The organism is Nonomuraea sp. CX421 (assembly GCF_059358955.1).
Map to the genome: position 1 here is coordinate 57,150 of NZ_JCADBK010000019.1, position 56,526 is coordinate 113,675.

Consider the following 56,526-nt stretch of genomic DNA (forward strand, 5'->3'; position numbering starts at 1 on the left):
GTTATTCAGTGCTTGTCACTCCGGCAACAACACCGAACGCGGAATGTGAGGAGGTATGGCAAGAATCGTGGCCCCATCTCCCGTAATTTGCTAGGTCCCTGTCCGACGGCGAGGGGAACGCGGCATGCCTGACACACTGATCGCCCGCGTGGCGCGGTGGGCGCGGGAGACGCCCGACGCGCCCGCCTACACCTTCGTCGACCACCTGAGAGCCGATCACTCGAAGGGCGGGGCACGGCACACCCTCACCTGGAGCGGGGCCGACCTCAAGGCCCGGGCGCTGGCCGTACGGCTGCGCGAGCTCGCCGGGCCCGGCGAGCGGGTGGCCGTGCTGGCGCCGCAGGGCCTCGACTACGTGGTGGCCATGCTCGGGGCGATGTACGCCGGAGTCGTGGCGGTGCCGCTGTTCGTGCCCGACCTGCCGGGGCACGCCGACCGGCTGACCGCGGCCTACGCGGACGCCGCTCCCGTGGTCGTGCTCACCACCTCCGAGGCGCTGCCCGGCGTCACCGCCTTCCTGCAGACGGCGCCCGCCCCGAAACGGGTGCTCACCGTGGACACGGTCTCCGACCTGCTGGCCGACGAGTGGGACGAGCCGCTGCCGGAGCCCGAGGACGTGGCCTACCTGCAGTACACCTCCGGCTCCACCCGGTCGCCCGCCGGAGTGGAGATCACACACGCGAACGTCACCGCCAACGCCGCCCAGCTCTGGGAGGCGTTCCGGGCCACGCCCCGCACCTCCGTCGCGGTGCTCTGGCTGCCGCTCTTCCACGACATGGGGCTCATCGCCACGGTCGCGATGCCGATCATGGGCGGCAACCAGGTCGCGTTCATGGACCCGGTGGCGTTCGTCATGCACCCGGTGCGGTGGCTGCGGCTGCTGAGCGAGTTCGACGACGTCTTCACCGGAGGACCCAACTTCGCCTTCGAGTACACCGCCGCCCGGGTGAGCGAGCAGGACAAGGCCGGCCTGGACCTACGCGGCGTGCGCGTCATGCTGAACGGCGCCGAGCCGGTGCGGCCGGCCACGATGGAGGCGTTCCAGGCCGCCTTCGCCGGCTGCGGCCTGCGTCCCGAGGCCCAGACCCCGGCGTACGGGCTGGCGGAGGCGACCGTCTTCGTGGCCGCGGCGGGCCATGACGAGCCGTACCTCGTGACCGAGTTCGACCGCGACGCCCTCGGCGAGGGGCGGGCCGTCCCGTACGGCGGGGAGGGGGCGCGCAGCGCGCTCGTCTCCTGCGGGCGGCCGACCGGGCAACGGGTGCGGGTCGTCGGCGAGGACGGGCGGGCGCTGCCGGACGGGCACGTCGGCGAGCTCTGGGTGCAGGGGCCGAACGTGGCGCGCGGCTACTGGCGGGACGCCGCGCGCACGGCCGAGGTGTTCGGGGCCGTGCTGGACGGCGCGGACGGCACCTGGCTCAGGACCGGCGACCTGGGCGTCCGGCACGACGGCCGGCTGTACATCACCGGGCGCATCAAGGACCTGGTCGTCGTCGACGGGCGCAACCACTACCCGCAGGACATCGAGGTCACCGTGCAGCAGGCGCACGAGGCCGTGCGCCGCGACCACGTGGCGGCGTTCGCCGTGCCGGGAGAGGAGACCGAGCGGCTCGTGGTGGTGGCCGAGCGGTCACGCCGGGGCGCGGACGCGGACCCGGCCGAGGTGGCGCGCCGGGTGCGGGCGGCGGTCCGGGCCCACCACGACCTGTCGGTCCACGACTTCGTGCTCACCGAGGCGGGCGCCGTGCCCCGCACGTCCAGCGGGAAGACCGCGCGGCGCGCGTGCCTGCGGGCGTACCTGGAGGGCGCCCTTGTTTGAGACGGCCGGCCGGCTGGTCTATCGCGGCAGGTGGACGCTCCTGGTGCTGAGCCTGGTGGCGGCCGTCCTGGTCGCGCCCTTCGGGCTGGAGCTGTTCGGGCGGATGTCCGACGGCGGGTTCGAGGACCCCGCCGCCGAGTCGACCACCGCGGCCACCTGGAACGACGACTGGTACGGCGGCAACGCCCCCGACGTCGTCGTCCTCTACCGGCACCCGAAGGTCAAGGTGGGCGACCCGAGGTTCAAGAAGGCCGTCCATGACTCGCTGCGCGCGTTGCCGGCCGAGCACGTCCGCCGGCTGGCCACCTACTGGACGACCGGCGCCAAGGAGCTCAGGTCCGCCGACGAGCACGCCACCTACGCGCTGATCACCCTCAAGGGCGACCGGCAGGCCGCCTACGCCGCCATCAAGGACCGGCTCGCCGTGCGGAACCTCGTCGTCCGGGTCGGCGGCTCGGTGCCGCTGCTCAAGGAGCTCAACGACCAGACCGCGGCCGACCTGGTGCGCGCCGAGACGATCTCCATGCCGGTGCTGCTCGTGCTGCTCGTGGTCGTCTTCGGCAGCCTGGTGGCCGCCGGGCTGCCGCTGGTCGTCGGCGCGCTGGCGGTGCTCGGCGCGCTCGTGCTGCTGCGGCTGCTCACCGAGGTGACCGAGGTCTCGGTCTTCTCCCTGAACGTGGTCACCATGCTGGGGCTCGGGCTGGCCATCGACTACTCGCTCTTCGTGCTGAACGCCTTCCGCGAGGAGATCCGCCGGGGCGCCACCACCGAGCAGGCCGTGGTGCGCACCATGGCGACCGCCGGCCGCACCGTGGCCTTCTCCGGCCTGACCGTGGCGACGTCGCTGCTCGGGCTGCTGCTGTTCCCGCAGATGTTCCTGCGCTCGATCGGGCTCGGCGCGGCGGCCGTCGTGCTGGTAGCCATGGTGGCGGCGCTCGTCGTGCTGCCCGCCCTGCTCGGCGTTCTCGGCACCCGCGTGAACGCCCTCAGGATCACGCCCGACTTCGGCGGCTCCAGCAGCCGGGGCGGGGCCTGGCACGCGGTCGCCTCCAGCGTGATGAGACGCCCGCTGCTCTACCTCGTCGCCGTCACCGCCGTGCTGCTCGCCCTGGCGGTGCCGTTCCTGCACGTGAAGTTCGGCAACGTCGACCACCGGGTGCTGCCCGCCACAGCCGAGAGCCGCCAGGTCGCCGAGACCATCGACCGCGACTTCGCCCGCAACTCCATGGCCCCCATCGACGTCCACGTGCTCGTCGAACGCGCCTTCACCGAACGGCCCGCCGTCCCCGGGCCCCTCGGCCAGGGCCACACCCCGATCAGCGCCGTCACCCCGGTCACCCCCGCCGACGTCAAGCCCCTCACCGACCGGCTCAACCGCCTCGACGGGGTGACGGGAGTCGACGTGGCCGGCCTCTCCCAGGACAACGGCGCGGTACGGCTGGCCGTCCGCTACTCCTACGACCCGATGTCCGCCGAGGCGCGCGACCTCGTCACCCTGATCAGGTCCATGGCCCCCGAGCCGAACGTCCGGCAGGTCGTCGTGGGCGGCTCGACGGCGGCGCAGATGGACCTGATGGACAGCCTGGTCGACACACTGCCCCGGATGGCCCTGGTGGTGGGCCTGGCCACCGGGCTGCTGCTGTTCGCCGCGTTCGGCTCGATCGTGCTGCCCGTCAAGGCACTGCTGATGAACGTGCTCTCCATCGGCGCCTCCTTCGGCGTGATCGTCTGGGCCTTCCAGGACGGTCACCTCGCCTCCGTCCTCGGCTTCACCTCCACGGGCACCATCGAGGCCACGGTCACGGTGCTGATCCTGGCGGTGGTGTTCGGGCTGTCGATGGACTACGAGCTGTTCCTGCTGTCGCGGGTGCGGGCCGAGTGGCTGCGTACCGGCGACAACACGGCGGCCGCGGCGGCGGGGCTGCAGCAGACCGGCGGTGTCATCACCAGCGCGGCGCTGCTGCTGCTCGTCGTGATCGGGGCCTTCTCCACGGCCGGCATCACCGTGGTGAAGCTGCTCGGGGTCGGGATGTTCGTGGCCATCGTGGTCGACGCCACGCTGGTGCGCGCCCTGCTCGTGCCCGCCACCATGCGGCTTCTGGGATCGGCCAACTGGTGGCTGCCACGGCCGCTGCGCCGCCTCCGCTTTTCCCTCCACGCCCCCGCCCCGGAACCCGCCCGAGAACCCGCCCGAGAACCCGCGCCGGAACCCGCGCCGGAACCCGCGCCGGAACCCGCGCCGGAACCCGTCCCCGAGCCGGGGGCGGCGGCAGGCGGCGGCGGGCGGCCGAGCAGGGTGATCAAGCCCAGAACCGACGGGCCCGGCTGGTACTGGGCCGAGGCCGAGGACGCGCCGCCCGTGGTGCCCGTGAGCGGGACGGTGGCCGTCTTCGGAGTCGACACCGACCCCGTCCCGGTGACCGCCGAGCACGACCTCGCCCCGCTCCCCGCCCTGCGCGAGTCCGGGCCGTCCGTGGCGCTGCCGCCCGTCCCTCAGGAGCCCGGGTCCTCCTTGGTGGTGCGCTCGTCCGCGCGGAGACACCCGTACGGCGGTGGCGAGGAGGAGTCGGACCGCGCGCCGGACCACCTGAGGTGGGTGAAGGTGACCGGAGGGCGGACGAAGGTGGTGAGGCCCGACCCCGAAGGGCCGGGATGGCGCTGGGTGGAGGTGGACTCGTGACCGTGGCATCCGCGCCCGCGCGGCCGGGCGGCCGGACGGCAGGGCGGACGGGCCTGCTGCTGACCGTCGTCGGACTGGCCGGGTTCGTGACGACGCTGGACAACACCGTGGTGACCGTCGCGCTGCCGAGCATCCAGCGGGACCTCGGCGCCCGGCTGGCCGCGCTGGAGTGGGTGGCCACCGGGTACATCCTCACGTTCGCCGGGTTCATGCTGGCCGGCGGCCGGCTGGCCGACGTGTACGGCCGGCGCCGGATGCTCGTGGCCGGGCTCGGCGCGTTCACCGCCGCCTCGCTGGTCGCCGGGCTGGCCTCGTCGATCGAGCTGCTGGTGGCGGCGCGGCTCGCCCAGGGGGCGGGGGCGGCGCTGATCCTGCCCGCGACCCTGGCCGTGCTCGCCGGCCGGGACGAGCGGGAGCGGTCGCTGGGAGTGGCCGTGTGGATGGCGTCCGGAGCGGGCGCGCTGGCGCTGGGGCCGGTCGTGGGCGGATACCTCAGCCAGCACCTCCACTGGAGCTGGATCTTCCTCATCAACGTGCCGGTGGGCGTGGCCGTCATCGCGCTGGCCGTCGTGGCGGTGCCGGAGACGGTCGCCGAGCGGCGGATCCCGGTGGACGTGGCCGGTTCGGTGGCGTCCGTGGTGTGCCTGTCCGCCGGGACGTTCGCGCTGATCCACGCGGGCGAGCACGGCTGGACGTCGGCTGCCGTGCTGTCGGCGCTGGCCGCCTGCCTGGCCGGCGGGACGGTGTTCCTGGCCGTGGAGCGGCGGGTGGCGGCGCCGATGGTGGAGCCGGAGCTGTTCCGGGTCAGGGCCTTCACCGGGGGTGTGCTGGCCCAGGTGCTCTGGGGGCTCGGGGTGAACGGCGTGTTCTTCTACACCGCCCTCTTCCTGCAGCGAGTGCTCGGGTTCACCCCCGTGGCCTCCGGGCTCGCGTTCGTGCCGCTGGCGCTGCTGGTGGTGGCGGTGACGCCGCTCGCGCCGATGGTCGAACGGCGGCTGGGGACCGGGCGTACGGTGGCGCTCGGCCTGGTGCTGGTGGCCGCCGGGATGGTGGCGGCGGCGTTCCTGGAGCCGGGCGACGGGTGGGCGCGGTTGCTGCCCGCCGTCTGCGCGATCGGCGTGGGGTCGGCGCTGACCATGCCGCTCGGGTCGGCCGTGCTCGGGGCGGTGCCGGAGGCGCGGGCCGGGGTGGCGGGCGGGATCTTCTCGGTCAGCCGGGAGATCTCCGGGCTGTTCGGCATCGCGGTCATCGGGGTGATCGTGCAGGGGGCCGGCGGTTTCGCGCTGGGCTACTCGCTCGGGCTGGCCGTGGCGGCCGGGCTGGTGCTGGCCGGGGCCGTGATCAGTCTGGTGACGCTGCCGTGACGAACCAGATGCGCGCGTGGGTCCCGGGCGGCTCGGTGTCGTCGTGAGGGTGGCGGTGCTGGCGTTCGGGTCACGGGGGGACACGCAGCCGTGCGTGGCGCTGGCCGGCGGGTTGCTGGCGCGGGGGCATCGGGTGACGCTCGTGGCCGCGCGGCGGTACGGTCCGCTGGCGGAGGGGGCGGCGACGGTGTTCGCGCCGCTCGGGGTGGACCCGGTGGCCATCGTGGAGAGCCCCGAGGGGCAGGCCTGGCTGCGCGGCGGACCGCTCGCGTTCGTGCGCGGGTTCAGGACCGTGGTGGAGCCGCTGGCCGAGCGGCTCGTCGCCGAGGTGGACGAGGCCTGCGCGGGCGCCGACCTGGTGCTCGCGCCCGCGCTGGGCGCGTTCGGCAGGCACCTGCGCGACAGGTACGGCATGCCGTACGCGATTCTGCAGTTCCAGCCGAGCGAGCCGACCGGCGAGTTCCCGAACCCGCTCGTCCCGCTGCGCACGCTGGGTGGGATGGGCAACCGGCTCAGCTACGCGGTGGTGGAACGGCTCGGCTGGCTGGCGCTGGCGCACATGGTCAACCGGCTGCGGGCCCGGAGCCTGGGGCTGAGGCCGTTGCGGGGGAGTCCGTTCGCGGCCGACCGGCGCGACCGGGTGCCGGTGCTGTGCGGGGTCAGCCCGCTGGTGGTGCCCCGGCCCCGGGACTGGCCGGAGTACGCGCACCTCACCGGCTACTGGCGGCTTCCCGAGCGGCCGCCGCTCCCTGACTCCGACGGGCTGGAGGGGTTTCTGCGGGCCGGTCCGCCCCCCGTGTACGTGGGCTTCGGCAGCATGGCGCCGGCCGAGCCCGAGCGGGTGGCGGAGCGGGTCGTGGGCGGGCTGCGGCTGGCCGGGCTGCGCGGAATCGTGCAGGGGCTGCCCGTGGCCGTGTCGGACGAGGTGCTGCCGGTCGGCGAGGTGGACCACGCGCGGTTGTTCCCCCGGCTGGCCGGCGTCGTGCACCACGGTGGCGCGGGGACGACCGGGACGGTGCTGACGGCCGGGGTGCCCGGCCTGATCTGCCCGTTCTTCTCCGACCAGCCGTTCTGGGGGCGGCGGGTGGCCGCCCTGGACGTGGGGCCGCCGCCGTTGCCGATCGGGGAGTTGACGGCGGAGGCTCTGGCCACGCGGCTGCGATACGTACCGAAATATCGCGAGAAAGCGGCTCAACTTGGGCGGCTACTTCGAGTGGAGGATGGGGTGGAGAACGCGGTGGATCACATTGAACGTTATTGATCATCCCGATAGTGTGCGATATGTCCGCCGATCACCCCCTGGAGTAACGCGCCATGCGACTGCGGCAGATCTTCGTCATCGGGCTCGCCCTCTCACTGCTCGGCATCGGTGTCCCAGCGTGGGCGCAGGACGATCCGAAGAACTGTAACGACCTGATGGCCGCCGACACCCCGGCGTACGTCGTCTGCCGCTGGATGGCCACCCCCGAAGAGGCGGCGGACATCGGGAGGTTCTGGCTCGACAACGACGGCGAGCACCTGCAGGAGGCCGGACCGCTCGACCCGATCCTGATCGACTGCGCCGAGCCGGGCAACATCTGCCCCACCGGCGAGGACGGCGACGGCGACGGCCAGCCGCGCGACGCCGGCGACCCCGACGTCGAGGGTGCGGAGGACGGTGGCACACCCGAGTGCAAGGCGGGCGAGACCTGCTACGTGAACCCGGCCGGGTTGTCGCAGGCCGAGATCGCGCAGGCCGAGAAGACCGCCGCGGGGCAGGCCGTCCAGGCCGCCGCCAAGGAGAACCTGCGGATCTGGATCAACGCCGAGCTGACCGGCGCCTGGAAGGACGGCAAGCTCGACGCGGCCGTCAGGAAGCTGGCCGCGCTGGCCGTGCAGCCGGGGGTCGCGGGCATCAGGTTCACCACGCAGCTCGGGTTCGACCAGACGTTCAAGACCGCCGACGAGATCGACACCTTCGTCGCCGAGACCTCCACCGCGTTGCGCAAGCTCGCCCCGGGCAAGAAGCTGGCCGTCCACACGGTCGTGCCGGTGCTCGGCTGCGGCGCCGACGAGGCCTGTAAGGCCGAGATGACCAAGAAGCACCCGCTGTCGGCCCCCGACCGGGTCGGCGCCTGGCTGTCCAAGGGACAGATCGACCAGCTCGCCCTGGACAGCGGACTGCTGGCCACCGAGTACGCCACCTGGAAGATCGACGCGCCCACGGCGCAGCGCAACCAGTGGATCCAGGTCCGGGCCCGCGCCTGGGACGCCTACGGCCAGATCGCCTCCGAGGACGCCGGCTTCGCGGCGACCGGCGCCTCGAAGCTCACCACCGAGCAGGCCACCCAGGCGATCAACGACCGGATCGTGGTCCCGCTGCAGACCGACGCCGCCGAGACGGTGACCCTCTGGAGCCGCTGGAAGGACGAGCGGGGCCAGGTCAGCAGGACCTTCGGCGAGAAGTGGGCGACCAACGCCACCTGGGACCAGCTGAAGAAGCTGACCTCGGTCCGCCCGCGCCTGGCCACCGTGTACGACCCGGCCAACCCCGAGGTCGACCCGGCCACGGACATGAAGAACCTCGCCGAGGTCTTCGGCCAGGTGTACGTGCACGCCGGCGCCTGACCCGCGGCGTCCGCCCCAAGGAGCCATTCACGGGTGGGCGATGACCGCCTACTCGTGAAACCGCTTCGACACATGGTCATGCGGTTTTCGGGAACCGTTCACCGTCTTTTCTGGCGAGCCCCTGTGCCGTGCCAGTGTCTTCGGACCCCACCCGAACACGACTCCCGCCACCACAATGGCCAGGAGCAGACTCGTCACGAACGGGTCGTAATGGGAACCGTCTGCCGGGAAAAGTGTTACGCCGAGGTTGACCATGTCGTGGAAGACGATCGCGCCGAGAATGCTCTTGCCCATGTTGCCGTAGAACCAGAAAATGAGGACCCGTAAAAGGACGGTGACCACGCACTGCCACAGCACCCAGGTGGCGCCGTGGCCTGTCTGGAAGAACGGGATCACATGCCAAACGGCCCAGATCGAGCCCATGGTGATGCTCGCCTTCCAGGCGCTCCACCGGCTGAGCTCTCGTTCGGCCGCGTAGCCCATCCAGCCCAGTTCCTCACCCGCGGCGGCCACGAAGAACACGACGAACAGCACAGGGATGGCGGCGAACGCGATCTCCGGCGACGGGAGCGGGCGGCCGGCCCACACCATGAGGCCGTACTCCAGCAGTAGAACGACGGGCATCAGGAGAACGAGCGGCACATACCAGCGCCCACGCTTCACTCTGCTGGCGTCGAAAGTCCTGCGTAATAACTCCCACACGCCCGAACGGCCCTTTTCTCGATACGTGAGAATGAGGGCCGCGACGAGCGGGCAGAGAAACATCAGCGAGCTCACGGGCAGATTCATGGGCAGATATCCGGAGAGGTCGGGAGCGACGGCCCCGAAGATCCAGAACGGGATCGACAGCGCGAACACCAGCGCATAGAATTCAAGTAGTGATCTGCGTGCCGAGCTTTTCGCCATTTTCATGATCGCGACAATAGCACCCGACCGCCATTCGCCGAAAAGGCGATTGTGATGGATGAATGGCCGGGCCCTCTCCCCTCGGCGCGGGCGGTCCGCCCGTCACAGGCTTTTCGGCGTGAATCCGCGCCCGCGCCCGCACGCGGCCAGGCCACCACGAGCGGACACGATATATCTTGACCTGAGGATGCAACGCGACATATCGTGTCCATCCAGCGATGTGTCTCGGTCCTTGGAGGACGATCCCATGAACGAACTGGTGCCTGTCCTGGTGGTCGTCTTCGTCGTCGTCCTCGTCCTGCTGTCGGTCCTGCAACTGGCGCTCGTGTGCGGCGCGCCATGGGGGAGCCTTGCGTGGGGCGGGCAGCACCGGGTCCTCCCGGGACCGCTGCGGGTCGGCAGCGGTGTCGCGCTGGTGCTCTATGTCGCGTTCGCAGTCGTGGTCCTGGACCGTGCCGGCTGGATCGACGTGCTGGCAGACCCCGTGGCGGTCACCGGCACCTGGGCGGTGTTCGGGTTCGCCGCGCTCAGCGTCATCCCCAACGCGGTGTCCCGAAGCAAGCCGGAGCGGTACGTCGGAACCTCCGCCGCGTTCCTGCTCGCGGCGGCCAGTCTCGTCGTCGCGCTCAGCGGGGCGTCGACGACCTGACATCGTTCAACCGGGCCCACGCGGGCGATGGAGCGCCGGACGACGCCACAGCGATGGCGTCCCGTGGCCTCGTCAGCCCGGATCCAGCCGCCAGTCGCCGCCGGACGTCTCCGTCGGCGCCGGGGTCGGGACGGTGCCGCCGCCCCGCAGGCCGAGGGCCGACAGGATCATCGGGTAGGAGCTCTTGAACTCGCGGGTCCAGTACGGCCAGGTGTGCGTGCCGTTCCCGTACAGGTGCAGCGTGTGCGGGATGCCGAGCTTCTTCAGGCGCTTGCTGAGCGCCTTGGCCGTGTAGGCGGACAGAGGCTCGCCCAGGTGGGCCGGATGCCAGGGGGAGCCCGGCGGGTCCAGCGGGCCGTTGAAGCTGTTGGTGCCGCTGGACAGGTAGATCCGCACGCCCTTCAGGTTGGGCGCCAGCACCAGCGGGTCGTTGGCGGCCCACACCTTGCGGTCGCGCAACGGGTCACCCCAGAGCGCCAGCGGGTCCTGCTTCTCGCTGGCCTGGGCGTTCATGATGACGGCCGGGATGCCGGGCAGCTCGGTGGCCAGGATGCCGCTGTAGGCGCCGGCGAAGCGGAACATCCCCGGGTAGCGGGCGGCGTACTTGATCGCGCCGTACGCGCCCATCGACAGGCCCGCGATCGCCCGCCGGGTGCCGGCCCGGTAGCCGAGCTCCAGCAGCCGTCGCACCTCGTCGGTGTGGAACGTCGCCCACGCCGGAGGGCCGCCCCGGCCGCCGTTGTGCCAGTCGGAGTAGTTGCCGGCCCGCCCCGCCTCGGGCATGACCACGATCGCGTCCAGCTTCGCGGTGTAGGCCGCCACGTCCGTCATCCTGGTCCACGACGTGTAGTCGTCGGCGCCGCCGTGCAGCAGGTAGAGCACCGGCCAGGTGCGCTTGGCGGTCTTCGACCAGCCTTCGGGCAGGAGCAGCCGGACCGGTGTCAGCTTGCCGGTCGACGGCGACGAGATGAGCAGGTCGAGCATGCGCGGGCTCAGCCGGCGCTCGCTCACGACCCGGGCGCCGCCCGGCAGCGCCTTCTGGCCGGGCGCGTAGCTCTTCGGCGGCGTGGGATCGGCGACGGCCGGAGTGGCGCTCGCGCCGACGAGGAGCGCCGTGGCCAGGGCCAGCAGGGCCGAGAGGGGGCGCGATCGCATGAGGGCTCCCGGTTCGCATGGGAAATGCCAGGGCTCAGGTGACCCTAGAGGTCACGGCCATGCCGAGCTATGACCTGAAGCAACGAAACAGCGCGAGAGCTTGCGCCTTGCCGGACAAATCCCGGGTTAACCACGGGCGACCCGCGAGGGAGACTGGCGGTGACGAAGGGGGACGTCATGATCGAAGTGAAGAGCATCGACAAGCCGGACGAGCGCCGCGACTTCCCGATGGGGCACCTCGACGTGTGCTACCTGACGGGCCTCACCTTCGGCGTGGGCACGTTCGAGCCAGGGTGGCGCTGGTCGGAGTCCGTGCGACCGATCGTGGGCACCGAGTCGTGCGAGGTTCACCACAACGGGTTCGTCGCCCAGGGCAGGCTCCGATTCCTGATGGACGACGGCACCGAGGCAGAGGTGGGACCAGGAGAGGCCTTCGTCTGCCCGCCAGGACACGACGCCTGGGTCGTGGGTGACGAGCAGGCCATCGTGTACGACTTCGCGGGCGGGGCCGCGGAGTACGCCAGGGCGTAGGAGTCAGGGGTAGAAGTGTGTGAGTCGAAACCGGTCGCGACATGCCCTGCTGCCCGCGTACGGCACGCACTCGGGACTCCCATGACCCCGTGACAGCCGCCACGTCATTCGTGAAGCGCTCACCGATCTGAGCCGTTAGGGCCGCGGCCGGGAGGTGGGCTGGGTGGTGGTCGAACCCGGCCCTCGGTCGTGACCGCGATCTCCGCATGCGGTACGAGCCCGGCCGCGTCCCGCACACGTTCCGCGAGTTGACCGGGCGTGTCGGCACGGTCCTGCCGCATCGGCCACGTCGCCGAGAGATGTGGGATCCAGTGTTCGGCCCCTGATCGCGCTGCGCCGGGGTTATCACCCGCGTGACAAATCGCTCCCGAGGAATGTTCGGTACGGACCTGCCCCCGGCCTGGAATGTCTGGGTATGTTGGCCGACCATCCAGCCTCAGGGAGCGCTCGTGAACGCACTCGGCGAAGGCGAGATCCGCCACTTCCTCCTGGAACGGATCGGGCTCCGCTGCGCCGAGCAGGTCGATCCGGACCGGCCGCTGGAGGAGTACGGCCTGTCCTCGCGGGACGCGGTGGCGATCGCGGGCGAGCTGGCCGAGCTGCTGGGGCGTGAGCTGGCCCCGACGCTGGTGTGGGAGCACCCCACGGTCACCGGTCTGGCCCGCGCGCTCGCAGCCCCTGAGCCCGTGGCGGTCGAAACCGGCAACCGGGCTCTGGCGGTGGGTACCGACGGCTGGGCTCCGGTGACCGGAGCCGACGGCCGAACTTCTCCCGCCGGGGCCGGAGGCCGGGGCGAGCGGGCGCCACGCGATGAGCCCGTCGCCGTGGTGGGCGTGGGCTGCCGGTTGCCGGGAGCGCACGGGCCCGAGGCGTACTGGGAGCTGCTGCTCGACGGACGCGACGCGGTCGGCGAGGTGCCGGCGGGCCGCTGGGAGGCGTTCGACGACGGCTCGGCGCGTACCGAGGAGGTGCTGGCCGCGACGACCAGGCACGGCGGGTTCCTCGGCGACGTGGCCGGGTTCGACGCCGGATTCTTCGGCATCGCGCCAGGCGAGGCGGCGGTGATGGACCCGCAGCAGCGCCTGCTCCTGGAGACCGCGTGGGAGGCGCTGGAGCACGGCGGCATCGCGCCCAGGTCGCTGGCCGGCAGCCGCACCGGCGCGTTCGTCGGCATCTCGGCCGCCGAGTACGCCTACCTGACCAGCGCCGACCTGTCCGGCGTGGACGCCTGGACCGCGACGGGCGCCGCCCTCAGCATCGCCGCGAACCGGCTGTCCTACCTGCTCGACCTGCGCGGACCGTCCATGGCGGTGGACACCGCCTGCTCGTCCTCGCTCGTCGCCACCCACCTCGCGGTCAGGGCCCTGCGGTCGGGGGAGTGCGACCTGGCGCTCGCCGCCGGGGTCAACCTGCTGCTGTCGCCGCTGGTCACGGTGGCCTTCGACCGGGGCGGAGGGACGGCGCCGGACGGGCGGTGCAAGGCGTTCGACGCCTCGGCCGACGGGATGGCGCGCGCCGAGGGGTGCGGCGTGGTCGTGCTGAAGCGCCTCACGGACGCCCGGCGCGACGGCGACCGGGTGCTGGCCGTGATCCAGGCGACGGGCGTCAACCAGGACGGCCGCTCCAACGGCCTGGTCGCCCCCAGCCCGCGGGCGCAGGAGTCGCTGCTGCGCCAGGTCTACGCCGATCTGGACCGCGGCCCCGACTACATCGAGGCGCACGGCACCGGCACCTACCTAGGCGACCCCATCGAGGCCCGCGCCATCACCGCCGCCTTACCCGGCCCGGTGCTCCTGGGCTCCGCCAAGACCAATCTCGGCCATCTGGAGGCGGCCGCGGGGATCGCCGGGCTGATCAAGACCGTGCTCGCGCTGCACCACGGCGTGATCCCGCCGAGCCTCCACTTCCGGCAGCCCAACCCGCACATCCCCTGGGACGCTCTCCAGGTCGTCACCACCCCGACCCGCTGGCCGCGTCACCCGGCCCGCGCCGGGGTGTCCTCCTTCGGGTTCGGCGGCACCAACGCCCACGTCGTCCTCGACACCGCTCCGGAGGGGCCGGAGGACGCCGCGCCGGGAGACGGGCCCGCGAAACGGGTGTTCGTCCTCACTGACACCACCGCGGACCGCGTCCGAGAGTACGCCCGGACGCTCGCGAGCCGCTGCCCGGACCTGCCCGACCTGGGCGACGTGGCCCACACGCTCGCCCGGAGGGCGGGCCGGGGCCGGTCGGCCGCCGCCGTGGTGGCCGGGACACTGGAAGAGCTCGCCGGCGCGCTCCAGGACGTCACCCCCACCACCGTCCCGCCGGGGGCGAAGGGGCCGGTGTGGGTGTTCAGCGGGTACGGCTCGCAGTGGCCGGCCATGGGCCGTCGCCTCTACGACCGGGAGCCGCCCTACCGGCAGGCGATCGACGAGCTGGCACCCCTGCTCATGGCCGAGGCCGGGATCGACGTCCACGCCCCCGACCCGGTCGACGTGGCGACCGTCCAGCCGGTGATCTTCGCCGTCCAGGTGGCCCTGGCCAGGCTATGGCGCGCCTACGGCGTCGAGCCCGCCGCCGTGATCGGCCACTCCATGGGCGAGGTGGCCGCCGCCGTGGTCGCGGGCGCGCTGGATCCGCACGACGGGGTACGGGTCAGCTGCCGCCGCGCCCGCCTCCTGGGCACCCTGGGCGGTGGCGGCGCGATGGCCGTGGTGGGTGTGCCCGCCTGCGAGGTGCCCGGCGACCTGCACGTGGCCGTGCACACCTCACCGAGGCAGACCGTGGTCACGGGCGATCCCGAGCGGGTAGCGGCGTACACGGCCGAGCTGACCGAGCGTGGGGTGTTCGCCCGGACCCTCACCACCGCCGGGGCCGGACACTCGCCCCAGGTCAAACCCCTCCTCCCGCTGATCAGGGACGAGCTCGCCGCCATCACGCCCGGTAAGGCGCGTCTGCCGTACTACTCCACCGTCTTCGACGACCCCCGCGAGCAGCCCGCCTTCGAGGCCGCCTACTGGGCCGCCGGCGTTCGCCGCCCGGTCCGTCTCACGCAGGCTGTCCGGGCCGCCCAGGAGGACGGTTTCACCGTCTTCACCGAGATCAGCCCGCACCCAGTCCTGGCCCAGCCCCTGCACGACACCCTCACGACGTCCGGAGGGTCCGTCCTGGTCACGCACTCGCTGGAACGCGGCCACGACGACGCCTTCCACGCGCAACTCGCCGCCGTGGCCGCCGTCGTCACCCCCAGGACGCGGGGCCGCGTCGTGGACGTGCCGCCTCCGGCGTGGCGGCACACCCGGCACTGGGTCGCCCCGCACCGGCGCCCCTCCGGTCACCGGCTGCTCGGCGCGCACGTCGAGACCGCCGCCGGGCACGCCTGGACGACCACGCTCGACGACCTCGCCGACGCGCCCTGGCGGCTGCCCGCGCAGGACTGGCACCGCGACGGCCACCCCGTGCTGCCCCTCGCCGCCGTGGCCCGGCTCGCGCACGCCGCCGCCCGAGAGGTGCACGGCGAGACCGAACTCCACGACGTGACCCTGCACGCGCTGCTGCCGCTGCCCGCTCGCGTCACCGTCACGCTGACGGGCACCAGGATCGAGCTCACGGCGAAGAACGCGGCCGGCGTCTGGACCGTCGTCGGCACCGTCTGTCTCATCCCCGTGGGCACCGGACCGTACGGGATCTTCGGCCTCACCGGGGTGCTGGAGAGGGTGGGGCGGGTCACGACGTCCGGGGAGTTCGAGGGCGTCGAGGTGCGAGAGGCCGCGGCCGTTCCCGTCTCTCTGGAGAGCAAGCTGGTCCAGCGCGTGTGGGTCCCCGCGCCGCAGGAGGGCGGCACGGCCGCGCCATCGGCCACGTGGCTGATCGCCGAGCAGGGCGATCCGCGAGCGCCCCGCCTCCGCAGGATGCTGGACCTCCCTGAGACGCCGGGCCTCCCTGAGACGCCGGGCCTCTCCGTCAGGCGGAACCTCTCCGCGACGCGGAGCCCTCAGGCGTCCTTCGAGGCGCGGGAGGGCGGGCACGGGATCGTGCTGGTGCCCAGGGGCCTCGATCCTGAGGCCACGCAGCGGTACGTCCTGGATGTGGCGAGACTCGCCGTTCAAGGGGGCAGGCTCACGATCGTGACCGAGCGGGCCCAGGCGGTGGACGCCGGGGAGCCAGGGGATCCGGGTGGGGTGGCGCTGCGCGGGCTGGTGAGGGTGCTGGCGTTCGAGCATCCGGAAAGCCGGGTGACGCTGCTGGACGTGGACGATCTCGGCGCGCTGCCCCGGGAGTTGGCGCACGACTCGGCCGACGACGAGGTGGCCTGGCGCGCGGGGGTGCGCCACGCGGCCCGGCTGCGGAGGACGGCGCTGCCGCCCGCCCGGGCCGTGCCGGTCGTCGGCGAGGGCGCGTACCTGGTCACTGGCGGGTACGGCCGGCTCGGGCTGATCGCCGCCCGCTGGCTGGTCGAGCGCGGCGCGACGCGGGTCGTGGTCAACGGACGTTCGGCGCGGGCCGAGGTGCCGGAGGGGGTGCGGGTGGTCGTCGGCGACCTCGCCGAGCCCGGCACGGCCGAGCGGCTGGTCGCCGCCGCCACCGAGGGCGGGCCGCGGCTGCGCGGCGTCATCCACGCCGCGGGCGTCCTCGACGACCGGCTGGCGGCCGACCTCGATCGCGACAGTCTCGACCGGGTGTGGGCGGCGAAGGCGCGCGGCGGGCTCCGGCTGCACCAGGCCACCGAGGAGCTGGACCTGGACTGGTGGGTCGCCTTCTCCTCGGCGGCCGCGCTGCTCGGCTCGCCCGGCCAGGCCGCCTACGCCACCGCCAACGCCTGGCTGGACGCGCTCTGCGCCCTGCGCAGGTCCAGAGGGTTGCCCGCCATCTCCATCAACTGGGGGACGTGGGCGGGGGCCGCCGCGATGCCCGCCGTCGAGCCGCTGACTCCTGCCGAGGGCGTGGAGGCGCTGGAGGCGCTGATCCAGCGGGACCTGTCGGCGGGCGTGGTCAGACTGGACGCCGCGATGGCGGCCAGGGTGTTCCCGGGCATCGCCCGCATGCCGTACTTCTCGGAGGTCGCCGACCTGGCCGACGTGGGCCCACGGGTCGCGGGCGACCTCGCGGAGCTCGCGGAGCTCGCCCCGGACGAGGCGGTGCGCGTCATCACCGGCAAGGTACGCGAACGGGCCGCCGCCGTGCTCGGCGTGGAGCCTGCCCTGCTCGGTGCGGGCACCGTCCTGACCGAACTGGGGCTGGACTCGCTCGCCGCGACCCGGCTGCGCGGCACCGTCGAGTACGACTTCGGCGTCGTGATCCCCGCGGCGCCCCTGTTGAACGGCGCCACCCTGGGCGACCTGGCCTCGGCGGTGGCCGCCGAGCTCGACCTGACCACGGCACTCGACCTGACCAAGGCCCCCGGCCCGGAGCCGCCCGCGAACACCTCGGCCGGTCGCGCTCAGAACTCGGCCGCACCACCGGCAGCGTCATCGGACGTGGCACCGACTACATCGCCGGCCGCTCGGCCGGCACGAGTCGAGCCGAGGGACGCGGCGGAGCGGCAGGTCGTCCGGGTGCTGGCGGGCCTGCTCGGCCGCGAGCCGTCGGTCACCGAGCCGGTGGAACCGCAGGTGCTGGCCATGGCCCTTGACCGGCTCGCCAACGAGCTCGGCAGGCCGATCACGCCGGGCGGTGACGCGGACTCCGGCCCGGACGGGGTCAGCGCCGCGGAGATCGCGGACGCGGTTCGGGAGGTCGAGGAGGGTGAGGCCGGGCGTGGCCTGATCCGGCGGCTGACCGGGAAGCCGGGCAGGCCGCTGTTCCTGGCGCATCCGGCGGGTGGCACGACCGGCGTCTACAGCCTGCTGGCCGACCGGCTGGGGGTCCCGGTGCTGGGGCTCGAACGGTTCGACGGGGCGGGCCGGCTGGACGTGGCCGAGCGGGCGGACCGCTACGCCGAGGCCATCCGGGAGACCTGCGCGGGGCCGTACCGGATCGGGGGGTGGTCGTTCGGGGGGATCCTGGCGTTCGAGATCGCGCGGCGGCTCGGCGGCGTGGAGCTGGTGGCGATGATCGACTCGGGGCTGCCGGACCGGGTCGACGAGCAGACGCGGCGCGAGCTGGACGCCCAGCGATATATCGATTTTTCGGGCTATCTGGGTGAGACCTACGGCGTGGACGTGCGGCTGGAGCCGGCCGAGCTGCGCGCCCTGGACGACCCCGGCCGGCTCGCCCTGGTCGAGGCGCGGATCGCCGCGTCGGGCGTGCTCGACCAGCTGAGCCCCGCCATCCTGCGCCACCAGATCACCTCCCACGAGGACACCCGGGCCATCGAGCGTTACCGGCCGGGGCCGTACCAGGGCAGGGTCGTCCTCTACCGCTCGACCGAACCCACACCCTGGGCGGTGGAGGACACCCGATACGCCCACCAGGACGACCCGGCCAGGGGCTTCGCGGCCTGCAGCAGTGGGCTGGAGATCGTCGAGATCCCCGGATCGCACCACCTCAACCTGCTCGATCCCCCGTACGTAGAGGTCATCGCCGAGCATTTGAAGGGATTGCTATGACGCTGGCACAGGCCGTGGTGGCGGGTGCGGAGCCCGACGAGCTGGCCCGCCTGGAGGTGCCGTCCACCTACAACGCGGCCTACCTCCGCAAGGACGAGGTCGGCATGTTCGACGGCGACGAGGACAAGGACGTCCGCAGGTCGATGCACGTCGGCCAGGTGCCGATGCCCGAGCTGGCGCCCGACGAGGTGCTGGTGGCCGTGATGGCCAGCGCGATCAACTACAACACGGTCTGGTCAGCGATGTTCGAGCCGGTCCCGACGTTCGCGTTCCTGGAGCGGTTCGGGCGCACCGACCCCCGGCACGACCTGTCCACGCACGTCCTCGGCTCCGACGCCTCCGGGGTCGTGGTCAGGGTCGGCGCGGCCGTACGCCACTGGCGGATCGGCGATCGGGTGGTGACCAGCCCGGCGTACATCGACGGAGAGGACCCGATCGCCCAGCACGACGGGATGCTGGCGGCCGACCTGCGCGCATGGGGCTTCGAGACCAATTTCGGGGGGCTGGCCGAGTTCGCGGTGGTCAAGGCGACCCAGCTGCTGCCCAAGCCGAGGCATCTGAGCTGGGAGGAGGCGGCGTGCAACCTGCTGTGCGCGTCGACCGCCTACCGGATGCTGGTGGGCGAGCGCGGCGCGCGGATGAAGCAGGGCGACGTGGTGCTGCTGTGGGGCGCGGCGGGCGGGCTCGGCGGCTACGGCGTGCAGCTCGTCAGGAACGGCGGTGGCATCCCGGTCGGCGTCGTCGGCTCGCCGGAGAAGGCCGAGCTGCTCGGCCGGATGGGGTGCGCGCACGTCATCGACCGCTCGCAGTTCGACGACCTGAGCGACGAGAAGGGCTGGCGCAGGCTCGGCGCCGAGGTCAGGCGGCTCGTGGGCGAGGACCCGGCGATCGTGTTCGAGCACACCGGCAGGGAGACGTTCGGCGCGTCGGTCTACGTGGCCCGGCGCGGCGGGTCCGTGGTGACCTGCGGCTCCTCCAGCGGGTACGCGCACACGTACGACAACCGGCACCTGTGGATGAAGCTCAAGCGCGTCATCGGCTCCCACGGCGCGAACTACCAGGAATGCCACGAGGTCAACCGGCTCATCTCGCTCGGCATGGTCCATCCCACGCTCTCGGCCGTCTACCCGTTGACCGGGGTCGCCGAGGCGACGCGGGCCGTACAGGTCAACCGGCACGTGGGCAAGGTCGGCGTGCTCGCGCTCGCGCCGGAGCCCGACCTCGGCGTCGAGGACCACGCGCTGCGCGAGCGGGTCGGCGAGGACCGGCTCAGGCTCTTTCGCTCGTGAGCGCCGGCCGGGCGGGCGAGGACCGGCTCAGGCTCTTTCGCTCGTGAGCAGCGCCTGCCGGGCGCGCAGCACGATCTCCAGCTCGAAGCGGATGTCGGGGTCGGCGAGCTGGTCGCCGTAGAGCTCCTCCAGCTGGCGCAGGCGGTAGCGGACGGTCTGCGGGTGCACGTGCAGGCGCGCCGCGACCTCGCCCGCGCCCCTGCCGTGACGCAGCCAGGCCAGCAGCGTCTCGGCCAGGCGGTCCTGCTGGCCCGGCCGCAGGTGCGCGAGCGGCGCCAGCCGAGCCTCGGCCAGGGTGTTGACCAGCTCCTCGTCCTTGAACACGACCAGCGTGGCCATGTGGTCGGCGCAGCGGAGCAGGCCGCGCGGCAGCACGCCGCGCCGTGACAGCTCCAGCGCCTCGCCGGCCCACCGCAGCGAGGCGGCGGCGGCGGTCAGGGACACGGCGGGGCCGATGGCGGCCCGGTGCCCGCGCAACGCGGTGTCCAGCAGCTGACCCTGGCCGGGGCCGTTCGGGTCGGGCACCAGCAGGCACGGGGTGGGCCGGTCGAGGCCGGTCAGCACGTCGGGCGGCAGGACCGGAGCGCGGTAGGCGCCGTGCTGGTCGCCGAGGGCCACGCAGGCGACGGTCTTCGGCAGCCGCCAGCCTGCCGCCTTGGCCAGGTCGGCGATGGCCTCCGGGCTCGCGGGCGGGCGGCTGAGCAGCAGGTCGAGCAGCCGGCCCCGGCGGCGCTCGACTTCGCCCGCCGCGTGCGCCCTGGCCTCGTCGAAGCCCTCCGCTGCCGCGTCCGCGAGCTGGTCGAGGTAGACGAAGATGGCCTCGCCCAGGTCATACAGGGACTGCGGCGACAGCCCGAGCGGCTCGGCGAGCTCGGTCAGCCGCCGCCAGCCCACTCGGGCGCCGAGCCGCATCGCGGTCTGCAGGGGCTCCATGTTGCGCCCCTCGGCGGCCTCGCCCCGGCCGATCGCGCGGAACGGCTCGGGGTCCCAGGGCGCCTCGGGGTTCTCGATGTGGTCGAGGAAGCCGACGACGGCCTGCTCGACGGCGAGCCTGACCACCTTGATGTAGATCTCGTCGGATGGCCGGGCGTACTCGGGGATGCGGGCCTGGATCTCCTCGATCACCTCTTCGGAGACCCGGCCGATGCCGCCCCTGAGCGTCTTCACGAATTCCGCGGTAGTCCGGGTGTCGCTGGTGTCACTCTTGTTGGCCATCGTCCCTCCTGCCGCCATTGTGACTTAGGCGACAGAAGATTTGCATAGCAAGTGCTTGTTTTGTCACTTCTGGAGAAAGGCGCCGAACTCCGTCACATCGATCAGCCCGTCGCCGTCCTGGTCGAGCCTCTCCACCCCGGCCTGCGCCGCCTCCAGCGTGATCGGCTGCCCGAGGACCTCCATCAGCCGGACCAGCTCGTCGGCCGAGATGCGGCCGTCCTTGTCGGCGTCGATCAGGTCGAAGGTGATCGTGTAGTCGCTCATGGGGTCCTCCTGGGAGATCCGTGTCGGTCAGACCTTAGTGGCCGGGTGACGAAGTGGGTTGTTGAATGCCCCGAGTTGTCGCCTCATATCACCCCAACCCCAATCTCAACCGCTGGATAAGCCTTCTCGGGGCTCGAATGAACTCATCGAACTCCGCGGTCCTCGGGTGGCTGATGGCCGCATCACCTGGGAGGACGTACACGCGGAGGCGCCCGCACCGGGAGGTGCGGGCGCCGGAGGGGCGGGTCAGCTCAGCGCTTCGGCCGGGGCGTGGCCCCGTGCGGTCGAGGCGCGGGCCGAGGACGGGGCGGACGCGGTGGCGGCGCCGATCCCGCCGGTGTCGGCGGCGTAGGTGGCCACCAGGGTCGCGATCGCGTCGGAGTTCACGTCAAGCGCCTTGTCGCTGATGTTGCGGATGTCGTCACAGGCGCTGTGGTAGCAGGGGTCGAGCGGGATGCCCGCCGTGCCACCGAAGATGGCGGCCTCCTCGGCGGTCTTGAGCTGCTCGGCCCCGGTGAACAGGCCGCCCGCCGGGATGCCGGCGGCGATGAACGGTCCGTAGTCGGAGCGGCCGGTGAACGCGGTCGCGGTGAACGGCAGGCCGCGGCCGGCGAAGAACTTCTCGAAGTCCTCCTCGATCTTCGCCGAGCCCTCGGGCCCCGCGGTGCCGAAGGCGTCGCCGTCGCCGTCGTAGATGCCGAAGGTGTAGTTGGGCGAGGCGATCATGTCGAAGTTGAGGTAGAGCGCGATCTTGGCCCGCTCCTCCTCCGTCAGCGTGCTCACGTAGTGCTCGGAGCCGAGCAGGCCGAACTCCTCGGCGCCCCAGAAGGCGAAGCGCACCTGGTTCTTCGGCTTGGTCTTGGCGAACTGGAGCGCGACCTCCAGGATGCCGGCGCTGCCCGAGCCGTTGTCGTTGATGCCCGGCCCCTCCTGGACGCCGTCGAGGTGCGCGCCGACCATGACCACGTTGGCCGGGTCGCCCTTCTTCGTCTGGGCGATCACGTTGTAGGTGGTCCTGACCTCGGAGATCGGGTCCCAGTTCATCTTGACCGTGGTGCCCGCGGTGGCCGCCAGTTCCTGGCCGACGGCGAAACTGGTGAAGAAGGACGGGATGGTCACACCGGGGCCGCCGAGGACCGGGTTGAGGTCGACCTCGGTGCGGCCCTCCTGGCCCTCGTTGAAGATGATGGCGCCGGCGGCGCCCGCGGCCATGGCGTTGTCCACCTTGACGCGGAAGTTGCAGGTGCCGCGCTGCATGAGGGCGACGTTGCCAGGGACGAACCCCGCGAAGTCGGCCGCCTCACAGCCGGAGGTCGAGCTGTTGGCCGGGCCGGGCGGCAGCACGAGGTCGACGGCCTGGATCGTGCCGGTCGCCGAGCCGGCGGGAGAGTCGCCCATGGCCACGTAGTCGCTGAAGAACCCGTAGGTGTACGCCTTGGGAGCCGGGCTGGTTCGTTCCAGGACCGGCGGCGTGACGTACCCCTCGAACTGGAACTCGAACGGCTGGATGGTCACGTGGTAACCGGCCTTGCGCAGCTTCTTGGCCACGTAGTCGCGGGAGGCGTCGAAACCGGGGGTGCCGGACACGCGCGTCCCGTTGTTGGCGTCGGCGATCGCCTGGAAGGCCCGTAGGTGCTGCTTGACGTGCTTGCCGGAGACGGCCTTGACCAGTTTGCCGACGGTGTCCTTGCCGGGGTGGGCGCTGGCCGGGCCGGCGAAGGCGACGGAGGACAGCGCGACGGCGGTGACGACCGCGCCGATCATGCCCTTACGTAAGCGGGAACGCATGAATTGCTCCTCGGAAACGTTGGGGGACCCGGGTCGAAGATGCGCGCGTCTCCTGAACGTATTGATTAATCCTGTTATTGGGGAGATGGCGGATGTATCTGTTCCGTCACGGACTCAGAACATGTCACACGAACCCGCAGGTGATCGGTAAGGGCCGCATGCCCGCGCCGCAAGGGGGTAGCGGGCGGGCCATGCGATTGACCTATACCTCTGATCTGTGGTGGAAGAACGCCGTCATCTACTGCCTCGACGTGGAGACCTACAAGGACGGCAACGGCGACGGCATCGGTGATTTCCGAGGGCTGACGCAGCAGATCGACTATCTGGCCGGGCTCGGGGTGACGTGTCTCTGGCTGATGCCGTTCTTCCCGACCCCCAACCGTGACGACGGCTACGACATCACCGACTTCTACAGCATCGACCCGAGACTGGGCACGCTGGGCGACTTCGTGGAGTTCATGCGGACCGCGCACGACCGGGGGCTACGGGTCATCGCCGACCTCGTCGTCAACCACACCTCCGACCAGCATCCGTGGTTCGTGGACGCGCGGTCCGGCAAGGACTCGCCGTTCCGCGACTGGTACGTCTGGTCGGACAAGCCCGAGCCCGACCCGGAGGAGATGGTCTTCCCCGACAAGGAGGACAGCGTCTGGGAGTGGGACAAGAAGACCAAGCAGTACTACCTGCACAGCTTCTACCGCCACCAGCCCGACCTCAACGTGGGCAACCCGGCGGTGCGCGACGAGATCACCCGGATCCTCGGGTTCTGGATGGAGCTCGGGCTGTCGGGCTTCCGGGTGGACGCCGTGCCGTTCCTCATCGAGAACGTCCAGCCGAAGCTCGGCGACCCGCACGACTTCCTGGCCGACCTGCGGGCCTTCATGACCAGGCGGCAGGGCGGCTCGGTGCTGCTCGGCGAGGTCAACCTGCCGTACGACCAGCTCGTCGAGTACTTCGGCAACGGGCTCGGCGACCAGCTCAGCATGTGCTTCGACTTCATCGCCATGCAGCGCGCCTGGCTGTCGCTGGCCAGGGGCGAGGCCGAGCCGCTCGCCTCCGCGCTGCGGGAGCGGCCGAAGGCGCCGAAGGACTGCCAGTGGGCGGTGTTCCTGCGCAACCACGACGAGCTCACGCTGGACAAGCTGAGCGAGGAGGAGCGCCAGGAGGTCTTCGAGGCGTTCGGCCCCGAGAAGGACATGCAGATCTTCGGCCGCGGCCTGCGCCGTCGGCTGCCGACCATGATGGGCGGCGACCTGCGGCGCATCAAGATGGCCTACAGCCTGCTCTTCTCCATGCCCGGCACCCCGGTGCTCTTCTACGGCGAGGAGATCGGCATGGGCGAGAACCTCGACGCCGAGGGGCGCATGGCGGTGCGCGTGCCCATGCAGTGGTCCGGCGACGGCGGTTTCAGCATGACCGAGCCGGACCGCGAGATGACCGGCGGAGCGTACGCGCCCGACCGGGTGAACGTGGCCGACCAGAAGCGCGACACCGACTCGCTGCTGCGCTGGTTCCAGCTGCTCATCGAGCGTTACCGGGAGTGCCCCGAGCTGGCGTGGGGCGAGCACACCGTGCTGGACACGGGCAACGCGGCGGTGCTGGCCCACCGCTGCGACGCGGACGGCGCGACGGTGGTGGTGCTGCACAACCTGAGCGACACGGCCCAGGACGTGGACCTGAAGCTCGACGGCCTGGAGAACTGCCTGCTCACCGATCTCCTCGTGGACGGCACGACGGAGGTCTCGGACCGTGGTGTCGCCCACCTGCCCCTCGGCCCGCACGGCTGTCGCTGGCTGCGTGCCTCGGAGCCGGAGATCGCCCCCGAGGACTCCTCGGTCAAGTCCAGCACGCCGTAGCCGGATAGCCGCCGACATACCGGGCGAATCGTAATCACTGGGTAATGTGCCGCGGTTACCGTGCGGCCCATGCAGACCAAGAAGCTCGCTCTGCCCGGAGTCGCGGCGCTGACCGTGCTGGCGCTGGTCGGCCCGGCCGCCCATGCCGTCGGAGCGGACAGGGCCGGGGGCGACAGGACCGTCACCGTCACCGTGATGGGCACGTCGGACATCCACAGCAACGCCGTCAACTGGGACTACTACAAGGACGCCGCCTACGCCGACAGCGCGGGCAACTCCGTAGGCCTGGCCAAGGTGTCGTCGCTGGTCGACAAGGTGCGCGCGGAGCGAGGGGCGGACCGCACGCTGCTGTTCGACTCGGGTGACACGATCCAGGGCACGCCGCTGGCGTACTACTACGCCAAGGTCGAGCCGATCACCCGGACCGGCCAGATCCACCCGATGGCCAAGGCCATGAACGCCATCGGGTACGACGCCGTGACCCTCGGCAACCACGAGTTCAACTACGGTCTGCCCCTGCTGGCCACCTGGGTGCGCCAGATGAAGGCGCCCGTGCTCGGCGCCAACGCCGTCCACGCCACCTCGGGGCGGCCCGCCTACCAGCCGTTCGTGATCAAGACCATGAAGGTCAAGGGCGAGAAGCCGGTCAGGGTGGGCGTGCTCGGGCTGACGAACCCGGGTGTGGCCATCTGGGACAAGGCCAACGTCGAGGGCAGGCTGCGCTTCACCGACCTGGTGGAGTCGGCCCGGCAGTGGGTGCCCGTCATCAGGCGGCAGGGCGCCGACGTGGTCGTGGTGACCGCGCACGCCGGCGACAACGGGATGTCCTCCTACGGCGCCGACCTGCCGATCGAGAACGCCTCCGCGCTGGTCGCCGAGCAGGTGCCCGGCATCGACGCGGTGCTCTTCGGCCACGCGCACAACGAGGTCAGCCAGCGCTTCGTCACGAACAAGGTCACCGGGCAGCAGGTGCTGCTGACCGAGCCGGGCAAGTGGGGCCAGCGGCTCAGCGTCATCGACTTCGAGCTGGCCAAGCAGCGCGGTAAGTGGAGCGTCACCGGCAAGTCCGCCACGACGCTCAACACCAACACCGTCGCCGAGGACCCGAAGATCGTCGACCTGCTCAAGCCACAGCACGACACGACCGTCAAGTACGTCAACACGGTCGTCGCCCAGTCGGCCCAGCAGCTCTCGGCCACCGAGTCGCCGTACAAGGACACCCCGATCCTCGACTACATCCAGCAGGTGCAGGTCGAGACCGTCAAGCATGCGCTGCCGGACAACCAACTGCCGGTGCTGTCGATCGCCGCGCCGTTCAGCCGCTCGGCCGTCTTCCCGGCCGGCGACATCCGGGTGCGCGACGTGGCCGGCCTCTACGTGTACGACAACACGCTGCTGGCGATCAAGCTGACCGGGGCGCAGCTCAAGGACTACCTGGAGTACTCCGCCAAGTACTTCAACCAGCTGGCCCCCGGCGACCCCGTCGACGTGTCCAGGCTGACCAACGCCGGCAACACCCCCGACTACAACTACGACCAGCTCTCGGGCGTCACCTACGACATCGACGTGGCCAAGCCCGTGGGACGGCGCATCGTCAACCTCGGCTACGAGGGGGCCCCGGTGCCGGCCGACAAGGAGTTCGTGGTCGCGATCAACAACTACCGGCAGTCGGGCGGCGGCGGGTTCCCGCACGTCACCGGCGCCCCAGTGCTCTACAACGCGCAGGTGGAGATCCGCCAGGCGCTCATCGAGCACGCGACGGCGAAGGGCACGATCGACCCCGCCGACTTCGCCGTCGCGAACTGGCGCCTCGTCCGCGACGGCGCGCCGTTGTTCTGACCGGCAGGCGACCGGGCGCCGTCAACCGCGCCCGGTCTCCTCAGCGCGGTTGCCGTCAGCTGCCCCGGGTCGCCCCGGCTCGGTTGCCGTCAGCCGCGCCCGGTCACCCCAGCTCCTCGAAGAGCGTGAGCTGCAACCCGGCCGGCCCTTCCAGGCGGGAGTTGAGTGAGTTCCACGGGGTGCGGGTCGGCTCGGCGATCACCGTGGCGCCCGCCTCCGCCAGCCGGGCCGTCGCCTCGACCGAGTCGTCCACCTCGAACGCCACCCGGATGTGCCCGGCCACCCGGCGGCCCACCTCGACCTCGTCGATGTAGGCGGCGTTGGGGGGATCGGTGATCTCCAGCGTCGCCCGCCCCGCCTGCAGGATCGTCACCCGGCCGCCGTCGGGGGAGGCGAAGGCGCCCTGCTCGGGCAGCCCGAGCGTGTCGCGGTAGAACTCCAGCGCCTGCTCGTAGTCCTCGGCCGTCACGACCAGTCTCAGCTCACGTACCGTCATGTGCCAGGACAGCATCCGGACAGGCCCGTTCATTCCCTAGTAAGTGGACAGGCCCGGTCGCTCCCTTATAAGTAGGACGGGCCCGTGACGCGGTGGCGGAACGTCCACCAGACCCACGCCTGGGCGGCCACCAGCAGCGGGATCAGCGCGAGGATCACCGGCACCAGCACCGCGCCCGCCGTGCCGGCCGACAGCGGCAGGCGCAGGCCCACCAGCACGCCGACCACCGCGAACGCCGTAGCGGTCAGCGCGAAGGTGCGGGCCTCGCCCGCGCCCCCGGACAGCATGGACGCCCTCCGGTGCGGCTCGCCGCGCAGCCGCAGCGCGGCGAAGGCCAGCCCGTGCGCCGCGAACAGGGCGGCCACCACCAGCGCGGGCAGCACCGCGAGCGGCCCGTCGATGCCGGTCAGCACCTGGCCGAGCAGCAGGCCCCAGCTCAGCGCCAGCCCCCAACTGCCGGCCACCACCGCGCCGTCGCACCAGCGCTGCCATCCCGTGTCCGGCAGCCGCCCGCGCAGCCACAGCCCCGTGTCGCGGATCACCCAGGACATCAGCAGCACCACGACCAGGCTGTAGTGGCCGGTGATCAGCTCGCTTTCGAGCTCGGGGAAGAGCCCGGCGAGCACGCCACCGGTCGCCACCAGCCACACCTCGTTGCCGAGGAAGAACGGCGCGATCGCGGCGATCACCACCCGCCGCTCGGCCCCCGAGCGGCCGAGGTAGGGCAGCAGCATGCCGACGCCGATGTCGGCTCCGGCCAGCACGAGGTAGCCGAGCGCGAAGAAGGCCAGGATGAAGATCTCCATGACGGCTCCTCAGAAGGTCAGGACAGGGGAGGGGGCCTCGACCGGCCGGTCGCCCAGCGTCACGGCCTCGGGCCCGCGCCGGGCGGCCCTGGCCAGCAACCAGTAGTTGATCGAGACCAGCACGGCGAACACCGTGACGAACGCCGCGAACGAGAACCCCATCTGCGCGCCCGTCACCGGCGACATCGCGTCGGCCGTGGTCAGCAGGCCGTAGACGGTCCACGGCTGGCGGCCCATCTCGCGGAAGATCCAGCCGCCCAGCATCGCGACGAACGGCAGCGGGATCATCGCGGTCAGCAGCCAGTGCCAGAGCCGGAAACCCCGGACGGCAGGACGGATCAGCATGAGCAGCAGACTCGGCCCCGCGACGAAGAACATGATCGCGAACGCCGCCAGCATGGTGATCGCGCCACCCTGCACCCAGCCCACGGGCGGCAGATAGTCGCCGGGGCCGTGTGCGGCCACCATCTCCGCCTGCATCCTGGCCAGGCGTTCGGTGTCGCCCACCCAGGCGGCGGCCTTGGCCGGTTGGAGCGTCTCGAAGCCGATGCCGCCGATCGCCGCGGTGAACAGCGTCGCCGGCAGCGCCAGGCCGACGCCGACGCGCAGCGACTTGCGGAACAGCTCGTGCTCGGCGGTGCGCCGGCGCAGGTGGTAGGCGCTCACGCCGGCCATGACGAACGCGGCCGTCGTCATCGCGCCGCCGAGCACGTGGTAGAAGGCGACCCGCGCGGCCGGATTGGCCACCATCGCGCCCAGGTCGGTGAGCCGCAGCGTGCCGTCGACCAGCTCGTGACCCACCGGGTTCTGCAGGAACCCGTTGGCCACCAGCACCCAGAACGCCGAGGCGTAGGCCGTCAGCGTGACCACCCAGATCACCGCCAGGTGGACCCACCGGTTGAGCCGGCCCCAGCCGAAGATCCACAGGCCCAGGAAGGTGGACTCGATGAAGAACGCCACCAGCGTCTCCAGCGCCAGCGCCGAGCCGAACACACTGCCCGCGTACTCGGTCAGCCCGCTCCACGACAGCGCCAGCTGGAACTCCATCACGAGGCCGGTGACGATGCCCATCGCGTAGTTGATGACGTAGAGCTGCCCCCAGAACCTGGTCATCCGCAGGTGCACCGGACTGCCGGTGACGGTCGCCCAGGTCTGGATCAACGCCACCAGCGTCGCCAGCCCGAGCGTCAGCGCCACGAACAGGAAGTGCGCGCCCGCGGTGAGCGCGAACTGCAGGCGGGCGAGGTCCACGGTTTCCATGCGCAGATCATGTCCGTACGGCTCCCGCCGCCGCGTCGGACCAGGGGATGCTCTCTGCCGTACATCCTGGGGATCATTGCGCCCCCGGCCCGTACGACTCAGGGTGTAAGCCACCCAGGGGTGATCATCCCGGCCTCGTAGGCGAGCACCACGACCTGGGCCCTGTCACGCGCGCCGAGCTTGGTCATGATCCGGCTGACGTGCGTCTTCGCCGTGGCCGGGCTGACCACCAGCCGGGCCGCGATCTCGTCGTTGGTCAGTCCGCCCGCGACCAGCGTCATGACCTCGCGCTCGCGTTCGGTCAGTGAGTGGAGCTCGGGCCCGGGCTCGGGACGCTTGACCCGGGCGGCGAACTCCGCGATGAGCCGCCGGGTGACCGAGGGCGCGATCAGCGCGTCGCCCCTGGCCACCACCCGGACCGCGTGGATCAGCTCGGCCGGCTCGGTGTCCTTGACCAGGAACCCGCTGGCGCCCGCCCGGAGCGCGCCGTAGACGTAGTCGTCGAGGTCGAAGGTGGTCAGGATGATCACTCTGACGCCGTCGAGCCGGGGGTCGGCGACGATCCGCCGGGTCGCCTCCAGGCCGTCGAGCTCGGGCATCCGGATGTCCATCAGCACCACGTCGGGTCGCAGCTCGCGGGCCCCGGCCACCGCCTCCAGGCCGTTGGCGGCCTCGGCCACCACCTCGATGTCGTCCTCGTCGCTCAGGATGGACCGGAACCCGGCCCGTACGAGACGTTGGTCATCGGCCAGCACCACGCGGATCATCGGGCTCCCTCCGGGCGCGGGGCCCCGTGCAGAGGGAGATCGGCGACGACGCGGTAGCCACCCTCCGGCCGGGGGCCGGCCTCCAGCGTGCCGCCCAGCGCGGCGGCGCGCTCGCGCATCCCCTGCAATCCGAATCCGCTGCCCTCGGTGTACGCGGCGCCCGGCCCATCATCTTCCACGCGGATCACAATATGTCCGGACTCGTTGGTTATGGCGAGCGTGGCGGTGGAGACTCCGGAATGCCGGGAGACGTTCGTCAGGGCCTCGCGGATGATCCGGGCGGCGGCCAGGTCGACCTCGGTGGGCAGCTCGTCCAGCGGCCCGGTCAGCTCGGTGCGCACGGTCAGCCCCGTCGCCGCGACCAGCTCGTCCACCCGGGCCAGGCTGTCGGCGGGCGCGACCGGCGCGTCCTCGTCCACCTGGCGCAGCACCCCGAGCGTGGTGCGCAGCTCGCGCAGCGTCTCCTTGCTCGTCTCCTTGATCGTGCGCAGCGCCGCCTCGGCGTCCTCCGGCCGCCTCTTCAGCCCGTGCAGCGCCGCGGACGCCTGCACGTTGATCAGGGAGATGTTGTGGCCGAGCACGTCGTGCAGCTCCCTGGCGATGCGCAGCCGCTCCTCGCCGGCCCGCCGCCGGGCCTCCTCCTCCCTGCCGTGCTCGGCGTCGGCCGCCCGCCGCTCGGCCTCATGGAGGTAGGCGCGCCGGTTGCGGGTGACGCCGCCGAACGCGATGGCCGCCACGACCCAGCCCGTGATCAGCAGGAACACGCTGTCGTCGACGTGCCTGACGTCGCCCGTCTCGCCGAGCCCCATGGCCAGCAGCGCGGCCGCCCCCGTGGAGATGGCGGCGACGAGGTGCCCCCGGTCGGCGGCGGTGAACAGCACGACGAACGGCAGGATGATGAGCGGCCCGTCGAAGGCGGCCAAGGGGTAGTAGACGACCACCGACGCCGTCACGATGACCAGCGCCGCGACGGGCTGCCGCGTGCGCAGCAACGTGCCGCCGGCCGCCGCCAGCGGCAGCACGACGTCAAGCGGGCCGGGTCGCGCGTCACCCGGCCAGATCAGGGGCGTGAGGAACGTGCCCACGAGCGCGATGGCGACCACCACGAGCGACACGACCGTGCTGGACGACATCCTCGGCATGCGCCCATTCTCCACGCGCGTGCGGCGGGCCCGAAGCTGGGTAAAGCGGAGAGATGAGCACTGAGGACGAACTTCTGCAGGTGGAAGAGGACCTTGCCAGGTTGCGTGCCGAGAACAGGGAGCTGCGCGAGCAGATCGGCGACATGGGAGCCACCGATCAGATCGAGATCGGCGCGATGATCGCCATGGCCGACGAGCGCGAAGAACTGATCGCCGACCTGGAACGCCGCCGCGCCGATCTCCGGCAGCGGCTCCAGCGGAGTTGAAGCGCGCCGAGGGCTGCCGTGGCACACCCTCGACGCGACGATTCAGCGGAGCGGCGCGCCGACCTCGTGCAGGTGTCGCAGCGCCTGGCCGTACGAGTCGAACAGCCCTGTCTCCAGGTAGCTGACGCCGATCTCCTCGCAGTAACGCTGGACGATCGGTTGCGCCTTGCGCAGGTTGGGCGCCGGCATGTTGGGAAACAGGTGGTGCTCGATCTGGTAGTTGAGCTGGCCCAGCGCCACGTCGAGGACATGGCCGCCCTTGACGTTGCGCGAGGTCAGCACCTGCTTGCGGAGGAAGTCGAGCTTGTCGTCCTTGGTGAGGATCGGCATCCCCTTGTGATTGGGCGCGAAGGTGGAGCCCAGGTAGAGGCCGAAGACCCCCTGGTGCACCAGCAGGAACAACACGCCCAGGCCCACCGGCAGCACGGTGAAGACCAGCGCGAGGTAGGCCACGACGTGCGCGACCAGCATGGCCCCCTCCAGGCGGCGGCGCTTCATGGAGGGATTGGCCAGCGACTTGAAGCTGGCCACGTGCAGGTGCCACCCCTCCAGCGTGAGCAGCGGGAAGAACCAGAACGCCTGCCACTTGGCGATGAACCGGGGCAGACCATTGCTTCTCCGCGCCTGGTCGGTCGACCAGACGATCACTGCGGGAGAGACGTCGGGGTCGTGGTCCTCATGGTTGGGGTTGGCGTGGTGCCGGTTGTGCTTGGTGTTCCACCAGCCCCAGCCGAGCCCGATGCACAGGTTGCCCACCACCAGGCCCAGGTTGTCGCTCGGCCGGCGGGTCCTGAAGACCTGGCGGTGGCCCAGGTCGTGTCCGAGGAAGCCGAACTGGGTGAAGATCACGCCCATGAGCACGGCGACGAGCAGTTGCCACCAGGAGTCGCCGACCCACACGAACAGCGCCCAACCGCCGAGGTAGGCGGCCGCGGCCAGGCAGATGCGGACCGTGTAGTAGACCGGGCGCCGGTCGAGCAGACCCGCTTCGGTGATCTTGCTGACCAGTTGAGCGAAATCACTACCCCTGGTGTCGATCGTCACTGGATCGGCCACTGCACTCCTTTTGTCGCGGGGGAAACTGACACCAACACTGGCGCATTCTCAGCGCGGACGGAAGATCGCTATCGCGTAGGCGCTCCAAGGGATGGCCTACGCCTCGCACCAGGATGTCGCCGCTTCGCCGCCCCCGTCCCGGGAAGGCGGCCGGCGGCGCCTGGCGGCGATCCGGCAGCGGTGTCTCACACGGCGTGAGACAGGACGAACGTATGGATCGTCGGCTCTGGGCCGACGGGACTGGCATGAGTGAGACGTTCGACGACCCCGCCGATGTCGGCGAGGTCCTCGTTACAGATGGAGGATACCCGCCCACACGGAGTTACCTGGACGAACAGGTCATATGGGAAAAAAGGATGGACAAAGTCGCGCCACCCGCGCGGTCCCGCTCCGTACCCGGACCCGCCGCGACGAGAGCCGGGACCGATCGGACGCCGGCAGCGCGCGACCGGGTCAGGCGGACACGAGCCGACCCTGCCGGAAGACGGCCAGAGGCCGGTGGAGCGCGGTGATGTCGGCCAGCGGGTCGCCGTCCACCGCGACCAGATCGGCGTCGAACCCCGGGGCGATCCGGCCCTTCCGGTGCTCCACCCGGCAGTGGCGCGCCGCCGCCGAGGTGATCGACCGCAGCACGTCGAGCGGAGCGAAACCGTGTTCGACCAGCATCTGCGCCCCGTACGGCAGCACGCCGTGCGGCTTTACGGGCGCGATGCCGGCGTCGGTGCCGATCACGAACGACACGCCGGCGGCGCCCAGCGCCCGCAGCGACTCCCGGAGCGCGGGCAACAGGCGCAGCATCCGGGGCGGCAGGGGCGCGGAGACCGGAGCCAGGCCGGCGGTGATCGACACCACGACGCCCGACGCGGCCAGCCGGGCGATCAGCCCGTGGTCCACCTCGATGAAGTCCTCGGTGAAGAACGAGCAGTGCTCGACCGAGTCGAAACCGGCCTCCAGCGCGTACGCGGTGCCCTCGGCGCAGTGGGTGTGCCCGGTGATGGGCAGGCCGTGCGCGTGGGCCTCGTCGGCCGCCGCCTTCAGCTCGGCCGCTCCGTACTGGCGCCGGTGCGAGTGCGTGCCGGGCGTCATCTCGCCCCCGGTGACCATCATCTTGATCACGTGCGCGCCACGCCTGGCACGTTCCCGTACGGCCTCGCGGACGGCCTCCTCCCCGTCGGCCTCGCCGCCGAGGAACCAGCAGTGCCCCTTCGTGGTGGTGATCGGCGGTCCCGAGGCGAGGACCTCCGGACCCGTCGCGCCCAGCCCGAGTCGCAGGGCCAGGAAGTCCCGGTCGCCCAGGTCGCGGACCGTGGTGACGCCGGCGGCGAGGTGCCGGCGCGCGGCCTCCCGCATCCGGTCGATCAGCCCCGGCGCGTCCAGGCCGGGCAGCGGATCGGGGCTCGCGTCGAAGGCCAGGTGGACATGGCAGTCGATGAGACCGGGCAGCAGCGTGGCGTCCCCGAGCTCGACGCTCTCGGACGGGACGCCGGACCCGCCGCCGAAGTCGACCGTGCCGGGCCCTCCCTGGTCGATGACCGCGCCGCCGGGGCCGGTGACGGCGGTGATCCGCCCGTTCGCGACGGTCACCACCCGGTCGTGGTGCATGTCCCGGCCGTCGAACAGACGGCGTGCGCGAATAGTGAGCATGCCGTCACGGTGAACCTCGATGGCGAGGCTGTCACGGGTAATCCCTACCGAGATGCGCACCCATTTTCCGGCCACTTCTCACCAGAAGGACCGGCTGGTACGCCCCTGATCGCACCCCGCTCATTACAGCAGACCTGGGCGATTTAGGGGGACGCGTCATGACTTCGTAAGGGTTAGCCGGAAAGCCCGGATCTACCGTCTGATCATGATCGATGTTGTGCTGCCCTGCCTCAACGAGGCCCAAACATTGCCGTGGGTGCTGGAGCGGATGCCGGTCGGATACCGGCCGATCGTCGTGGACAACGGCTCGACCGACGGTTCCGCCCGGATCGCCGAGTCGTACGGAGCGACGGTGGTGCGGGAGCGGCGGCGAGGGTTCGGCTCCGCCTGCCATGCGGGACTGCTGGCGGCCACGGCCGAGGTGGTCTGCTTCATGGACGCGGACGCCTCGCTGGATCCGCGCCAGTTGCCCCGCGTGGCGGACCCCGTGCTGGCAAGGGAGTACGACCTGGTCCTCGGCCGTCGCCGGTTGCGCGCCCCGGCCCGCCCGACCTCCGCCGAATCCGGAGGTTTCGCGAGCGCCGCGGGCTCCGCGGGCTCCGCGAAGCATGTCTGGCCGGCACACGCCCGGTTGGGGAACGCCCTGCTGGCCTGGCAACTGCGCAGGACGTCCGGGATCCCGGTGCGCGATCTCGGACCGATGCGCGCCTGTCGCCGCCGGGCGCTGCTCATGCTGGGGCTGGCCGACCGCAGGTTCGGCTATCCGCTGGAGATGGTGCTGCGCGCCTCCACCGCCGGCTGGCGGATCATGGAGAGGGACGTCGACTACCTGCCGCGGACGAACCGCGCCAAGGTGACCGGGACCGTCCGCGGCACCCTGCGCACCATCGCCGACCTGCGCGCAGTCCTGGCCGCCGACCAGGTCTGACCACGGGCCCGCAGTCGGCGGGCCGGCCGGGTCAGCCGGTCGAGAGCCGGTCGAACAGCGTTACCGCCGCCTGCCGTACGTCGTCGGGGGAGAGCCCGTCGAGCGTCTTGCGGGCCTGTTCGGCGTCGCGGGTGGTGGCCAGCGTGATGGCGACGGAGGTCGCCGCCACGCGGTCAAGGGATCCCGCGGGCGCCGCGTCCGCCAACTGCTGGGCGCTCGCGGCCAGGTCGAGGTTGTCTGTCAACGGGTCTCCTCGGGTGAATACGGCTCGACCCATTGCATCACTTGACGTGGCACTCAATCCACCATTCGATGATTTATCGGCGGTTCGCTCCCAGAACGGCCTGGTCAGACCAGGTGATCGGCGCGCAGGCCGGCCGCGCGGGCGGCTCGCCCCGGGCCAGATCCGCCAGATCCCGGACGCGTGCCGTTCTCGCCCGGGACAGCGCCGAGCGGGCCAGCACCTCCAGATGCATCATGTCCTTGCTGTGCTGGTAGTTGCCGCCCCAGCGGCAGAGCGGGTGCGCGCCCTCCCAGGCGTGCACCACGGCCGCCGGGATGGTGATGACGCCGTGGTCGGCCCAGCCGCGCACCCGGGTGATCCCGTAGGCGTCGACGAGCACCTTCAGCGCGGCCCGGTCGGGATCTCCGCTCACCTGCTCGTCGAGCTCCTTGAGCTTCGCGCGGGCCGCCGCCCTGGTGCTCGCCTTCTTGAGCGCCCGGTCCAGGTCGGCGCGCATGATCTCCTCGTCGTGGTACGCGGGAAGCAGGCGCCGCAGCCAGACCTTGAGCCGTTCGGAGGCGGCCGCGACCCGTTTGTAGACCTCGGCCAGCGCGTCCACCGAACTCGCCGCGTACAGCCATTGGCCGAAATCCACGCCGGTGGCCCGCCGGAACGCCACGAGCACGACATTTCCCTTGAGCATGGGATTCCAGTCGGGATCGATGTCCAGCGCCAGGCCGAACGCGTGGTTGGAGAGTTCGTCCGAGCCCGCGACGTGACGCGGCACGAAACCGCCGACGCTGAAGGTCTCACCGCTCATCTGCCGCGCCGCGGCCGGATTGAGCCGGCGCACGAACGCCTCGACCCGCGCCAGCAGCGGCAGCATCGTGCTGTGCACGCCGCCCGCCACCGGGCGTCCGAAGAAGGTCGCGGGCACGATGTGCGCGAAGATCGCCGTGTGTGGGCAGCGCCAGCCCTCCCGGTGGTAGACCGCCCGCATGAACCGGTACTTCTCCAGATCGCTGCCGAACGGCTCGTCCTTCAGCGGCCGGAATCCCCGTCGCGCCAGGTCGGGCAGCGTCGCGAACTCGGCGTCGGTCTCCGCGAGGAGCGTGGCGTACGCCGCCTCGACGCCGGGGCGCGGATCGGACAGCGGGGCGCCGGGATCGCGGGCCGGCAGGACGGCGACCGTGCGGGCGTCCGCGTCGCCGACCGGGACCCCACCGCCGAGCTGGCCGGCCGCGCCGGTGGGGACCACGCGCCGGCTCACCAGCAGCGCGACGATCTCGTCCACCGTGGCGCCCCGGCGGAACGCCTCTTCGGTCACCCGGTGCTCGACGTCGGAAAGCAGCTGCTCGGCCATCGGCGCCCTCCGTGCCGTCCGGTTCGTGACAACCAGCGCCCTGGACAAGGGTGGAGGAGCGTGATGATGCTGTCAACGTGACTGAATCTCCCGATCCAGCGCATACGAACGGCGGTGAGGACCGGTTCGGATTGATGGCCGACTGCGATTGCGAGTCGCCGCTACCGGTCAACCGCATCACTGAGAGTTTCACGTTCGGCCAGTTCATCAGGCTCGCGCAGAAAATCGACGACGTCACGGCCACGGTCGAGCTGACCGCGCCCGCCCGCGCGGACCGGCCGCGGTTCACCCGGCCGCACCCCGTCGTCTCGCTGAGCGACGCGCTGGCCGACGGCGGGAGACGTTCGGCCCCTCCCGAGCCCCAGCCCGAGGTGCGGGAGATCGGTGTGCGGGATCTCGACGGGCTGCTCGCCACCGGGCGCGTCTCGGATGAGGAGACCGAGTTCGAGATCCCCCTGACCCGGCCGGTCGTCGCCGCGCTGCTGCGGGGACGCCCGGTGCGGCTCGCGGCCCGCACGCGGGCGGGCAAGAGCGTGGTGCTGCTCCGGCCGCCCGGCCCCGAGCGCCGGCAGGCCACCGCGCCCGCCGTCACCGAGCACGAGATCACCGACCTGGCCGCGTTCCTGACCCGGCCGCGGGTGCCCGGTCTGGAGGGACTGCCGTTCCGGCTGAGCCTGTCGGCGCGGAACGTGGGCGAGCTGCGCCGGGTGGGCCGGACGACGGTCGAGCTCGCCGAGGAGGGCGGGGGCGGGCCGGTCGAGCTACGGATGCGGCCACGGGATGACGATCCCGTCCCCGACCGGTCGCCGGACCTGCCTGAGGACCGGCCGGTGGAGCCGGACACTCCCGAGGTCGAAGCCCCGGAGGACACCCCCGCCGAGCCGGTCGTCGAGGGCGCGACCGGCGATCCGGCCGCTCCGATCCCCGGCACCGGTCAGGTCGTGCTGTTCCTGCCCTGGCGGCAGACGTGGCGGCTGAACGGCTACTCCAGGGGCCCGCTGCTGACGAGCCCCAGCCTGGGGCCACAGGAGGAGACCACGATCGAGATCTTCTCCTGGGACCGATCGAAGCGCAGCCTCGAACAGTCCTCCTCGACCGACGTGGAGCAGTCCTTCGAGTCGTCCGACACGACCAAGGACGTCATCGACGTCGTCAGGGACATGACCCGCAACGAGAACCTGCAGCTCCAGGCCAACGCCTCGCTCCGGGTGCTGTACGGCGCCGTGGACGCCCAGATCTCCGGAGGGGTGAACCGCACCGAGACGGTGTCCAACGTGGCCAAGCGGACCGCGAACCACCTGACCGAGGCGGTGAGCCGGGCCGCGACGCGGGTGCGTACCAACCGGCAGACCAAGATCGTCGAGTCCAGCGAGGTCGGGCGGGAGGAGCGCGTCACCCGGCGGGTCCGCAACGTCAACCAGTGCCGCACGCTCACCCTCGACTACTTCGAGGTGGTGGCCAACTACGAGATCACCACCACCTTCGCCAAGGACGACGCGGCGGTCTGCGTGCTCATCGGGCTGCCGGTGAACATCCGGAGCATGTCCTGGACCTCGGAGGACCTCCGTACCCACGAGCGGGCGCTGCGGCTGGCGCTGCTCGACCCGGCGATGGCGCCGGGCTTCGCCGCCGCCCGGATGCTGGCGGCGCGCGAGGCGGCGTTCAAGCTCGTATGCGAGAAGGCGGCCTGTGAGAAGCCCGAAACGGCCGGCGCACAGGGCGGCGGCGAGGACGACGAGCCGCCGGACCCGCCGGAGCTGGTCAGCGCGAGGCAGGCGATGAGCCGGCTCTCGGCCGGCTACCGCGGGCTCTACACCGCCAGCTGCGATCCGCTGATGGCGGCGTGGAACGACGGCTACGAGCCGCCCAGCACCACCCACCTGCTCGGCTTCCGCATGTGGATCTACCGAATGCTGCTGACCCGGCTGCTGCCCCGGCTCAAGCAGGCACTCGACGGCATCCTCTCCGGCTACGAGAAGGCCACGGCCGGCCAGCTCACCTCGGCATGGACGGCCCTCGCGGGCGCGCTGCCGTCCCCGGGCGGGCTGAACCAGCTCGACTCCCTCCACACCAACACCGACGACATCTCGTCGATCATCTGGACCGCCGTGGACCGCTACGCGGACTCGGCCGCGGAGGCCAACTGGTACTGGAACACCTTGGCCGCCTGGCGGGCCAAGGACCCGGACGACAACGGGCTGCCCGCGCTCGTCGAGTCGGTCCGTTCGGCGATGTCCGCCCTCGCCCAGGCCGCCGCGCCGGACGACCCCGGCACGCCCGGCGGCGCGGCCGGCGGCGCCAACGAGCAGCAGGCCATCGACACCGACACCGACCGGGTCGACTTCGCCTTCCCGCTGCGCGAGGTCGCGGAGGCCACCGAGCGCGCCGACGCGCTGCGCCGCCACATCATGGCCCACGACCAGTACTACAAGTTCGCGGTCTTCCAGTTGCTCCCGCTCGGCGACCAGATCCAGCACTTCGGGACCCTCGGCCTGCCGGTGGAGCTCCTGGAGCCACGGGTGATCGGCGCGATCCAGACCGCCAGCGGCGTGCTGATGGCCATCCCGATCAACCCCGCGCTGAGCGCCGACGCCCAGCGGGCCCTCGACCTGTTCCTGATCGAGAACCCGGAGATCGCCGGTTTCACCGCCGGTCGCGAGGTCACGCTGCCGACCCCGGGCGCCAGCTGTGAGGGACGCCTCGGCGGCTGCGACTGCTGCGAGCCCGAGACCCGCGACCGGCACCGCCTCGAACGCGAGCGAATGGCCGCCGAGACCGACCTGATCAGGCACCGGGCCGCGTGGCAGGCGCAGGACACGCGCCGCTACCGTCTCCGCCTCGACCGGAAGCCGCCCGACCTCGACGACCCCCGCCCGCCGTCCGCCGCCCACCTGGTGGTCTCACTCGAACGACCGAAGGAGCCCCCGGCGCCGCCGTCGAGGTGAGTCACGCGGAGGGGATGCGTTCCAGGAGGCTCTGCATGTCGTCGGCGTGCTCCTCCTCCTTGGCGAGCAGTTCCTCGAACACGCGCCGGGTGGTGATGTCGCGGTCGCCCAGCCACTGGATGATCTCCGTGTAGCTGGCGACCGCGATGCGTTCGGCGACCAGGTCCTCCTTGATCATGTCGATCAGGCCGAGGCTCTCGTCGTACTGGGAGTGGGCGCGGGTGGTCAACGTGTCGGGGTTGAAGTCGGGCTTTCCGCCCAGCTGGACGATCCGGGCCGCCAGCTTGTCGGCGTGCTGTTGCTCCTCGCCGGCATGCTCCAGGAACTCCTGGGCCACGGACTCCGACTGGATCCCGGAGGCGGTGTAGTAATGCCGCTTGTAGCGCAGGACGCAGACGAGTTCGGTGGCCAGGGCCTCGTTGCACACCTGGATGACGCGTTCCAGGTCGGCGCCGTACGCGTCGGTGATGGGGCCCTTGTCGATCTCGGCGCGGGCGCGCTCGCGGATGGTCTTGATGTCGGTCAGGAACTCAGCCATGTCGGCCTCCTGCCCACTGGGTGGCTGAAGACGCGCCTTGGATGACAAAGAGCGGTCACTTCCGGCCTCGGGGCAAACATCGCGAACGGCCTTCCAGAGGCTGTTACTGGCCGGTAATTAGCCGTGTTTAATGTTCAACCAAAGTCGCCATCCCCGCTGGTGGCGGCCGTTCGGGGTGAAGGCGGCGTGCGGGGCCGGTTATGGCGCCTTCTGTATGGACCCCGTCGAAGATTGTTTGCAGGCCATTTACCGCTAATGCGCAACCGGCCTTTCTTCCTGGGGCCGCCGGTCAAGTCTCATTTAATCGGGCCGATTAGTAGTGATTTGTGTCCTTATGGGTGCTAGCGTCCTTTTTGGAAAGATCCTCACCACTGGAGGAGGAGAAATGGCTCGCAACGGATTCCAGGCATGCGGTTGGAGGCGTGGCTGCGGATGCCGCCGACGCCGCTGGTGCGGAGGCGGCTGTGGCTGCGGATGGCGCCGGCGGTGGTGGTGGTAGCAAGAACACGTGAGAGCCGGCGGGTCACCCGCCGGCTCTCGTTCTCGCCGTCCGGCAGGGGAGACCGCGCGCCGCTCGCGCCGGCGGTCACCCTGCGCCGGACCTTCCGGGAGTTCTGGCCCGGGACTCGCGGCCTGCGCCGGCTGTTCGCGGCCGGCGCGGTGTTCGCGATCCTGGCCGCGCTCTGCGAGGTCGCCGCGATCGGCCTGTTCGGCCACATCACCGACGAGGTGCTCACCACCAGGAACCTGGCGGCCTTCTGGGCTCCCGCGTCCATGTGGCTCGGACTCGCCGCCGTCGCCGGCCTCGCCTCCTTCGGGGGTACGTACCTGACGGCCCTCGGCGCCGAACGCTTCCTGCTGAAACTGCGCGACCGGGTGTTCGCGCACGTCCAGACGCTGACACCGGACTACTTCGAGAACCGGCGGCTCGGCGACCTGATGGCCAGGCTGACCGACGACATCGAGGCCATCGAGGAGCTCGTCGGCTCCGGCGTGGTCAAACTGATCACCACGGTCGCCAGCGTGGTCTTCTTCGCCGGTGCCGCGTTCTACGTCCGGTGGGACCTCGCGCTGGTCACCCTGGCGCTGGTCCCCGCGTTCCTCCTGGTCTCGAAGATCTTCGCGAGCAGGTTCAGGACGGCCGCCGCGCGCGAGCGCCGCAGCAACGGCGCCATGAACAGCGTCATCGAGGAGAGCCTGGCCAACCAGCCGCTGGTGCAGGCCTACAACCGTCAGAACAACGAGTCGGTACGCCTGAACCGCGAGGGCCAGGGCTGGCTGCGGGCCAACCTGTCACAGGCCTGGCTGTCCGGCATGTACGGCCCCCTCGTCCAGGTGCTCGAAACCGTCTGCCTGATCATCGTCCTCGGCTTCGGCGCCTGGCAGATCGCCCAAGGACGCCTCACCCTGGGCGGCCTGCTCGCCTTCGCCGCCTACCTGGCGATGCTCTACCCGGCGGTGCAGAGCCTGGGGCAGATCGCGCTCACCGTGTCGGAGGCGGCGGCCGGCTCCGACCGGGTCCTGGAGATCCTCGACGCCCGGCCGGCCGTCACCGACCGCCCCGTCGCCGTGCCGCTCATCTCCCGCAGCCGCGGCCGCGTGGAGTTCGACGACATCGGCTTCACCTATCCGAACCGCAGGAGGCCGACCCTGTCACACCTGTCCTTCGTCGCCGAACCCGGCGAGCTCATCGTCTGCACCGGGCCGAGCGGAGCGGGCAAGTCCACGCTGACCAAGCTGCTGCTCAGGTTCTACGAGCCGAGCGCGGGGCGCATCCTGCTGGACGGCGTCGACATCCGCGACGTGACCCGGGCCTCGCTGCGTGAGAACGTCACGATCCTGCACCAGGAGAGCATGCTGTTCTCGGGCAGCGTGCGCGAGAACATCGCCTACGGCCGCTCCGGCGCGTCGCTCGACGACGTGATCAGGGCGGCGGAACTGGCCGGGGTGCACGACTTCATCTCCACGCTGCCGCGCGGCTACGAGACTCCGCTCGGCCAGCGCGGCCGGCTGGTCTCCGGCGGCCAGCGGCAACGCATCGCCATCGCCAGGGCACTGCTGCGCGACGCGCCCGTCCTCGTCCTCGACGAGCCGATGACCGGGCTGGACGAGGCGACCGCCGCCCGTGTCATGGCGCCGCTGCGGCGGCTCATGGCCGGCCGGACCACGATCCTCATCACGCACGACCTGCGCCACGTACCGGTGGAGGCCCGCCGGATCGTGCTGGAGCCGACCCGGCGCGTGGACCGCATCCGGATCCGACGCCTCGGCGTCCCGGTCTGAGCACCGCCCGGCAGACGGGGACCGGGTCTGACCGTCCGGTCCCCGCCTGCCGGACGGGCGCATGGGGGCGCCACCGGGCCGGACGCTCACAGCCGCCGGGCGGCTATGTGATGGGTCACAAGAATGGCCGCCGCGATTTACCGCGCCGCCCAATTCACGGACGGGGGGCGGCGACGGATGGTGTGGGGGAACTCCACTGATCACGGGAGATTCCCATGGAGCGACGCACCTTCCTCTTCGCCATGTCCGCCGCCGCCTTCTCGGGTTCGCTGTGGCAGGCCGCGGCGCCCGCCTGGGCCGGGGCGAGCCCGTACGGACCACTCGGCCCGCCCGACGCCAACGGGATGGCCCTGCCCGCCGGCTTCACCAGCCGGGTCGTGGCCCGCACGGGCCAGTCGGTGGGCGGCATCCTGTGGCATCCCGCCCCCGACGGCGGCGCCTGCTTCGCCAACGGCACCGGCTGGATCTACGTGTCCAACTCCGAGGTCCCGCTGATCGGCGGGGCGTCGGCGCTGAGGTTCCGGGCCGACGGCTCGATCGAGCGGGCGTACCGGATCCTCAACAACACCAACATCAACTGCGCGGGCGGCGCGACGCCGTGGAACACCTGGCTGTCGTGCGAGGAGATCTTCCGCGGGCGGGTCTACGAGACCGACCCGTACGGCGTCCGCTCCGCCCAGGCGCGCTCGGCGATGGGCCGGTTCAAGCACGAGGCGGCGGCCTGCGACCCCGACCACCAGGTCATCTACCTCACTGAGGACGAGAGCGACGGCTGCCTCTACCGGTTCCGCCCCAACACCTGGGGTGACCTGTCCAGCGGCCGGCTCGACGTGCTGTGCGAGGGCGTCGTGTGGCGTCAGGTCCCCGACCCGTCGCCCGGCGTGTTCGAGCGGCAGACCCGGCACCAGGTGAGCTCCGCCCTGCACTTCGACGGCGGCGAAGGCTGCCACTACGCCGCCGGCGTCTGCTACTTCACGGCCAAGGGCGACCGCAAGGTCTGGGCGTACGACGCGGTCGCCGGCACGCTCTCCGCGATCTACGCGGGAGGAGGCACCCTCGACGGCGTCGACAACATCACCGGCACCCGCGGAGGCGACCTCTACGTCGCCGAGGACGGCGGCAACATGGAGATCAACATCATCACTCCGGACCGGATCGTCGCGCCGGTCATGCGGCTCGACGGTCACGGCAGCTCCGAGATCACCGGTCCCGCGTTCTCCCCCGACGGCTCGCGCCTGTACTTCTCCTCGCAGCGCGGGACCAGTGGAGAGACGGCGGGCACGGGCGGCGTCACCTACGAAGTCACCGGCCCCTTCCGACGTTAGGGAGTCACCATGTTCCGCCGATTAACCCTCCTCGCCACCTCCTGCCTGCTCGCGCTCAGCCTCACGCCCGTGGCGCACGCCGCAGCCGCCGAGTCGTACGTCGCCCTCGGTGACTCGGCCGCCGCCGGGCCGCTCATCCCCAACCAGATCCTGCCCGAGCTGGGCTGCTTCCGCTCCGACCGCAACTACGCCCACCTGACCTCGCAGAACCTCGGCGGCTCCCTGAAGGACGTCACCTGCTCGGGAGCCAAGACCAGGCACATGTACGAGTCGCAGGAGACCGACCTCGGCTCGGTGCCGCCGCAGCTCAACGCGTTGTCGTCGAGCACCACCCTGGTGACCGTGCACATCGGCGCCAACGACGTCGGCCTGACCGGCTTCATCGAGGACTGCCTCAACCTGCTGCTGCCCGGCGACCCCTGCAACGACGACTACCAGCAGAACGGGCGCGACTCCTGGCGTGACGCCACCGACGCGCTCCGGCCGAAGATCGACCAGGTGATCCGCGACATCCGGGCGCGTGCCCCGCAGGCCAGGGTGTTCGTGGTCGGCTACGCCACCTACGCGCCGGTCAACGGCTGCTGGCCGAGGGTGCCGGTGTTCAAGGCCGACGCCAACTACATCCGCGCCACCATCGCCTACTTCAACCTCATGCTCGCCCAGCAGGCCGCGTCCCAGGGCGTGGGCTTCATCGACCTGCAGACGCCCAGCGAGGGCCACGACCCCTGCAAGTCGTCCGGCACCCGCTGGATCGAGCCGTACATCCCGACGACCCCGGCCACCCCCTTCCACCCCAACGCGCTCGGCATGCGCAACTTCGCGACCATCGTCACCGCGGCCGTGCGCGCGGCCGTATAAGCCCGTACAGCACGAGGTCAGCGTCCTCTGGCGCGGCGCGCGGCCAGCGCCGCGCCGATGGACTGCAGATCCGCCGGGTCGACCGGGTCCAGCCCGGTGAGGCTCACGGCCCGGCGGAGCCGGTAGTCGACCGTGTTGGGGTGCACGTGCAGCAGCTCGGCCGTACGCCTGCGGTCCAGCCCGGTCTCCAGGTAGACGGTGAGGGTGCGCAGCAGGTCGGGGTTGCCGGTCAGCGGGTCGAGCAGCCCGGCCAGGTGCTCCGTCGCCTCGCTCGGCCGGGTCAGCTGATACTCCAGCAGCACGTCGGCCAGCCGGTAGAGCCCCGGCGGGTGCTGGAAGAGCTGGACCACGTCGAGGACCTCCTGGGTCAGCCGGGCGGCGTCCGCCACACCCTCCGGCGGTACGACCTCGCCCGCGGCCCGCACCTCCACCCCGGCCGCCTCGCCCATCCCGGCCACCAGCGCCTCGGCCGAGCACCAGTCGAGGTCGGGCACGAAGATCAGCCCGCCGCCCGGATCCAGCAGTGACAGCACCGGCTCGGCGGCGAACTTCTGCACCGAGTCGCCGATCCGGCGCAGCTTGCGCCGCCCGGCCACCGTCCCCGACCGCTCGTCGGGGTGGAAGCCGAACGTCACGCTCAGCACCAGATAACGGGCGGCGAACCGGATGCCGGCCGTGGCCAGCGGCTCGCCGCTGAGCAGCGCCGAGACGGCGGCGTGCCGGGCGTGCTGGTCCTGGCTGACCAGGCTCTCGCGTTCGCTCTGGTAGGCGCCGCACACGGCGGCCGTCACGGACTCGATGTAGCGGAGCATCAGCCGGCCGGCGTCCAGCGCGTCGGGCAGATCCTTCTCGCAGGCGTCGGCGAACACGTGATCCCAGATCCGGCCCGCCCCCAGATGGTAGGCGGCCAGGATCGCCTCGACCGGCACGCCCTCCTGCGCCCTGCGCGCCGCCGACCTCCGCAGCGGCTCCAGCTCGGCCGAGGTGGGCGCCCGGCGGTCGCGGAACATCCGGGCGACCAGCCTCAGGTTGTGCACGGTGATCCGCTCGATGTCGCCGGCGATCTCCTCGGCGGGTAACTGGCGGTAGACGGGGATCTCCTCGACGAACGAGCGGACGAGCTCCCGGGCCAGGCTCACCGCCTTCCGGTCCAGGAGTTCGTGTACGGCCCGCCCGGCCAGGGTGAGCGCTTCGGCCATCGTCGCTCCCGAAGGTCGTTCTGAAGGTCGTTGCTTACGCCCATCCAGTAAGGCAGAACCACGACTCCCCGTCACGACCCAGGTAAGACCGGGACTCAACCCACAACCCCGGACATATCTGGCAAGCGCCGACGAACTCGTTCACCCGGGCTCCCTCAGGAGGGTGGCTCGCGGTGCCGCGCGAGCATGTCCTCGCCGACGGCGACATAGCTCTCGAACAGGCCGACGACGCTGTCCAGCCGTTCGCGCGTCGCCGGGCTCCTGGCCAGCTCGCGGCCCTGCCGCAGGGTGCCGATGAGGGTGCGGGCCCGGGCGTGGCTGGCCTCCAGGAGCGACTCGATCCCCCCGGCGGCCTCCACGACCAGGCGGCGACTGCCAGGTCGTGGGATGGTGCGGGCCAGGCCCCACGACACGAGCTGTCGTACGGCGGTGCTGACCGCGCCCTTGCTGAGGCGCAGCTCCGCGCCGATGGCGTCCAGCGAGAGGGGCTCGTCCGTGACGAGCAGCAGCCCGTACACCCGGCCGGTCGCGTGCGGCAGGTTCCACGACGCGAGGAGATCGCCCACCGCGGTCACGAAGCTGTCCGTTTCGCTCATGATTCAAGCTCCGTACGAAGAAACGCCACGATCGCCGAATTGACCGCGTCGGGCGCGTCCAGGGTGACGAGATGCCCCGCGTCCGGGATGACCGTCTCCTGCACCCCCTCGGTGCGGGCCCAGCGGGGCATCGCGGTCGCGATGTTGCCGGTGCGGTCGCGTTCGCCGCGGATCAGGCAGAGCGGCACCGGAGTCCGGTAGGCCGGATCGGGATCGACCAGCTCCACGGTCGCCCGCCACACGGCCAGGAACTCCCGCTTCGGCAACTGCTCGAACGCCCGCCGCGCGTACGCCCGTCCCTGTTCGGTGACCGCCGAGGCGTTCGCCATCAGCGCGGGGAGCCGTCGCGCCGGGATCACGGACAGGGTGGGCAGCGCGGCCCTGAGCAGGACCCGCTCGGCACGGCTGAGCGGGCCGGTGTTGCACGTCGAGTCCATCACGATCAGCCCGCGGGCCAGACCGGGCCGCCGCCGCACGACGGCCTGGGCGAGGTTGCCGCCCAGCGACTGCCCCGCCAGCATGGGCCGCGCCAACTCCAGGTGGTCGAGGAGCGCCAGCAGGTCGCCGGCCGCCCGCTCCGCCGTGAACGGCGCGCCGCCCGGACGCGACCGCCCGTGCCCGCGCAGGTCCCAGGTGACCACCCGGTATCCGTGACCGGCCAGGTGCTCGGCCTGCGACCGGAACATCAAATGGTCGGCTCCCGCCCCGTGCGAGAACACCACCGGAGTGCCGTCGCCGCCGGTGTCCCAGTAGTGGAGGTCGCATCCCGCGATCGTCAGGCTCGCCTCTATATTCAGCATGTACTAAATATAGTGAATAAATCGGCAGGCGTACGCTGGAGGCATCACGGCAGGTCACAGGGCTGACAGCGAGGTGGGCAAGGGTGGAAGAGAGCGTACGGGTGCACGTGGCCGACGCCGTTCTGGAGGCCGATCTCGCCGTGCCGGCGGACCCCAGGGGAGTGGTGCTGTTCGCCCACGGGAGCGGCAGCGGCCGCCACAGCCCGCGCAACCGTCACGTCGCCGGACGTCTCCAGGCCGCCGGGCTGGCCACGGTCCTCGCCGACCTGCTCACCCTGGCGGAGGACCGGCGCGACTCCCTGACCGGCGAATACCGCTTCGACATCGACCTGCTCGCCGGCCGGATGACCTGCCTGACCAACTGGGCCGAGGCCGACCCCCGCCTCACCGGCCTCGGCATCGGCCTCTTCGGCGCCAGCACCGGCGCCGCCGCCGCGCTCGTGGCCGCCGCGCACCGCCCCGACACCGTCCGCGCCGTCGTCTCCAGGGGCGGCCGCCCCGACCTGGCCGAGGACTCCCTCGTCCGGGTGGAGTGCCCCACCCTGCTCATCGTCGGCGGCGACGACCCGATCGTCATCGACCTCAACCGTCAGGCCCAGCGCCGGATGCCCGGCGAGACCCGGCTGGAGATCGTGCCCGGCGCCACCCACCTGTTCGAGGAGCCCGGCGCGCTCGACCAGGTCGCCGACCTGGCCGCCGACTGGTTCGCCAGCCACCTGCCTCCCCGGCCCGGCGACCTCACCCAGGAGGGCCAGGCCGGTTAGAGACGCGGGCCCCGCGCCCCGCGGTGGGGTCCTGCTCGGGGGAGGGACGGTCGAAGACCGGGGGCTCGCCGGCCGGGAGGGGGGTGCGGAAGGCGCTGAGTGACAGGACGAGGGTGTCGTAGTAGCCGACGAGGACGACGAGCTCGTACAGCATGTGCTCGCCGAGGTCGGCCCTGGCGCGCGCGTAGAGGGCGTCGTCAAGGGAGCGGTCGGTCAGGAGGGCCCGGCAGACCGCCCGGAGGGTGCGCTCGGTCTCGTCGAAGGTGACGGCGTCGGCCCTGGTGGAGAGGGCGGCCAGCTCTTCCTCGGTGAGCCCGACCCCGCGGCCGACCCGTTCGTGCGCGTACCACTCGAAGTCGCAGCGGCGCACCGCGGCGACCTCGAGGATGGCGATCTCCCGCGAGCGGTCCGGCAGGGAGGTGGCGTACCTGATGGCGGCGCCGAGCCGCTGGAGGGGGCCGCCGACACCCGGTGCGGTGAGCATCGCGTTGAACGGTCCTTCGAGTCTCCCGGCCGGGTCGGTCAACTGGAAGGGCCCGCCGGCACGCGGCCCGGCCACGATCTCGTCGTAGACCGCGCGTTGTTCCGGAGTCAGGGTCGTGCGTTCATACCAGGGGATGCGTCCGTGCATAGGGCCTCTCCCGGCACCAGCGACATGTGTCATACAGACGACGAAGCTAGCAGGCGTGGATGACCCGGACGCCGCGCGGATGGGGAGCGACCCGACGATGATGCGAAACGTTCGTCAGATCCACGTATGAGGTTGTCTGTCATGAATCCTGTTACCTGAGAGGTAATCGCGCCGCGTGGGCGTATTGGAAAGGATGTGATCTCACCGCAGGTTCCCGATCAGGAGGAAATACCCCATGTCTACGCGCGAGGTCGTCGAAGAACTACTGCGTCGGATCGGCGACGGCGACTCCGAGCGCATCGCCGAGATGTACGCCGAGCACAGCGACTGGAAACTGGACTGGCCGGAGGCCGAGCACGGACGCGCCGCCACGCCATGGATCCGGCACCGCGCCACCCGCGCCGACGCCGGTGCCCACTTCCGGCAGATCGCCGAGCACCACGTGCCCGAAGAGGCGGGCACCGTGATCGAACGCGTTCTCGTGGACGGCGACGACGCGGTCGTCCTCGGTGAGATCCGCCAGACCGCCCGCTCCACCGGACGTGCCTACCGGTCAAGGTTCGCCCTGCACCTCACGGTCGAAGACGGCCTCGTCACCCGGCACCACATCTACGAGGACAGCCTCGCCGTCGCCCAGGCCTTCGACCGGTCCTAGGCGTCGCCGAAAACCTCCCAGACCTCCAGCAACTGCCTGCTGACCGGGTCGTACGCCACCTTGGCCAGCACCGGATACTCGGCCCGTTTGAGCGCCCGGGTCAAGGAGGCCGTGCCACACGCCCGGGTGCCGAGACCGTCGCGGTCCGCGTGGGTGTGATCGGCCAGCCACCGGTCGCCGCACCGCCTGGTGGTCCGGTGGAAGTCAGCCAGGGTGTAGTGGAACCGCACCGCGGTCCGGCCCTTCGCGAAGAGCACCGTGGTGTCGTTCACGCGCTTGATCGTGCCGAAGGCGGCGCGCGGCTTCCTGGGCGTCGCGAGGAACTCGCGCACCTCCGTCGTCGCGCCCAGCGAGATCCGCACCGGCGCCGGCCCGAGCTTCAGCACGAAGGCGAGGTCGGCGGCCTCGCACCTGGTCGTGCCCAGGCCCTCGCGGTCGAGCCGGACGACGCCCTCGGTCTCCTTCAGGTCGCAGGCGGCGGTGATCCTGCGGAACCCGGCGCCGGAGTAGACGATCCGCCGTTCCTTCGCGCCCGGGATGGGCGTGAGCCGGTAGCGCCGGATCCCGTACTCCTTGACCATGGTCGCCTTCGCGGGCGTGATCCGCAGCGCGTTCCCGCCGTCGGCCCAGGCGTAGCCGTACAGGACCTCCGTCGTGGCGGCCTGGAAAGCCGAGCCGGCGGAGGCGGGAGTGGCAAGGGCGGTCAGGGCGGTGACGCCGACCGCGAGTGCGGTGGCGGCGGCGAGCTGGCGCAACATGGCGGATCCCCCGTTTCGTGATGTTCTCCACGAGTGAGACTCCATGAGACGGCCAGGAGTTCACGCGGGAGGAGACCCCCGTACTCTTCCCCCGAGTGATTTGCGAGCCTTCCCCTGAGTACAAGGAGAGCCTGGTGTCCGAACCGACCAGCCTGGCCGAGGTCCGCGCCCGGATCGACGCGCTCGACGGTGAGCTGATCCGCCTCCTGGCCGATCGGCAGGCCCTGGTCCGGCGAGCGGCCGCGTTCAAGAAGGACGAGCAGGCCGTACGCGCTCCCGGCCGGGTGGAGCACGTGGTCACGGCGGCCCGCGAACGCGCCGCCGGCGCCGGACTGTCCCCGGACGTGGCCGAGAGCGTGTGGCGGGCCATGATCGACGCGTTCATCGAGCTCGAACTGACCGAACACCGGGCCGCCGGCGCCCCAGGCTGATCGCCCTGTTCGTCAGCGCGGGCGATGCCCCCGATCGCTGCCGCCGATCAGTTCAGCGCGGCCGGGCACGGCCGTGCGTCTCCGACGCGCCCACGTGACGGCGGGTCGATCACCGCGCATCCTGGTCCTCATCAGCCGCGAGGCATAGGGAGGATCCGTATGGCTGTCCAGAAGCTGAGGCGCAAGCCGTACGAGAAGGAGCTGCTTCGCCTGCAGGCGGAGCTGGTGAAGGTGCAGGAGTGGGTGCGTGCCGAGGGGCAGCGGCTGGTCGTGCTCTTCGAGGGCCGTGACGCCGCCGGCAAGGGCGGCACGATCAAGCGGGTCACCGAGTATCTCAACCCCCGGATCACCCAGATCGTCGCCCTGCCCGCGCCGACCGAGCGGGAGCGGACGCAGTGGTATTTCCAGCGTTACGTGGAGCACCTGCCGGCCGCCGGGAACATCGTGCTGTTCGACCGGAGCTGGTACAACCGGGCCGGTGTCGAGCGGGTGATGGGATTCTGCACGCAGGACGAATACACCAGGTTCCTGCACCAGTGCCCGATCTTCGAGCGGCTGCTGGTGGAGGACGGGATTCTGCTGCGCAAGTACTGGTTCTCGGTGAGCGACGCCGAGCAGGAACGCCGCTTCCGGGCCAGGCTGGACGACCCGATGCGGCACTGGAAGCTGTCGCGGATGGACCTGGAGTCGATCACCCGCTGGGAGGAGTACTCGCGGGCCAAGGACGAGATGCTGATCCACACCCACATCCCCGAGGCGCCCTGGTACGACGTGGAGAGCGAGGACAAGCGCCGGGCCAGGATCAACATGATCAGCCACCTGCTGTCGACGATCCCGTACGAGGAGGTCGAGCGGCCCTCCATGGAGATCCCCAAACGCCCGCCGAGCACCGGCTACCGGCGCCCGCCGCGAAGGCTGGACACGTTCGTTCCGGACGTGACGACCGGCCTGTGACGCCGGCCGCGTGTAGGAGAGTCTCAAGCCAGATCGTGGCAAATGCCAGGCCAGAGGTAGAACGACAAGCTAAGGCAGGTACTCGGGGTGGATCAGGCCGGCGTCAGAGGCCCGTCGCGACGTCGAACAGCAGCGCCCGAAGCCATTCGATGAAGTACTGGTCAGCCAGCCGAGGGTTCCAGACCATGTCGATCCCGAGCCCGGGAAGCGGGAACGGGAACTCCTCGATCCGCAGGTCGGCGAGGGTCAGCATGGTGGCGGCGACCTGGTAGCGAAAGAGGGCGACGCCGCCCGCGCGGGCGACCAGGAAAGGCACCAGCAGAAAGTCGGAGACCAACTGGCCGACCCGGTAGGGGATCCCCTTCTCCTCCAGCACCGCATAGGGGAAGACCCGCCCATCGGTGTCGACGACGATGTGCGGCTGGGTGGTCAGCAGGTCGAGCGCGTTCGCGTCCGGAGGAGTGTCCGGTGAGGCCACCACCACAATGCGGTCGTCATAGAGGCGCTCGCGTGGATACGGCGAGTAGTGCCCCTCGGAGATCAGCACGACGTCGACGCCCTTGTCGGTGAAAGTGGCCTCGGTCGGCACCGTGATCGTACGGATCCGCAACGTGGCGCGAGGAGCCTGCTCGGCGATGAGCCGCGCCAGTCGAGGGCCGAGGACGAACGCCGTGCTGTTGGTCATGGCGATCGTGATGACGCGCTGATCCGTGGTGGGGTCGAAGGAGGGGAAGTTCACGATGTGCGCCGTCTGCTGCAGGGCACTGCGCAGCGGCACGATCAGCTCCTGTGCTCGCGGGGTCAGGGTGACGCCTGCCCCCTGCCGGACGACGAGGTCGTCACCCAGCAGCCGCCGCATTCTCGTGAGGGCGTGGCTCATCGCCGGCTGTGACAGCCCGACCCGTTGCGCCGCCCTGGTCACCGAACGCTCTTCCAGGAGCGCGAGGAGGGGCACCAACAGGTTGAGGTTGACCGATGCCAGCCGGTCCAACCCCGAACCTGTGACGTCCTCTCCGTCGTGTCCCATCGAGAAGAACCTTACGCGGCGGCCTGACTCATACGACGCAGCCGGGGAATCGCGACCCGGTAGTTGAGCGCCGCGGCCACACCGGCCCCGTCATCGTGTGACCAGCGCATCAACGCCGGCCCGCCACCGGGCTCTCCCTCGAGGTACGTCGGTTCGCCCTCCAGCGGCAGATAGCCCACCGCTTTGAGGCTCAGCCCGAACTGCTCGGTCCAGAAGTACGGCTGGAACCGCAGCGGCGGTGAGTCGTCGCCGTGGACCAGTGCCCGGGCGGCGACCTTCGCCTGCTCGATCGCGCTGCTCCAGAGGGGGATGCGGCGCAAGCCGTACGGAGTGGGGAAGGCCGCCAGGTCACCGACGGCCGCGACATCGGGCCGGACCAGCCCGTGCGAGTCGACCGGGATGACGCCCTGCGCCGCGAGTCCCGTGTCCGCGAGCCATTCCGTGTTGGGTACGTCGCCGACGGCGGTGATGATCATTTCTGCTTCGCGGACCGCGCCCTCGTCAAGGACGACCCGCGCACTCCCCTCACGCCGTTCGAGCCGGGCCGACCCGGTCTCGACGATGGTGAGTCCCTGGTCCAGCGCGGCCTTGACGAAGACGCCGGCGAGGTAGGGGCCGAGCTGGACGATCAGCGGCACGCCCTGGGAGACGAGGGTGACCTGACAGCCGGCGGCCAGGCACCCGGAGGCGATCTCCATGCCGAGCGGGCCGCCGCCCACCACGATGACCGATGGTCTGGCCGCCAGCCGGCCACGCAGGGACAGCGCGTCGTCGAGTCCGCGCAGGGTGAGCTCCTCGGACAGGCCGGACAGCCGTCGCGCCCGGGAGCCGGTGGCCAGGACGACGCGGTCGTACGGCAGGGCCGTGCCGTCGTCGAGGCTGACGAGCCGGCGATCGAGGTCGAGTGCGGTCGCGCGTACGCCCAGCAGTTCGGTCGCCCCGTGGCCGGTCGGCGGAAGCTCGTGCGACGACACGTCGTCGCCGTCGAGCAGCAGCGCCTTCGACAAGGCCGGGCGGCTGTACGCGGGGCGCGGCTCGTCGCCGACGATGGTCAGCTCGCCGTCGAACCCGGCCTCGCGGAGCGTGTCGGCCGCGGTCAGCCCGGCGATCCCGTTGCCGACGACGACGACGCGGTTGATGGTGCCGCCACTCATGCGATCCTCAGCGCCGCGACCGGGCACACGCGGACGGCGGCGTTCGCCAGGGCGACGTCGGCCTCGTCGATCTCCTCTCGGTCCAGCACGAGCTCGCCGTCGTCGTCGAGGTGCATGAGCCGCGGCGCGGCCTCCTCGCACAGGCCATGACCCTCACAGCGGGGGCGGTCGACAACGATCCTCACGCGGGGATCACCTCCAGGACGGGGAGCTCCTCGATGCTCCGGGTGATGTTGCTGGGAACACGGAGCTCGGGCCCGACGACGAGACGCTTGGCGCGCCGGGAGAGCGCTTCGATCACAGCGTGAGCCTCCAGGCGCGCGAGTCCCTGGCCCGCGCAGCCGTGGGGGCCGTAGCCAAACGACAGATGGTCGACCGGATTGCGCTCGACGAGGAAGGCGTCCGGGTTCTCGTAGTGCCGGGGGTCGCGGTTGCCGGCGCCGAGCAGGACCGCGATCTGCGCGCCCGCCGGGATGACGGTCCCGTCGATCTCGACGTCCCTGGTGGCGCGCCGGCCCCAGGCGTTGACGGGAGGCCAGAAGCGCAGCACCTCGTTGAACGCCGCCGGCACCAGCGACGGGTTCTCACGGACCAGATCGAGCTGATCGGGGTGCGCGGCGAAGAGCGCGACGACGTTGCCGATCGCCGCCACGGTGGTGTCGACACCGGCGCCGAGGTACTGGTGGATGATGTGACCGGCCGTGTCCGGCGGGATGGCGCCCCGCGCCTCGGCGTCGAAGATGCCGCGGCCCACGGACCCTTCGGCCAGGTCGGACGCCTCGACCTGGGAGCACCAGGCGTAGAGCTCCCCGGCGATCGGGAAGCTCTCGGCCGTGCGCTGGTTCATCGGACCGAGGACCTGCATGGCGGCCTGTCCCCAGCGCAGCATGTTGTCGCGCACGTGGCCGGTGAAGCCGATCAGGTCCGCGACGACCTCCAGCGGGAAGGCCCGCGCGAGGGCGTCGATGGCCTCGAAGGAGCCCTTCTCGACGAGCTCGGCGACGAGAACGTCCGCCTTCGCCTCGATCCGGCCTTTGAGCCCGCGCAGCGCACGCGGTGAGAGGTTCTCGGTGAGCGTGGCGCGCAGCTGCGTGTGGATCGGCGGATCGGACGCGAGGGAGGTGCCGGTGAGCGCCTCGTTGGCCATCGGATTGAACGCGATCGAGGTCGAGGAGAACGACTCCCAGTCCACGAGCGCGTCACGGATGGCGGCGTAGCGCGTCAGCGCGTAGACATCGTTCTTCCGGAGGTGGACGACGGTGCCCTGCTCCCGCAGTTCGGCGTAGACGGGGTACGGGTCGAGGACGACCTCGTCTGCGAAGAGGTCGACGTCGGAGGTAGGCGGGGTGGTCATACCCTCAGTGAAGTGGCTGCCCTTGCATCTAACAAGTGAATGTTTTACATGCTGTTACATGCGCGACATGCATGCGTCATGGAACGGCGCCCGCGTCGACGCGCCCGCGTGCGCGGGGTCGGTGGTTGTTTGATCCATTCCGCAAAGTATCCCAAACGTAATTGGTGACGACTAATGTAATCACGGTGCGAAAAACGATCATCATCGCCTTTGGTGCGGCAACTCTCCTGTCCATTTCTGGAGCTCCCGCTTTAGCGTCCGCCGAAAGTCACTCACATTCTCACTCGCTGGTGGCCCCGGCCGGCTGGTGCAAACAGAAGCAGAGCTCGGGCAGGTACTACTACCAGCACAAGAAGCACTGGGACTGCGTCTCGCCCGGCGCCTTCTGCGCCAAAACCCAGCGCAACGCGTACGGATACTCCATGCGGGCCGCCGCCCACACCAAGCGCTACAAGTGCGTCCGATACCCCAGCAACACCTGGCACTGGAAGCCCGTCAAGGCCTAACGCGTCCAGTGCCGCCCGTTCTGTCCGGCCTGCGTGGGACACGGACAACCGGACCAGCGAGGCCGGCGGCCTCAACCTGGCGAATCACGGGGGGCAGGCGCGGGGCAGTACGCCGGGATGACGCACGAACTCTGGAAGAGCGATAACACGCACTCCATTTGTTAGGCCTTGTCACTATGGTGCCCCTGCTTCACACTGAGCAAAATCCGTGACCTGACCAGGAGGCGTCATGCGCAAACTGTTCTTTGTCCTGCTCGCCGCAGTAACCCTCACGGCTCTGCTTGCTGGGCCTGCGTCAGCGGCGTTCATGATCTACTAGCGGCCGTCCACCTGGGGCGGCCGACACCACGCAGCTCAGACCGGCCGCCCCGGCGTGTCGTGGAGAGCGCAGCCAGGCGCTCGCACTTGACCGGGAGCGCGCCGGAGAGCTGGAAGAAGGGTCGAGACCGCCATGGCGGCGACCGCGAACGGGGCCGGGGACCCCGCCGTACGGCGAGGCGCTGCTGAAGATGAGACTCCTCCGGGCCGCCCGGCGGCAATCATCCATACTTTGATGTTCTTTACCGAGAGCCCCGTGGCCAGGCGGACCAAAGAGGGCAGGTAGGCGTTAAGGCACTTTTGTTGAATGACGGGTGGTTGGTCGTGAATTTTCCTAGTGCATCGGCTCCGTTGCGGCTGGCCGCCGAAGAGTCCAGCGACTTTATCGGAATCGAGGCGCCTGGCTCAGGGCAGGCAATGCTCCTACGCTTGGTGACGTCCGGTCCCGACGGCCAGCGCGGCACCAAGCCGCCGCTGATCCAGCTCAGAGCCGACATGGGACCGCCGGTCACGGTGACCGAATTCCCTGACGCGGAGCCCGTCGTCGACGCCGAGAACCATATCGTGGGCTCCGCCACCTGGATGCGGAGAAACTTCGACGTATATCTCGTACGAGTGTCTCTCGACCGCCCGGGAAGCAACTGGCAGATCCAGGTCGTGAATGACGCCTCAGAAACTCGTACTTTTCAGTTCATCAGCCTCAGTGGCGCGAGAATTTTTGCCGAAGACGGATGGCCGGGTTCCAATGTCTACTGCGGCGACTTCCCGTGCGCTTGCACCCGTCATGAAGGCAGCTTGACAAGTCCGTGCCCTCATTGCGGGCACAAAAGCCCGCAGGGCTGAAGCGTTTTCATGTTGTGAGACCGAGTAGCTGGAGCCCGTCGGTGCGAGCTCAGCCCCATAGCCTCGGACTCATGAACGATCGTGCTCTCGTCCCCGACGACTTCGCCGTCCCTCCATGCCTGGCCACCCCGCAGTTCCGTCTGG

At 71.0% G+C, this 56,526-nt stretch carries 48 protein-coding genes (1 of these 48 cut by a window edge); 24 read left to right on the forward strand and 24 right to left on the reverse strand.

What is annotated here, in order from left to right; translation table 11 throughout:
• Positions 1-124: 124 nt before the first annotated feature.
• The 5 genes from AC5L3X_RS28225 to AC5L3X_RS28245 are packed head-to-tail and all read left to right on the forward strand — an operon-like array spanning position 125 to position 8,470.
• Positions 125-1,819 (forward strand): fatty acyl-AMP ligase, encoded by a 1,695-nt coding sequence (locus AC5L3X_RS28225; protein ID WP_494860902.1) that lies wholly within the window; start codon positions 125-127, stop codon positions 1,817-1,819.
• Positions 1,812-4,499, forward strand: coding sequence for an MMPL family transporter (locus AC5L3X_RS28230; RefSeq protein ID WP_494860903.1), 2,688 nt, complete (start codon positions 1,812-1,814; stop codon positions 4,497-4,499). Before AC5L3X_RS28225 ends, AC5L3X_RS28230 begins: the two co-directional genes overlap by 8 nt.
• A complete protein-coding gene (locus AC5L3X_RS28235; protein ID WP_494860905.1) occupies positions 4,496-5,863 on the forward strand; it encodes an MFS transporter in 1,368 nt (455 codons plus the stop codon). The genes AC5L3X_RS28230 and AC5L3X_RS28235 overlap by 4 nt, the downstream gene beginning before the upstream one ends.
• A gap of 43 nt (positions 5,864-5,906) precedes the next feature.
• Entirely contained in the window at positions 5,907-7,124 is a 1,218-nt protein-coding gene (locus AC5L3X_RS28240; RefSeq protein WP_494860906.1) for a glycosyltransferase, read from the forward strand.
• 53 nt (positions 7,125-7,177) lie between these two features.
• Entirely contained in the window at positions 7,178-8,470 is a 1,293-nt protein-coding gene (locus AC5L3X_RS28245; RefSeq protein WP_494860907.1) for a hypothetical protein, read from the forward strand.
• A 48-nt stretch (positions 8,471-8,518) separates the two neighbouring features.
• Here AC5L3X_RS28245 and AC5L3X_RS28250 read toward each other — a convergent pair whose 3' ends face one another.
• A complete protein-coding gene (locus AC5L3X_RS28250; protein ID WP_494860908.1) occupies positions 8,519-9,382 on the reverse strand; it encodes a CPBP family glutamic-type intramembrane protease in 864 nt (287 codons plus the stop codon).
• 241 nt (positions 9,383-9,623) lie between these two features.
• Here AC5L3X_RS28250 and AC5L3X_RS28255 point away from each other — a divergent pair, with 241 nt between their 5' ends.
• Positions 9,624-10,025 carry a hypothetical protein gene (locus tag AC5L3X_RS28255; RefSeq protein WP_494860910.1) on the forward strand — a complete coding sequence of 134 codons (402 nt, stop codon included), beginning with the start codon at positions 9,624-9,626 and terminating at the stop codon, positions 10,023-10,025.
• A 72-nt stretch (positions 10,026-10,097) separates the two neighbouring features.
• Here the strand turns inward: AC5L3X_RS28255 and AC5L3X_RS28260 are convergent, their stop codons facing one another.
• Positions 10,098-11,180, reverse strand: a complete 1,083-nt coding sequence (locus AC5L3X_RS28260; protein ID WP_494860912.1) for an alpha/beta hydrolase — start codon at positions 11,178-11,180, stop codon at positions 10,098-10,100.
• A 177-nt stretch (positions 11,181-11,357) separates the two neighbouring features.
• Between AC5L3X_RS28260 and AC5L3X_RS28265 the strand changes: the two genes are divergently transcribed.
• The 3 genes from AC5L3X_RS28265 to ccrA all read left to right on the forward strand — a co-directional run bounded on the left by AC5L3X_RS28265 (position 11,358) and on the right by ccrA (position 19,530).
• Positions 11,358-11,711, forward strand: a complete 354-nt coding sequence (locus AC5L3X_RS28265) for a cupin domain-containing protein (protein ID WP_494860914.1) — start codon at positions 11,358-11,360, stop codon at positions 11,709-11,711.
• A 449-nt stretch (positions 11,712-12,160) separates the two neighbouring features.
• The gene (locus tag AC5L3X_RS28270) at positions 12,161-18,241 is read left to right on the forward strand and encodes an SDR family oxidoreductase (protein ID WP_494860916.1); all 6,081 of its coding nucleotides are present in this window, start codon (positions 12,161-12,163) and stop codon (positions 18,239-18,241) included.
• The gene (gene ccrA, locus AC5L3X_RS28275; protein WP_494860917.1) at positions 18,238-19,530 is read left to right on the forward strand and encodes a crotonyl-CoA carboxylase/reductase; all 1,293 of its coding nucleotides are present in this window, start codon (positions 18,238-18,240) and stop codon (positions 19,528-19,530) included. The genes AC5L3X_RS28270 and ccrA overlap by 4 nt, the downstream gene beginning before the upstream one ends.
• Positions 19,531-19,557: 27 nt before the next feature.
• On the opposite strand, the gene AC5L3X_RS28280 is transcribed toward ccrA, so the two are convergent.
• The 3 genes from AC5L3X_RS28280 to AC5L3X_RS28290 form a co-directional block, all read right to left on the reverse strand.
• Entirely contained in the window at positions 19,558-20,745 is a 1,188-nt protein-coding gene (locus tag AC5L3X_RS28280; protein ID WP_494860919.1) for a PucR-like N-terminal domain-containing protein, read from the reverse strand.
• Between the two features lie 63 nt (positions 20,746-20,808).
• The gene (locus AC5L3X_RS28285; RefSeq protein WP_494860921.1) at positions 20,809-21,009 is read right to left on the reverse strand and encodes an EF-hand domain-containing protein; all 201 of its coding nucleotides are present in this window, start codon (positions 21,007-21,009) and stop codon (positions 20,809-20,811) included.
• Between the two features lie 246 nt (positions 21,010-21,255).
• Positions 21,256-22,797, reverse strand: a complete 1,542-nt coding sequence (locus tag AC5L3X_RS28290; RefSeq protein ID WP_494860923.1) for a M28 family metallopeptidase — start codon at positions 22,795-22,797, stop codon at positions 21,256-21,258.
• A 191-nt stretch (positions 22,798-22,988) separates the two neighbouring features.
• Here AC5L3X_RS28290 and AC5L3X_RS28295 point away from each other — a divergent pair, with 191 nt between their 5' ends.
• Positions 22,989-24,653 carry an alpha-amylase family protein gene (locus tag AC5L3X_RS28295; protein ID WP_494860925.1) on the forward strand — a complete coding sequence of 555 codons (1,665 nt, stop codon included), beginning with the start codon at positions 22,989-22,991 and terminating at the stop codon, positions 24,651-24,653.
• Between the two features lie 69 nt (positions 24,654-24,722).
• Positions 24,723-26,492, forward strand: a complete 1,770-nt coding sequence (locus AC5L3X_RS28300) for a bifunctional metallophosphatase/5'-nucleotidase (protein ID WP_494860927.1) — start codon at positions 24,723-24,725, stop codon at positions 26,490-26,492.
• Between the two features lie 103 nt (positions 26,493-26,595).
• Here the strand turns inward: AC5L3X_RS28300 and AC5L3X_RS28305 are convergent, their stop codons facing one another.
• The 5 genes from AC5L3X_RS28305 to AC5L3X_RS28325 form a co-directional block, all read right to left on the reverse strand.
• Positions 26,596-26,988, reverse strand: a complete 393-nt coding sequence (locus AC5L3X_RS28305; protein WP_189129151.1) for a VOC family protein — start codon at positions 26,986-26,988, stop codon at positions 26,596-26,598.
• A 65-nt stretch (positions 26,989-27,053) separates the two neighbouring features.
• Positions 27,054-27,794: a cytochrome d ubiquinol oxidase subunit II gene (locus tag AC5L3X_RS28310; protein WP_189129142.1), complete on the reverse strand. Its 741-nt coding sequence runs from the start codon at positions 27,792-27,794 to the stop codon at positions 27,054-27,056.
• A gap of 9 nt (positions 27,795-27,803) precedes the next feature.
• Entirely contained in the window at positions 27,804-29,054 is a 1,251-nt protein-coding gene (locus AC5L3X_RS28315) for a cytochrome ubiquinol oxidase subunit I (RefSeq protein WP_494860929.1), read from the reverse strand.
• Between the two features lie 98 nt (positions 29,055-29,152).
• Positions 29,153-29,821: a response regulator gene (locus AC5L3X_RS28320; protein ID WP_189129140.1), complete on the reverse strand. Its 669-nt coding sequence runs from the start codon at positions 29,819-29,821 to the stop codon at positions 29,153-29,155.
• Positions 29,818-30,963 (reverse strand): sensor histidine kinase, encoded by a 1,146-nt coding sequence (locus tag AC5L3X_RS28325; RefSeq protein WP_494860931.1) that lies wholly within the window; start codon positions 30,961-30,963, stop codon positions 29,818-29,820. Before AC5L3X_RS28325 ends, AC5L3X_RS28320 begins: the two co-directional genes overlap by 4 nt.
• 53 nt (positions 30,964-31,016) lie before the next feature.
• On the opposite strand from AC5L3X_RS28325, the gene AC5L3X_RS28330 reads away from it, so the two are divergent.
• Positions 31,017-31,229, forward strand: coding sequence for a hypothetical protein (locus tag AC5L3X_RS28330; RefSeq protein ID WP_189129139.1), 213 nt, complete (start codon positions 31,017-31,019; stop codon positions 31,227-31,229).
• 42 nt (positions 31,230-31,271) lie between these two features.
• On the opposite strand, the gene AC5L3X_RS28335 is transcribed toward AC5L3X_RS28330, so the two are convergent.
• Positions 31,272-32,285 (reverse strand): fatty acid desaturase family protein, encoded by a 1,014-nt coding sequence (locus AC5L3X_RS28335; RefSeq protein ID WP_494860933.1) that lies wholly within the window; start codon positions 32,283-32,285, stop codon positions 31,272-31,274.
• Positions 32,286-32,738: 453 nt separating this feature from the next.
• Positions 32,739-33,929: an amidohydrolase family protein gene (locus AC5L3X_RS28340; RefSeq protein WP_494860934.1), complete on the reverse strand. Its 1,191-nt coding sequence runs from the start codon at positions 33,927-33,929 to the stop codon at positions 32,739-32,741.
• 205 nt (positions 33,930-34,134) lie between these two features.
• On the opposite strand from AC5L3X_RS28340, the gene AC5L3X_RS28345 reads away from it, so the two are divergent.
• Positions 34,135-34,857, forward strand: coding sequence for a glycosyltransferase family 2 protein (locus tag AC5L3X_RS28345; protein ID WP_494860935.1), 723 nt, complete (start codon positions 34,135-34,137; stop codon positions 34,855-34,857).
• A 31-nt stretch (positions 34,858-34,888) separates the two neighbouring features.
• Here AC5L3X_RS28345 and AC5L3X_RS28350 read toward each other — a convergent pair whose 3' ends face one another.
• A complete protein-coding gene (locus AC5L3X_RS28350) occupies positions 34,889-35,101 on the reverse strand; it encodes a hypothetical protein (protein WP_189129137.1) in 213 nt (70 codons plus the stop codon).
• Positions 35,102-35,174: 73 nt separating this feature from the next.
• Positions 35,175-36,443 (reverse strand): hypothetical protein, encoded by a 1,269-nt coding sequence (locus AC5L3X_RS28355; RefSeq protein WP_494860936.1) that lies wholly within the window; start codon positions 36,441-36,443, stop codon positions 35,175-35,177.
• Between the two features lie 134 nt (positions 36,444-36,577).
• Here AC5L3X_RS28355 and AC5L3X_RS28360 point away from each other — a divergent pair, with 134 nt between their 5' ends.
• Positions 36,578-39,388: a serine/threonine-protein kinase gene (locus AC5L3X_RS28360; RefSeq protein WP_494860937.1), complete on the forward strand. Its 2,811-nt coding sequence runs from the start codon at positions 36,578-36,580 to the stop codon at positions 39,386-39,388.
• 1 nt (position 39,389) lies between these two features.
• Here AC5L3X_RS28360 and AC5L3X_RS28365 read toward each other — a convergent pair whose 3' ends face one another.
• Positions 39,390-39,926 carry a ferritin-like domain-containing protein gene (locus AC5L3X_RS28365; protein ID WP_189128598.1) on the reverse strand — a complete coding sequence of 179 codons (537 nt, stop codon included), beginning with the start codon at positions 39,924-39,926 and terminating at the stop codon, positions 39,390-39,392.
• 408 nt (positions 39,927-40,334) lie between these two features.
• Here AC5L3X_RS28365 and AC5L3X_RS28370 point away from each other — a divergent pair, with 408 nt between their 5' ends.
• The 3 genes from AC5L3X_RS28370 to AC5L3X_RS28380 all read left to right on the forward strand — a co-directional run bounded on the left by AC5L3X_RS28370 (position 40,335) and on the right by AC5L3X_RS28380 (position 44,392).
• On the forward strand, positions 40,335-42,209 hold the full coding sequence (locus tag AC5L3X_RS28370; RefSeq protein WP_494860938.1) for an ABC transporter ATP-binding protein: 1,875 nt from the start codon (positions 40,335-40,337) through the stop codon (positions 42,207-42,209).
• A gap of 215 nt (positions 42,210-42,424) precedes the next feature.
• Positions 42,425-43,534 carry an alkaline phosphatase PhoX gene (locus AC5L3X_RS28375; RefSeq protein ID WP_494860939.1) on the forward strand — a complete coding sequence of 370 codons (1,110 nt, stop codon included), beginning with the start codon at positions 42,425-42,427 and terminating at the stop codon, positions 43,532-43,534.
• A 9-nt stretch (positions 43,535-43,543) separates the two neighbouring features.
• Complete coding sequence (locus tag AC5L3X_RS28380; protein ID WP_494860941.1) at positions 43,544-44,392, forward strand: SGNH/GDSL hydrolase family protein; 849 nt, start codon at positions 43,544-43,546, stop codon at positions 44,390-44,392.
• Positions 44,393-44,409: 17 nt separating this feature from the next.
• Here AC5L3X_RS28380 and AC5L3X_RS28385 read toward each other — a convergent pair whose 3' ends face one another.
• From AC5L3X_RS28385 to AC5L3X_RS28395, 3 genes are all read right to left on the reverse strand, one after another.
• Positions 44,410-45,591, reverse strand: a complete 1,182-nt coding sequence (locus tag AC5L3X_RS28385) for a PucR family transcriptional regulator (RefSeq protein WP_494860942.1) — start codon at positions 45,589-45,591, stop codon at positions 44,410-44,412.
• A gap of 155 nt (positions 45,592-45,746) precedes the next feature.
• Positions 45,747-46,187 (reverse strand): GbsR/MarR family transcriptional regulator, encoded by a 441-nt coding sequence (locus AC5L3X_RS28390; RefSeq protein WP_189128603.1) that lies wholly within the window; start codon positions 46,185-46,187, stop codon positions 45,747-45,749.
• A complete protein-coding gene (locus AC5L3X_RS28395) occupies positions 46,184-46,987 on the reverse strand; it encodes an alpha/beta fold hydrolase (protein ID WP_494860944.1) in 804 nt (267 codons plus the stop codon). Before AC5L3X_RS28395 ends, AC5L3X_RS28390 begins: the two co-directional genes overlap by 4 nt.
• Positions 46,988-47,070: 83 nt before the next feature.
• Between AC5L3X_RS28395 and AC5L3X_RS28400 the strand changes: the two genes are divergently transcribed.
• The gene (locus AC5L3X_RS28400; RefSeq protein WP_494860946.1) at positions 47,071-47,751 is read left to right on the forward strand and encodes a dienelactone hydrolase family protein; all 681 of its coding nucleotides are present in this window, start codon (positions 47,071-47,073) and stop codon (positions 47,749-47,751) included.
• Here AC5L3X_RS28400 and AC5L3X_RS28405 read toward each other — a convergent pair.
• Positions 47,726-48,382: a carboxymuconolactone decarboxylase family protein gene (locus tag AC5L3X_RS28405; protein ID WP_494860948.1), complete on the reverse strand. Its 657-nt coding sequence runs from the start codon at positions 48,380-48,382 to the stop codon at positions 47,726-47,728. The genes AC5L3X_RS28400 and AC5L3X_RS28405 overlap by 26 nt on opposite strands.
• A gap of 235 nt (positions 48,383-48,617) precedes the next feature.
• On the opposite strand from AC5L3X_RS28405, the gene AC5L3X_RS28410 reads away from it, so the two are divergent.
• A complete protein-coding gene (locus AC5L3X_RS28410; protein WP_494860949.1) occupies positions 48,618-49,037 on the forward strand; it encodes a nuclear transport factor 2 family protein in 420 nt (139 codons plus the stop codon).
• Here AC5L3X_RS28410 and AC5L3X_RS28415 read toward each other — a convergent pair.
• The gene (locus AC5L3X_RS28415) at positions 49,034-49,795 is read right to left on the reverse strand and encodes a hypothetical protein (protein ID WP_494860950.1); all 762 of its coding nucleotides are present in this window, start codon (positions 49,793-49,795) and stop codon (positions 49,034-49,036) included. The genes AC5L3X_RS28410 and AC5L3X_RS28415 overlap by 4 nt on opposite strands.
• A 134-nt stretch (positions 49,796-49,929) precedes the next feature.
• Here AC5L3X_RS28415 and AC5L3X_RS28420 point away from each other — a divergent pair, with 134 nt between their 5' ends.
• Both AC5L3X_RS28420 and ppk2 read left to right on the forward strand, forming a co-directional pair.
• The gene (locus tag AC5L3X_RS28420; RefSeq protein WP_225263915.1) at positions 49,930-50,226 is read left to right on the forward strand and encodes a chorismate mutase; all 297 of its coding nucleotides are present in this window, start codon (positions 49,930-49,932) and stop codon (positions 50,224-50,226) included.
• Between the two features lie 159 nt (positions 50,227-50,385).
• Positions 50,386-51,180: a polyphosphate kinase 2 gene (gene ppk2, locus AC5L3X_RS28425; RefSeq protein ID WP_494860952.1), complete on the forward strand. Its 795-nt coding sequence runs from the start codon at positions 50,386-50,388 to the stop codon at positions 51,178-51,180.
• A 103-nt stretch (positions 51,181-51,283) separates the two neighbouring features.
• Here the strand turns inward: ppk2 and AC5L3X_RS28430 are convergent, their stop codons facing one another.
• The 4 genes from AC5L3X_RS28430 to AC5L3X_RS28445 are packed head-to-tail and all read right to left on the reverse strand — an operon-like array spanning position 51,284 to position 54,715.
• Entirely contained in the window at positions 51,284-52,207 is a 924-nt protein-coding gene (locus AC5L3X_RS28430; RefSeq protein WP_494860954.1) for a LysR family transcriptional regulator, read from the reverse strand.
• An 11-nt stretch (positions 52,208-52,218) separates the two neighbouring features.
• Positions 52,219-53,361 carry an NAD(P)/FAD-dependent oxidoreductase gene (locus AC5L3X_RS28435; protein ID WP_494860956.1) on the reverse strand — a complete coding sequence of 381 codons (1,143 nt, stop codon included), beginning with the start codon at positions 53,359-53,361 and terminating at the stop codon, positions 52,219-52,221.
• Entirely contained in the window at positions 53,358-53,546 is a 189-nt protein-coding gene (locus tag AC5L3X_RS28440) for a ferredoxin (protein WP_494860957.1), read from the reverse strand. Before AC5L3X_RS28440 ends, AC5L3X_RS28435 begins: the two co-directional genes overlap by 4 nt.
• Positions 53,543-54,715 carry a cytochrome P450 gene (locus AC5L3X_RS28445; RefSeq protein WP_494860959.1) on the reverse strand — a complete coding sequence of 391 codons (1,173 nt, stop codon included), beginning with the start codon at positions 54,713-54,715 and terminating at the stop codon, positions 53,543-53,545. The genes AC5L3X_RS28440 and AC5L3X_RS28445 overlap by 4 nt, the downstream gene beginning before the upstream one ends.
• Positions 54,716-55,005: 290 nt before the next feature.
• Here AC5L3X_RS28445 and AC5L3X_RS28450 point away from each other — a divergent pair, with 290 nt between their 5' ends.
• From AC5L3X_RS28450 to AC5L3X_RS28460, 3 genes are all read left to right on the forward strand, one after another.
• On the forward strand, positions 55,006-55,221 hold the full coding sequence (locus tag AC5L3X_RS28450; protein WP_189128614.1) for a hypothetical protein: 216 nt from the start codon (positions 55,006-55,008) through the stop codon (positions 55,219-55,221).
• A gap of 642 nt (positions 55,222-55,863) precedes the next feature.
• The gene (locus AC5L3X_RS28455; RefSeq protein ID WP_189128615.1) at positions 55,864-56,382 is read left to right on the forward strand and encodes a hypothetical protein; all 519 of its coding nucleotides are present in this window, start codon (positions 55,864-55,866) and stop codon (positions 56,380-56,382) included.
• A gap of 71 nt (positions 56,383-56,453) precedes the next feature.
• On the forward strand, positions 56,454-56,526 hold the 5' end (the start) of the coding sequence (locus AC5L3X_RS28460) for a GNAT family N-acetyltransferase (RefSeq protein WP_189128616.1). Its footprint extends 386 nt past the window's final position; only the first 73 of its 459 coding nucleotides appear in the window; the start codon lies at positions 56,454-56,456; the stop codon falls past the right edge of the window.

Excerpts from the sequence above, each read along its gene's own strand:
- AC5L3X_RS28315 (WP_494860929.1), bottom strand. The coding sequence starts at position 29,054 with ATGGAAACCGTGGACCTCGCCCGCCTGCAGTTCGCGCTCACCGCGGGC.
- AC5L3X_RS28410 (WP_494860949.1), top strand. The coding sequence starts at position 48,618 with ATGTCTACGCGCGAGGTCGTCGAAGAACTACTGCGTCGGATCGGCGAC.
- AC5L3X_RS28415 (WP_494860950.1), bottom strand. The coding sequence starts at position 49,795 with ATGTTGCGCCAGCTCGCCGCCGCCACCGCACTCGCGGTCGGCGTCACC.
- ccrA (WP_494860917.1), top strand. The coding sequence starts at position 18,238 with ATGACGCTGGCACAGGCCGTGGTGGCGGGTGCGGAGCCCGACGAGCTG.
- AC5L3X_RS28305 (WP_189129151.1), bottom strand. The coding sequence starts at position 26,988 with ATGACGGTACGTGAGCTGAGACTGGTCGTGACGGCCGAGGACTACGAG.
- AC5L3X_RS28320 (WP_189129140.1), bottom strand. The coding sequence starts at position 29,821 with ATGATCCGCGTGGTGCTGGCCGATGACCAACGTCTCGTACGGGCCGGG.
- AC5L3X_RS28395 (WP_494860944.1), bottom strand. The coding sequence starts at position 46,987 with ATGCTGAATATAGAGGCGAGCCTGACGATCGCGGGATGCGACCTCCAC.
- AC5L3X_RS28375 (WP_494860939.1), top strand. The coding sequence starts at position 42,425 with ATGGAGCGACGCACCTTCCTCTTCGCCATGTCCGCCGCCGCCTTCTCG.
- AC5L3X_RS28360 (WP_494860937.1), top strand. The coding sequence starts at position 36,578 with ATGGCCGACTGCGATTGCGAGTCGCCGCTACCGGTCAACCGCATCACT.
- AC5L3X_RS28250 (WP_494860908.1), bottom strand. The coding sequence starts at position 9,382 with ATGAAAATGGCGAAAAGCTCGGCACGCAGATCACTACTTGAATTCTAT.
- AC5L3X_RS28405 (WP_494860948.1), bottom strand. The coding sequence starts at position 48,382 with ATGCACGGACGCATCCCCTGGTATGAACGCACGACCCTGACTCCGGAA.
- AC5L3X_RS28365 (WP_189128598.1), bottom strand. The coding sequence starts at position 39,926 with ATGGCTGAGTTCCTGACCGACATCAAGACCATCCGCGAGCGCGCCCGC.
- AC5L3X_RS28285 (WP_494860921.1), bottom strand. The coding sequence starts at position 21,009 with ATGAGCGACTACACGATCACCTTCGACCTGATCGACGCCGACAAGGAC.
- AC5L3X_RS28340 (WP_494860934.1), bottom strand. The coding sequence starts at position 33,929 with ATGCTCACTATTCGCGCACGCCGTCTGTTCGACGGCCGGGACATGCAC.
- AC5L3X_RS28245 (WP_494860907.1), top strand. The coding sequence starts at position 7,178 with ATGCGACTGCGGCAGATCTTCGTCATCGGGCTCGCCCTCTCACTGCTC.
- AC5L3X_RS28280 (WP_494860919.1), bottom strand. The coding sequence starts at position 20,745 with ATGGCCAACAAGAGTGACACCAGCGACACCCGGACTACCGCGGAATTC.
- AC5L3X_RS28445 (WP_494860959.1), bottom strand. The coding sequence starts at position 54,715 with ATGACCACCCCGCCTACCTCCGACGTCGACCTCTTCGCAGACGAGGTC.
- AC5L3X_RS28265 (WP_494860914.1), top strand. The coding sequence starts at position 11,358 with ATGATCGAAGTGAAGAGCATCGACAAGCCGGACGAGCGCCGCGACTTC.
- AC5L3X_RS28345 (WP_494860935.1), top strand. The coding sequence starts at position 34,135 with ATGATCGATGTTGTGCTGCCCTGCCTCAACGAGGCCCAAACATTGCCG.
- ppk2 (WP_494860952.1), top strand. The coding sequence starts at position 50,386 with ATGGCTGTCCAGAAGCTGAGGCGCAAGCCGTACGAGAAGGAGCTGCTT.
- AC5L3X_RS28310 (WP_189129142.1), bottom strand. The coding sequence starts at position 27,794 with ATGGAGATCTTCATCCTGGCCTTCTTCGCGCTCGGCTACCTCGTGCTG.
- AC5L3X_RS28255 (WP_494860910.1), top strand. The coding sequence starts at position 9,624 with ATGAACGAACTGGTGCCTGTCCTGGTGGTCGTCTTCGTCGTCGTCCTC.
- AC5L3X_RS28370 (WP_494860938.1), top strand. The coding sequence starts at position 40,335 with ATGCGGTTGGAGGCGTGGCTGCGGATGCCGCCGACGCCGCTGGTGCGG.
- AC5L3X_RS28225 (WP_494860902.1), top strand. The coding sequence starts at position 125 with ATGCCTGACACACTGATCGCCCGCGTGGCGCGGTGGGCGCGGGAGACG.
- AC5L3X_RS28290 (WP_494860923.1), bottom strand. The coding sequence starts at position 22,797 with ATGCGTTCCCGCTTACGTAAGGGCATGATCGGCGCGGTCGTCACCGCC.
- AC5L3X_RS28355 (WP_494860936.1), bottom strand. The coding sequence starts at position 36,443 with ATGGCCGAGCAGCTGCTTTCCGACGTCGAGCACCGGGTGACCGAAGAG.
- AC5L3X_RS28390 (WP_189128603.1), bottom strand. The coding sequence starts at position 46,187 with ATGAGCGAAACGGACAGCTTCGTGACCGCGGTGGGCGATCTCCTCGCG.
- AC5L3X_RS28260 (WP_494860912.1), bottom strand. The coding sequence starts at position 11,180 with ATGCGATCGCGCCCCCTCTCGGCCCTGCTGGCCCTGGCCACGGCGCTC.
- AC5L3X_RS28295 (WP_494860925.1), top strand. The coding sequence starts at position 22,989 with ATGCGATTGACCTATACCTCTGATCTGTGGTGGAAGAACGCCGTCATC.
- AC5L3X_RS28380 (WP_494860941.1), top strand. The coding sequence starts at position 43,544 with ATGTTCCGCCGATTAACCCTCCTCGCCACCTCCTGCCTGCTCGCGCTC.
- AC5L3X_RS28430 (WP_494860954.1), bottom strand. The coding sequence starts at position 52,207 with ATGGGACACGACGGAGAGGACGTCACAGGTTCGGGGTTGGACCGGCTG.
- AC5L3X_RS28330 (WP_189129139.1), top strand. The coding sequence starts at position 31,017 with ATGAGCACTGAGGACGAACTTCTGCAGGTGGAAGAGGACCTTGCCAGG.
- AC5L3X_RS28385 (WP_494860942.1), bottom strand. The coding sequence starts at position 45,591 with ATGGCCGAAGCGCTCACCCTGGCCGGGCGGGCCGTACACGAACTCCTG.
- AC5L3X_RS28435 (WP_494860956.1), bottom strand. The coding sequence starts at position 53,361 with ATGAGTGGCGGCACCATCAACCGCGTCGTCGTCGTCGGCAACGGGATC.
- AC5L3X_RS28300 (WP_494860927.1), top strand. The coding sequence starts at position 24,723 with ATGCAGACCAAGAAGCTCGCTCTGCCCGGAGTCGCGGCGCTGACCGTG.
- AC5L3X_RS28325 (WP_494860931.1), bottom strand. The coding sequence starts at position 30,963 with ATGCCGAGGATGTCGTCCAGCACGGTCGTGTCGCTCGTGGTGGTCGCC.